48 protein-coding genes (2 of these 48 running past the window's edge) are annotated in these 57,539 nt (G+C 62.2%); 16 read left to right on the forward strand and 32 right to left on the reverse strand.

Translation table 11 applies throughout. From position 1 onward, the window contains the following. Nucleotides 1-1,199: the 5' portion of a B12-binding domain-containing radical SAM protein gene (locus AC1RKJ_RS20825; RefSeq protein ID WP_492793022.1), read on the reverse strand. Its footprint begins 388 nt before the window's first position; 1,199 of the gene's 1,587 nt are visible here — the first part of the coding sequence; the start codon lies at nt 1,197-1,199; the stop codon falls past the left edge of the window. A 401-nt stretch (nt 1,200-1,600) separates the two neighbouring features. Here AC1RKJ_RS20825 and AC1RKJ_RS20830 point away from each other — a divergent pair, with 401 nt between their 5' ends. The 3 genes from AC1RKJ_RS20830 to AC1RKJ_RS20840 all read left to right on the forward strand — a co-directional run bounded on the left by AC1RKJ_RS20830 (nt 1,601) and on the right by AC1RKJ_RS20840 (nt 5,726). Then, on the forward strand, nt 1,601-2,596 hold the full coding sequence (locus tag AC1RKJ_RS20830) for an NADP-dependent oxidoreductase (protein ID WP_492793023.1): 996 nt from the start codon (nt 1,601-1,603) through the stop codon (nt 2,594-2,596). A gap of 128 nt (nt 2,597-2,724) precedes the next feature. Continuing rightward, the gene (gene oxlT, locus AC1RKJ_RS20835; protein ID WP_492793024.1) at nt 2,725-4,008 is read left to right on the forward strand and encodes an oxalate/formate MFS antiporter; all 1,284 of its coding nucleotides are present in this window, start codon (nt 2,725-2,727) and stop codon (nt 4,006-4,008) included. Between the two features lie 128 nt (nt 4,009-4,136). After that, nucleotides 4,137-5,726, forward strand: a complete 1,590-nt coding sequence (locus AC1RKJ_RS20840; RefSeq protein ID WP_492793025.1) for a gamma-glutamyltransferase family protein — start codon at nt 4,137-4,139, stop codon at nt 5,724-5,726. A gap of 272 nt (nt 5,727-5,998) precedes the next feature. Here the strand turns inward: AC1RKJ_RS20840 and eda are convergent, their stop codons facing one another. The 7 genes from eda to AC1RKJ_RS20875 form a co-directional block, all read right to left on the reverse strand. Beyond that, on the reverse strand, nt 5,999-6,658 hold the full coding sequence (gene eda, locus AC1RKJ_RS20845; protein ID WP_492793026.1) for a bifunctional 4-hydroxy-2-oxoglutarate aldolase/2-dehydro-3-deoxy-phosphogluconate aldolase: 660 nt from the start codon (nt 6,656-6,658) through the stop codon (nt 5,999-6,001). Continuing rightward, on the reverse strand, nt 6,655-7,608 hold the full coding sequence (locus AC1RKJ_RS20850; protein WP_492793027.1) for a sugar kinase: 954 nt from the start codon (nt 7,606-7,608) through the stop codon (nt 6,655-6,657). Before AC1RKJ_RS20850 ends, eda begins: the two co-directional genes overlap by 4 nt. 17 nt (nt 7,609-7,625) lie before the next feature. Beyond that, nucleotides 7,626-8,609, reverse strand: coding sequence for a D-erythronate dehydrogenase (denD, locus tag AC1RKJ_RS20855; protein WP_492793028.1), 984 nt, complete (start codon nt 8,607-8,609; stop codon nt 7,626-7,628). A gap of 150 nt (nt 8,610-8,759) precedes the next feature. Next, complete coding sequence (locus tag AC1RKJ_RS20860; protein ID WP_492793029.1) at nt 8,760-9,671, reverse strand: carbohydrate ABC transporter permease; 912 nt, start codon at nt 9,669-9,671, stop codon at nt 8,760-8,762. After that, nucleotides 9,664-10,623, reverse strand: coding sequence for a carbohydrate ABC transporter permease (locus tag AC1RKJ_RS20865; RefSeq protein WP_492793030.1), 960 nt, complete (start codon nt 10,621-10,623; stop codon nt 9,664-9,666). Before AC1RKJ_RS20865 ends, AC1RKJ_RS20860 begins: the two co-directional genes overlap by 8 nt. 157 nt (nt 10,624-10,780) lie before the next feature. Continuing rightward, entirely contained in the window at nt 10,781-12,106 is a 1,326-nt protein-coding gene (locus AC1RKJ_RS20870) for an ABC transporter substrate-binding protein (protein WP_492793031.1), read from the reverse strand. Between the two features lie 128 nt (nt 12,107-12,234). Next, complete coding sequence (locus AC1RKJ_RS20875) at nt 12,235-13,302, reverse strand: ABC transporter ATP-binding protein (protein ID WP_492793032.1); 1,068 nt, start codon at nt 13,300-13,302, stop codon at nt 12,235-12,237. Nucleotides 13,303-13,552: 250 nt separating this feature from the next. Here AC1RKJ_RS20875 and AC1RKJ_RS20880 point away from each other — a divergent pair, with 250 nt between their 5' ends. The 3 genes from AC1RKJ_RS20880 to AC1RKJ_RS20890 are packed head-to-tail and all read left to right on the forward strand — an operon-like array spanning nt 13,553 to nt 16,942. Next, entirely contained in the window at nt 13,553-15,418 is a 1,866-nt protein-coding gene (locus tag AC1RKJ_RS20880; protein WP_492793033.1) for an IlvD/Edd family dehydratase, read from the forward strand. A gap of 15 nt (nt 15,419-15,433) precedes the next feature. Beyond that, entirely contained in the window at nt 15,434-16,168 is a 735-nt protein-coding gene (locus AC1RKJ_RS20885) for an SDR family oxidoreductase (RefSeq protein WP_492793034.1), read from the forward strand. Between the two features lie 27 nt (nt 16,169-16,195). After that, nucleotides 16,196-16,942 (forward strand): SDR family NAD(P)-dependent oxidoreductase, encoded by a 747-nt coding sequence (locus AC1RKJ_RS20890; RefSeq protein ID WP_492793035.1) that lies wholly within the window; start codon nt 16,196-16,198, stop codon nt 16,940-16,942. Between the two features lie 165 nt (nt 16,943-17,107). On the opposite strand, the gene AC1RKJ_RS20895 is transcribed toward AC1RKJ_RS20890, so the two are convergent. The 11 genes from AC1RKJ_RS20895 to AC1RKJ_RS20945 form a co-directional block, all read right to left on the reverse strand. Beyond that, nucleotides 17,108-18,424, reverse strand: a complete 1,317-nt coding sequence (locus tag AC1RKJ_RS20895) for an MFS family transporter (protein ID WP_492793036.1) — start codon at nt 18,422-18,424, stop codon at nt 17,108-17,110. A gap of 198 nt (nt 18,425-18,622) precedes the next feature. Beyond that, nucleotides 18,623-20,326: an IlvD/Edd family dehydratase gene (locus AC1RKJ_RS20900; RefSeq protein ID WP_492793037.1), complete on the reverse strand. Its 1,704-nt coding sequence runs from the start codon at nt 20,324-20,326 to the stop codon at nt 18,623-18,625. Between the two features lie 71 nt (nt 20,327-20,397). After that, nucleotides 20,398-21,369, reverse strand: coding sequence for a fatty acid desaturase family protein (locus AC1RKJ_RS20905; protein WP_492793038.1), 972 nt, complete (start codon nt 21,367-21,369; stop codon nt 20,398-20,400). A gap of 20 nt (nt 21,370-21,389) precedes the next feature. After that, complete coding sequence (locus tag AC1RKJ_RS20910) at nt 21,390-21,803, reverse strand: hypothetical protein (protein ID WP_492793039.1); 414 nt, start codon at nt 21,801-21,803, stop codon at nt 21,390-21,392. 34 nt (nt 21,804-21,837) lie between these two features. Further along, nucleotides 21,838-23,361, reverse strand: a complete 1,524-nt coding sequence (locus AC1RKJ_RS20915) for a UxaA family hydrolase (protein WP_492793040.1) — start codon at nt 23,359-23,361, stop codon at nt 21,838-21,840. An 88-nt stretch (nt 23,362-23,449) separates the two neighbouring features. After that, complete coding sequence (locus AC1RKJ_RS20920) at nt 23,450-24,226, reverse strand: HpcH/HpaI aldolase family protein (RefSeq protein WP_492793041.1); 777 nt, start codon at nt 24,224-24,226, stop codon at nt 23,450-23,452. A 95-nt stretch (nt 24,227-24,321) separates the two neighbouring features. Continuing rightward, the gene (locus AC1RKJ_RS20925; RefSeq protein WP_492793042.1) at nt 24,322-25,407 is read right to left on the reverse strand and encodes a malate/lactate/ureidoglycolate dehydrogenase; all 1,086 of its coding nucleotides are present in this window, start codon (nt 25,405-25,407) and stop codon (nt 24,322-24,324) included. A 4-nt stretch (nt 25,408-25,411) separates the two neighbouring features. Continuing rightward, on the reverse strand, nt 25,412-26,140 hold the full coding sequence (locus AC1RKJ_RS20930) for an ABC transporter ATP-binding protein (protein ID WP_492793043.1): 729 nt from the start codon (nt 26,138-26,140) through the stop codon (nt 25,412-25,414). Between the two features lie 2 nt (nt 26,141-26,142). Further along, entirely contained in the window at nt 26,143-27,918 is a 1,776-nt protein-coding gene (locus AC1RKJ_RS20935) for a branched-chain amino acid ABC transporter ATP-binding protein/permease (protein ID WP_492793044.1), read from the reverse strand. Then, on the reverse strand, nt 27,915-28,790 hold the full coding sequence (locus AC1RKJ_RS20940; RefSeq protein ID WP_492793045.1) for a branched-chain amino acid ABC transporter permease: 876 nt from the start codon (nt 28,788-28,790) through the stop codon (nt 27,915-27,917). The genes AC1RKJ_RS20935 and AC1RKJ_RS20940 overlap by 4 nt, the downstream gene beginning before the upstream one ends. Before the next feature lie 159 nt (nt 28,791-28,949). Then, a complete protein-coding gene (locus tag AC1RKJ_RS20945; RefSeq protein ID WP_492793046.1) occupies nt 28,950-30,095 on the reverse strand; it encodes an ABC transporter substrate-binding protein in 1,146 nt (381 codons plus the stop codon). A 298-nt stretch (nt 30,096-30,393) separates the two neighbouring features. Here AC1RKJ_RS20945 and AC1RKJ_RS20950 point away from each other — a divergent pair, with 298 nt between their 5' ends. Beyond that, nucleotides 30,394-30,891: a hypothetical protein gene (locus AC1RKJ_RS20950; protein WP_492793047.1), complete on the forward strand. Its 498-nt coding sequence runs from the start codon at nt 30,394-30,396 to the stop codon at nt 30,889-30,891. Between the two features lie 122 nt (nt 30,892-31,013). Here AC1RKJ_RS20950 and AC1RKJ_RS20955 read toward each other — a convergent pair whose 3' ends face one another. Then, entirely contained in the window at nt 31,014-33,779 is a 2,766-nt protein-coding gene (locus AC1RKJ_RS20955; protein ID WP_492793048.1) for an autotransporter outer membrane beta-barrel domain-containing protein, read from the reverse strand. Nucleotides 33,780-34,101: 322 nt separating this feature from the next. After that, the gene (locus AC1RKJ_RS20960) at nt 34,102-36,474 is read right to left on the reverse strand and encodes an efflux RND transporter permease subunit (RefSeq protein WP_492793049.1); all 2,373 of its coding nucleotides are present in this window, start codon (nt 36,472-36,474) and stop codon (nt 34,102-34,104) included. Between the two features lie 268 nt (nt 36,475-36,742). On the opposite strand from AC1RKJ_RS20960, the gene trhO reads away from it, so the two are divergent. The 7 genes from trhO (at nt 36,743) to AC1RKJ_RS20995 (ending at nt 42,930) form a co-directional block, all read left to right on the forward strand. Next, entirely contained in the window at nt 36,743-37,555 is an 813-nt protein-coding gene (gene trhO / locus AC1RKJ_RS20965) for an oxygen-dependent tRNA uridine(34) hydroxylase TrhO (protein WP_492793050.1), read from the forward strand. 8 nt (nt 37,556-37,563) lie between these two features. Beyond that, complete coding sequence (locus AC1RKJ_RS20970; protein WP_492793051.1) at nt 37,564-37,791, forward strand: SlyX family protein; 228 nt, start codon at nt 37,564-37,566, stop codon at nt 37,789-37,791. A gap of 217 nt (nt 37,792-38,008) precedes the next feature. Then, nucleotides 38,009-39,190, forward strand: a complete 1,182-nt coding sequence (locus tag AC1RKJ_RS20975; RefSeq protein ID WP_492793052.1) for a substrate-binding domain-containing protein — start codon at nt 38,009-38,011, stop codon at nt 39,188-39,190. Between the two features lie 188 nt (nt 39,191-39,378). Continuing rightward, entirely contained in the window at nt 39,379-40,146 is a 768-nt protein-coding gene (locus AC1RKJ_RS20980; protein WP_492793053.1) for an ABC transporter ATP-binding protein, read from the forward strand. Next, the gene (locus tag AC1RKJ_RS20985) at nt 40,143-40,865 is read left to right on the forward strand and encodes an ABC transporter ATP-binding protein (RefSeq protein WP_492793054.1); all 723 of its coding nucleotides are present in this window, start codon (nt 40,143-40,145) and stop codon (nt 40,863-40,865) included. The genes AC1RKJ_RS20980 and AC1RKJ_RS20985 overlap by 4 nt, the downstream gene beginning before the upstream one ends. Further along, complete coding sequence (locus AC1RKJ_RS20990) at nt 40,862-41,872, forward strand: branched-chain amino acid ABC transporter permease (protein WP_492793055.1); 1,011 nt, start codon at nt 40,862-40,864, stop codon at nt 41,870-41,872. The genes AC1RKJ_RS20985 and AC1RKJ_RS20990 overlap by 4 nt, the downstream gene beginning before the upstream one ends. Further along, complete coding sequence (locus AC1RKJ_RS20995) at nt 41,869-42,930, forward strand: branched-chain amino acid ABC transporter permease (RefSeq protein WP_492793056.1); 1,062 nt, start codon at nt 41,869-41,871, stop codon at nt 42,928-42,930. Before AC1RKJ_RS20990 ends, AC1RKJ_RS20995 begins: the two co-directional genes overlap by 4 nt. A gap of 98 nt (nt 42,931-43,028) precedes the next feature. Here the strand turns inward: AC1RKJ_RS20995 and AC1RKJ_RS21000 are convergent, their stop codons facing one another. From AC1RKJ_RS21000 to AC1RKJ_RS21030, 7 genes are all read right to left on the reverse strand, one after another. Further along, entirely contained in the window at nt 43,029-43,496 is a 468-nt protein-coding gene (locus AC1RKJ_RS21000; protein WP_492793057.1) for a cupin domain-containing protein, read from the reverse strand. A 183-nt stretch (nt 43,497-43,679) separates the two neighbouring features. Beyond that, on the reverse strand, nt 43,680-44,456 hold the full coding sequence (locus tag AC1RKJ_RS21005) for an alpha/beta hydrolase (protein WP_492793058.1): 777 nt from the start codon (nt 44,454-44,456) through the stop codon (nt 43,680-43,682). Nucleotides 44,457-44,661: 205 nt separating this feature from the next. Further along, the gene (locus AC1RKJ_RS21010) at nt 44,662-45,945 is read right to left on the reverse strand and encodes a DUF445 domain-containing protein (RefSeq protein WP_492793059.1); all 1,284 of its coding nucleotides are present in this window, start codon (nt 45,943-45,945) and stop codon (nt 44,662-44,664) included. A gap of 129 nt (nt 45,946-46,074) precedes the next feature. After that, nucleotides 46,075-46,563, reverse strand: coding sequence for a phasin family protein (locus AC1RKJ_RS21015; RefSeq protein ID WP_492793060.1), 489 nt, complete (start codon nt 46,561-46,563; stop codon nt 46,075-46,077). Nucleotides 46,564-46,720: 157 nt separating this feature from the next. Next, nucleotides 46,721-47,317: a GNAT family N-acetyltransferase gene (locus AC1RKJ_RS21020; RefSeq protein ID WP_492793061.1), complete on the reverse strand. Its 597-nt coding sequence runs from the start codon at nt 47,315-47,317 to the stop codon at nt 46,721-46,723. Continuing rightward, on the reverse strand, nt 47,314-48,408 hold the full coding sequence (locus AC1RKJ_RS21025; RefSeq protein ID WP_492793062.1) for a PHA/PHB synthase family protein: 1,095 nt from the start codon (nt 48,406-48,408) through the stop codon (nt 47,314-47,316). Before AC1RKJ_RS21025 ends, AC1RKJ_RS21020 begins: the two co-directional genes overlap by 4 nt. After that, the gene (locus AC1RKJ_RS21030) at nt 48,405-48,791 is read right to left on the reverse strand and encodes a hypothetical protein (protein WP_492793063.1); all 387 of its coding nucleotides are present in this window, start codon (nt 48,789-48,791) and stop codon (nt 48,405-48,407) included. Before AC1RKJ_RS21030 ends, AC1RKJ_RS21025 begins: the two co-directional genes overlap by 4 nt. Nucleotides 48,792-49,006: 215 nt before the next feature. Between AC1RKJ_RS21030 and AC1RKJ_RS21035 the strand changes: the two genes are divergently transcribed. After that, complete coding sequence (locus AC1RKJ_RS21035) at nt 49,007-49,891, forward strand: alpha/beta fold hydrolase (protein ID WP_492793247.1); 885 nt, start codon at nt 49,007-49,009, stop codon at nt 49,889-49,891. 6 nt (nt 49,892-49,897) lie between these two features. Here AC1RKJ_RS21035 and AC1RKJ_RS21040 read toward each other — a convergent pair whose 3' ends face one another. The 4 genes from AC1RKJ_RS21040 to AC1RKJ_RS21055 all read right to left on the reverse strand — a co-directional run bounded on the left by AC1RKJ_RS21040 (nt 49,898) and on the right by AC1RKJ_RS21055 (nt 56,714). After that, nucleotides 49,898-53,140 (reverse strand): bifunctional cytochrome P450/NADPH--P450 reductase, encoded by a 3,243-nt coding sequence (locus AC1RKJ_RS21040; protein ID WP_492793064.1) that lies wholly within the window; start codon nt 53,138-53,140, stop codon nt 49,898-49,900. 148 nt (nt 53,141-53,288) lie between these two features. Beyond that, entirely contained in the window at nt 53,289-54,296 is a 1,008-nt protein-coding gene (locus AC1RKJ_RS21045) for an alpha/beta fold hydrolase (protein ID WP_492793065.1), read from the reverse strand. Nucleotides 54,297-54,311: 15 nt separating this feature from the next. Further along, entirely contained in the window at nt 54,312-55,853 is a 1,542-nt protein-coding gene (locus tag AC1RKJ_RS21050) for a WS/DGAT/MGAT family O-acyltransferase (RefSeq protein WP_492793066.1), read from the reverse strand. 60 nt (nt 55,854-55,913) lie between these two features. Then, the gene (locus tag AC1RKJ_RS21055; protein WP_492793067.1) at nt 55,914-56,714 is read right to left on the reverse strand and encodes an esterase/lipase family protein; all 801 of its coding nucleotides are present in this window, start codon (nt 56,712-56,714) and stop codon (nt 55,914-55,916) included. 459 nt (nt 56,715-57,173) lie between these two features. Here AC1RKJ_RS21055 and AC1RKJ_RS21060 point away from each other — a divergent pair, with 459 nt between their 5' ends. Continuing rightward, on the forward strand, nt 57,174-57,539 hold the beginning of the coding sequence (locus tag AC1RKJ_RS21060) for a bifunctional acetate--CoA ligase family protein/GNAT family N-acetyltransferase (protein ID WP_492793068.1). It continues 2,337 nt past the right edge of the window; 366 of the gene's 2,703 nt are visible here — the first part of the coding sequence; its start codon is at nt 57,174-57,176; the stop codon falls past the right edge of the window.

The raw sequence follows: 57,539 nt of genomic DNA on the forward strand, positions 1-57,539 counted from the left end.
TCGTAGGGCAGCAGGAAATCGACGTTTGAATCGCGGTCGCTGTCCTCGATCAGGCGGCCTTCGCGCTTGAGGCGATCCCACAGCGGCGTCTTCGGCAACGCCTGCAGCAGGTTGATCGTCAGCAACGGGATCTCGGACTGGTCGACGAATTCGAGAATGCCCTCGCCCGCGTCGAGCGAGTCGGTATCCAGCCCGAGGATGATGCCGGACACCACTTCCAGGCCGTAACTGTTGAGCGTCTGCACGCCCTCCAGAATCGGCACCACCATATTGTGCTGCTTCGACATCGCCTTCAGCGCGGCCGGGTCCGGCGTCTCGATGCCGCAGAACACCGTGGCGAAATAGGCATCGCGCATCAGCGAGAGAATTTCAGGGCGCTTGGCGATGTTCAGCGTGGCTTCACATGCGAACTGCAGCGCGAAACCGTTGCGCTTCTGCCATTCGACGAGATGCGGCAGCAAATCCAGCGCCGCCTTGCGGTTGCCGATGAAATTGTCATCGACGAAATACACCGAGCCGGTGAGACCGCATTCCAGCAGCTTGTCGAGTTCGGCGGTGACCTGCTCGGGCGTCTTCAGGCGCGGGTTGCGTCCGTAGAGTCCGGGGATGTCGCAGAATTCGCACTGATAGGGACAGCCGCTGGAAAACTGGATGCTGCCGAGAAAATAACGCTCCAGCGGAATCAGTTCATAGGCCGGGATCGGAAACTCCGACATCTCGCGGCGTTCCTGCGTCGTGAGAACGACCTGCTTGTCGGGCCGCGAAGTATCGCGCGCCAGCCGCCGGAACAGCTCCTCCGTCGCGTCGCCAAGCTCGCCGACATGCAGATAGTCGAAATCGGGATAGTTCTCGGGACACGCGCTGACGGACGGCCCGCCCAGCGCCACGGCGAGATTGTGCTCGTGGGCGCGGCGGCAGATGTCGTTGATCTGCGGGCGCTGGATATGCATTCCGCTGACGAACACGGCATCGGCCCAGTCGAAATCCTCAGCCGTCGCAACCTTCATGTTCTCGTCGAGAAAGCGGACCTCCCAGCCCTTCGGCAGGGAGGCAGCAATCAGCAACAGCCCCTGAGGGGGCATGAAGGCCTGAACGCCGTCGGTCAGAGGATAAGCATATTCAAAAGTGCCAAAGGAAGGGGAATACTTCGGAAAAACGCAAAGGATGCGACGAATAGATGGACTTACGACGTCTCTCATCAGGCCCCCTGCTCTTGATCTGTGCAGTCTTGGTAAGAACGGGCCACAATTTCGGTGAGATTAGGGCGCTTCCGGGGAGGCAGCCCTGCCCCACGCAGCCCGCAACTGGAGAAGCAAGTGGCGCACCAGTTCTCGAATAACGCCTTTAACGCCATCGGGTTCCGTGGGGCAGGCCCGTAAAACCATTTCCTCGAATTTCCTTCCTCCATCGTCAGGCCGGGCCTGCGGTCCGGTGCCGCAAGCCTGTTGGAAAAGCGTCTGTTTGAAACGCATGCGCCGCGATCCTCACACCCGCAGACGACCGTATTGCGACAAGGCACCTCGCCGGTTCCATTCCCCCGGTGAACGCTGCTATCGTGCCGCACGAAACGCAAAAAACAACGCCGCCGGAGGGACAACACATGACCGCCAACCGCCAGATCCTGCTGGTCGAAAAGCCCACAGGCAAGCTCTCGCCGCAGAACTTCAAGATGACCGAAGCGGCAATGCCCGAAGCGCAGGACGGCGAGGTTCTGCTGCGCGTGCGTTACATCTCGCTCGATGCAGCGAACCGCGCGTGGATGCATGGCGCAACCTACCGCTCGGCAGTCGAGGCCAACTCGGTGATGGCCGGCGGCGCGGTCGCGGAAGTCGTCACATCGAAAGCACCGGGCTTCGCGCCGGGCGACCTCGTGTTCGGCGATACCGGCTGGCAGGATTATGCCGCGGTGAAAGCCAAGACGCTGGTCAAGGTGCCGCACATGGAGCCGATGACCCATTTGCTCAGCGTGTACGGCATTGCCGGCCTCACCGCCTATTTTGGCCTGCTTGAAGTCGGCAAGCCGAAAGCCGGTGAGACGGTTGCCGTTTCGGCGGCGGCGGGATCGGTCGGATCGATCGTCGGCCAGATCGCGAAGATCAAGGGCTGCCGCGTCGTCGGTATCGCTGGCGGCAAGGAGAAGTGCAACTGGCTGGTCTCCGAACTCGGCTTCGACGCCGCGGTCGATTACAAGTCGGAGCCGGTGTTCAAGGCGCTGAAGGCGGCGGCGCCGAGCGGCATCGACGTCTATTTCGACAATGTCGGCGGCGACATTCTCGAAGCGTGTCTCCCGCAGATGAACCAGAATGGCCGCATCGCATGCTGCGGCGCTGTCTCGCAGTATGACGGCGCACCCTCCGCCACAGGTCCGCGCGGCGTTCCCGGGCTGATCGTTGTGAAGCGCCTCATCATGCAGGGCTTCATCGTGATGGATTACTACGACCAGACCGCGCGGGCGATGGCCGACCTTCAGTCATGGGTGAAATCCGGCAAGCTCAAGGTGCAGGAAGACGTCATCGACGGCCTGGAGAACACACCGCAGGCGCTGATCGGCCTGCTCGCCGGTGAGAACCGCGGCAAGCGGATGGTGAAGGTGTAACGAACACATCGGCGGCGGATTCATTCCGTCCAAAAATGCATGTGCCGCCACTTGATAAACGCATAGCGCAAATGCGGTGAATGGCACGCACATTGCTGTGTTTTCTCCAGAACATGGAGAAAACGGGCATGAGCCTTACGACCGATTCAAAGACAAGCAACGCGCGCTGGATTCAACTGTTGCTGGGAGTCATCGCGATGATGGCGATCTCCAGCCCGCAATACGTCTGGACGCTGTTCGTCAAATCCTTCCAGACCACGACCGGCGCGACGCTGCCGGCCATCCAGATCACGTTTTCGCTGCTGATCGTCCTGCAAACCTTTTTCTCGCCGGCGCAAGGCTGGTTGATCGACAAGTTCGGCCCCAAATGGCTTATCGCGATCGGAGCCGTCTTGAGCGGCCTCGGTTGGGTTCTTTCGGCCCATATCACATCACTGACCGGACTTTATGCAACCTATGGCTTATTTTGCGGCATCGGCACCGGCCTCGTGTATGTCGGCATCGTCGGCCTGATGGTGCGCTGGTTTCCGGACAAGCGCGGTTTCGCGACCGGCATGGTCGCAGCCGGCTACGGTTTCGGCGCGATCCTCACCACCTTCCCGATTTCCGGCATGCTGGCGACATCGACCTATCAGCAAACTCTGACGACATTCGGCATCGTCCTCGGCGCGGTCGGATTTCTGGCGGCATTGGGTCTGCGCGATCCAAAGCCCGGCGAGGTCAGCGGCATCGCTCCCATGGTCTCGACGTCCACAACGGATTATGCGCCGAAGCAGATGCTGAAAACGCCGATCTTCTGGCTCATGTTCATCATGATGACCATGATGTCGACCGGCGGCCTGATGGTGATTTCGCAGTTCGCGAACTTCACCAAGGATTTCGGCGTCGCCAATGTGATGGTCTGGGGATTCGCCGCACTGCCCCTCGCCCTGACCATCGACCGCATCACCAACGGGCTGACGCGGCCGTTCTTCGGCTACGTGTCGGACAGGATCGGACGCGAGAATACGATGGCCCTTGCGTTTATCTTCGAGGGCATCGCCATCGCGCTGATGGTCGCCTTTCGCGACAACGCCCTTGCGTTTGTGCTGTTGTCGGGCGTCGTGTTCTTCGGATGGGGCGAGATCTTCTCGCTGTTTCCCTCCACCCTGACCGACACGTTCGGCACCAGGAACGCGACGACGAATTACGGCTTCCTTTATATGGCGCAAGGCATCGGCTCCGTGCTCGGCGGACCCGTCGCGGCGATGATCCGTGAATCCACCGGAAGCTGGATGCCGGTTTTCAGCCTCATCATCGTGATGGACGTGCTGACCGGCCTGCTCGCCCTGTTCGTTTTGAAGCCGTGGCGAATGGCATGGTTTGGGCATACTGCACCGGGCACACCTCCTCTCGCCGCCCCGGCGGAATAGGATTCACACCCCATCCACGTCCAGAATGCCCGGTAAAGCCGGGCATTTTGCGTTTTGTCAAAAGCGAAGTTTTCGCTTACATGAGGGACATCGCGTCCATTGTTGACGCTCGAACGTGGACACGATCAATGCTGAATACGCCTCGCTCCCGCCGCGGCATGGTGACTTCGCCGCATCATCTCGCCTCTGAAGCCGGACTGCGCGTGCTGCGCGAAGGCGGCAACGCCATCGAGGCGACGCTGGCCATGGCGGCGTCCCTGCCCGTGGTCTATCCGCACATGAATTCCATCGGCGGCGACGGGTTCTGGCTGATCTCGAAAGACGGCAAGCCGCCGATCGCGGTGGACGGCTGCGGCGCGGCCGCGACGGCGGCGACCGTCGATTTCTACAAGAGCAAGGGCCTTGCCGCGATCCCGTCGCGCGGGCCGCTGGCCGCGAACACAGTTGCGGGCACGCTGTCCGGCTGGGCCGAAGTGCTCGCGATCAACACGGAGATGGGCGGCAAGCTCCCGCTGTCGCGCCTCGTGGAAGATGCAGTTTGGTCCGCCGAGAACGGTTTCGCCGTCACCGCCACGCAGCAGGAATTGACCGAAACCAAGCTCGCGGAGCTGAAGGATTCTCCCGGCTTCGTCGAGACCTTCCTGCTCGGCGGCCAGTTGCCGAAGGAAGGCCAGTTGATGAAGCTGCCGGCGCTCGGCAACACGCTCAAGCGCCTCGGCGAGAAGGGCCCGATGGATTTCTACACCGGTACGCTTGCCAGGGAGATCGCGGCGGATCTGGCGCGCGTTGGCTCGCCGGTAACGCTGGAAGACCTCGCCGCGCACAAGGCGCAGCGCCGCGCGGCGCTGTCCGTCGCGGTCAAGGGCGCGACCCTCTACAACTTCCCGCCGCCGACGCAGGGCCTTGCCTCGCTGATGATCCTTGCGATCTTCGAGCGGCTCGGCGTCAAGGAAGCCGAGAGCTTCGATTACCTGCACAACATCGTGGAAGCCACCAAGCAGGCGTTCATCGTGCGCGACCGCATCGTTGGTGACCCGGCGCTGATGATGGAGAAAGCCGAACACTATCTGACGCCGGCCACGCTCGACGGACTGGCGGCCAACGTCAACCGCAAGCGCGCGCTGCCGTGGCCGGTGCCGGCCAATCCCGGCGATACGGTCTGGCTCGGCGCGGTCGACAAGGACGGCATCGCCGTCTCCTTCATCCAGAGCATCTATTTCGAATTCGGCTCCGGCTGCGTGCTGCCGAACTCCGGCATCGTCTGGCAGAACCGCGGTTCGAGCTTCCTGCTCGAAGGCGATGGCCCGCGCGCGCTGCGCCCCGGCCGCAAGCCGTTCCACACGCTCAATCCGGCGATGGCGCTGTTTAATGACGGCCGCCGCATGGTCTATGGCAACATGGGCGGCGAAGGCCAGCCGCAGAGCCAGTCCGCCGTGTTCTCGCGCTACGCGATGTACGGTCAGGGCTTGCAGGCCGCGATTACCGCGCCGCGCTGGCTGCTCGGCAAGACATGGGGCGACGCTACGGTGACGCTGAAGCTGGAAGACCGCTTCGATCCGGCGGTCGTTCAGGCCATGCGCGACGCGGGCCACGACATCGAAATCCTGCCGGCCTTCACCTCGACCATGGGCCATGCCGGCGCTGTGGTGCGCCATGCCGACGGCATGTTCGAGGGCGCGACCGACCCGCGCAGCGATGGTGCCGCGATGGGATTTTAAGAGTCAGGCCGAGTCGTTAGGCGGCTTTTCTCATGCTCATGCAGAACCTGATTCCGGGATTCAACCTCCGCCGGCGATCCGAATCGTAAGGCGTTCGCCGGACTCAACTTTTATTCGATCAGACTCATCTCTTGCTGGCCATGCTCCCTCGCCCCGCCCTTGCGGGGAGAGAGTTGGGGTGAGGGGCAACTTCGCAACCCGAGCGCCTCGCCCCTCACCCGAACCGCTACGCGGTCCGACCTCTCCCCTTAAACGGGGAGAGGTGAAAACAACTACCTCCGCCGCAGCGCCTTCATCGCGTCGATGCAGCGGCCGGTGATGACCTCCCAGTTCGCCGCCTTGACGTCCGACGCCGGGCACAGCCACGAGCCGCCGACCGCGATCACATTCGGCTCCGCGAGCCATGACACCACGTTGGCGGCATTGATGCCGCCTGTGGGGCAAAAGCGCGTGCCGGGGAACGGCCCCGCCAGCGCGCGCAGCATGGGGATTCCGCCCGCCTGCTCGGCGGGGAAAAACTTCAACAGATTGAATCCCTTCGCGTGCGCCTGCATCACTTCGGATGAAGTTGCGACGCCGGGCAACAATGGCAGATCGCTTGCAGCGGCAGCGTCGAGCAGGTCGGGCGTGGCGCCAGGGCTGACGGCGAACTGCGCGCCGAGATCCTGTGCACGGCGCAGATCGTCGCCATTGAGGACGGTGCCCATGCCGACGATGGCATCCGGCACCTCCGCGATAATCAACCTAGCGGCAGCGGCGGCGGCCTCGGTGCGGAATGTGACTTCGAGAACCTTCAGCCCACCGGCGACCAACGCGCGGGCCAGCGGCACGCCATCCTCGACGCGGTCGATGGTCAGCACCGGAACAATCCGCGCCGGGATCAGGATTTTTTCCAGCGCGGCCTGCCTCGCAGTCGCCGACAAGCCGGTCATGACGATCGCTCCATTGCAGCCGCTCCGGTCGCACCCACGGACGGCATAACTTCAGGCGGCATCGCTTCGCGCGGAATGATCGCGCCGGGATGGCCGATCACCGCGCCTGCCAGCCGGTGCCCCGCCCGCGCAGCATCCACCGGAGCCGCGCCGCGCAGCCGCGCGGCCAGATACGCCGCCGAGAAACTGTCGCCCGCCGCCGTGGTGTCCACCACCTTGCCGACCGGCTCCGCCGTCACGGCACGGTCCACGCCGTCAAGCCTGACAACGCTGGCGGGCGTGCCAAGTTTCAGCACGACTTCGCGCGCGGCCATCCGGTCGATCAGTTCGCCATGCATCCGCGCGCCGAACAGCGGGGTGAGATCGTCCACCGACGCCAGCACCACGTCGGCGACCGCAAACATGTCGCGATACACCTGACGCGCGGTGTCCAGCACCGGCCAGCCCTGAAGCCGGAAATTGGTATCGAAGGCGATGCGGGTTTTACCCCCGCGTGCTGCGCCAAGGGCCTCGATCAGCCGCCTGCGGCCGTCGGCGCTGTAGAGCGACAGCGTGATCCCCGAGAGATAGACCATGTCGTAGCTTGCAAGCGCCGCGAGAATGGCACCGGTTTCGGGCAGGTCGAGCAGCAGCCGCGCCGCCGCGTTCTCGCGCCAGTAGTAGAACGAGCGCTCGCCAACCTTGTCGGTGCGGATCGCATAGAGCCCCGGCAGCTTGCCGCCCACGCGCGCGACGCGCCCGGTCCCTATGCCCTCGGCCTTCCAGGTCTCGATCATCTCGTCGCTGAACGGATCGTCGCCGAGCGCCGTGACGTAATCCACGCCGACGCCGAGCCGCACCAGATAGACCGCCGTGTTCAGCGTGTCGCCGCCATAGCTGTACGTGAGCTGGTTGCCTGCGCCCCGCGACAGTTCGATCATGCACTCGCCAATGCAGGCGATTGTCGTCATCGCGGCACCGGTGGTTGTCAGGTTGCGAATTTCCCGCCGAGTTCGTCGTCGATGTGAATGCGGATGATGTCGTCGAACGTCTTCTCCGCCGTGGTGAAGCCGAGCTTCACCGCACGGTCGGTGACGAAGTCGCGCGGCCAGCCGGCCACGATGCCGACAATGGTCGGGTCCGGTTCGCGCTTGATGCGCGCGACGACGTTCTTGCCTGCAACGCGCTCCAGCGCCGCGATCTGTTCGCCCACCGTCACGGACAGGCCCGGCATGCTCAGCGCGCGGCGCGGGCCGATAGTGCTGGTGTCCATGGTCCCCGCATGGATCAGAAATCCTACCGCGGAACGCGGCGATGCGTGCCAATGCCGGACATCCTCGGACACCGGCAGCACGGCTTCCTTGCCGGCGAGCGGTTCGCGGATGATGTTGGAGAAGAAGCCGGAGGCGGCCTTGTTGGGAAGACCCGGCCGCACGCAGATGGTCGGCAGGCGGATGCTGACACCGTCGAGCAGACCCTTGCGGGTGTAATCCGAAATCAGCAACTCGCCGATGGTCTTCTGCGTGCCGTAACTCGTCAGCGGCGTGTTGAAAAACTCGTCGCCGATCTTCTCGGGGAACGGCGCGCCGAACACCGCGATCGACGACGTAAACACCACGCGCGGCTTGTAACCGCCGCCGATGGCCCGGATGGCGTCGATCAGATAGCGCGTGCCGTCGAGATTGATGCGGTAGCCCTTGTCGAAATCGGCCTCGGCTTCGCCCGACACGATGGCGGCGAGATGAAAGATCACATCTGGCTTCGAGGCGACGAGCTTCGTCACCGCCGCCTCGTCCGACACGTCCGCCGTCACGACATCGACAGGAATCGACGTGTTCGGCTTGGCCGGAGCCACGACGTCCTGCAACGTCAGACGCGTGATGTCGGTTTTGCCAAGCCTGCCTTCGCGGGTCAGCCGCTCGACGAGTTTGCGCCCGACCATGCCGGCCGCGCCGAGAACCATAATGTGCATCGAAAATCCTTTTTGCTTTTCTTCGATCATTCCGGGATGGGCCACCGTCGGCCCTTGCCGAGGTGTGGCACAGGCCCGGAATCCATCCTTCCGCCCGAGGTTATGGATTCCGGGTTCGCTCGCAAAAGCGAGCGCCCCGGAATGACGAAATTATTCCTTCACCGCGCCGGTCATGGCGGACACATAGTGCTCGACGAAGAACGCGTAGAGAATGACCAGCGGCAGCGAGCCGACCAGCGCGCCCGCCATCAGCGATCCCCATTTGTAGATGTCGCCGTCGACGAATTCGTTGACGATAGCCACCGGCACGGTCTTGTTCTGGGTCGAGGACAGGAACGTCAGCGCATAGATGAATTCGTTCCAGCACAGCGTGAACGAGAAGATGAACGCCGAAATCAATCCCGGGATTGCGAGCGGCAGCACGATCTTGGTCAGAATCTGCCAGCGGCTGGCGCCGTCGATCAGGGCGCACTCCTCCAGCTCATACGGGATGGTCTTGAAATATCCCATCAGCAGCCAGGTCGAGAACGGAATCAGCAGCGTCGGATAGACCAGGATCAGCGACAGCGGCGAGTCGAACAGTCCGTAGGAATGGATGACCGACGCCAGCGGAATGAACAGGATCGACGGCGGAATGAGATAGGCGAGGAAGATCGACGCACTGACGACTTCCGCGCCCTTGAAGCGCAGGCGGACGATGGCATAGGCCGCGAGCACGCTGGCGATGATCGACAACGTCGTCGCCGCCGCCGCCACATACATCGTGTTCCAGAGCCAGCGCGGGTACTGCGTCTCGAACAGCAGCTTCTGGATATGCTTGAGCGTCGGCTTCACCACCCAGAACGGGTTGAAGGTCTCCATGTCGATCAGCTGTTCGTCGGGTTTGATCGACGTCAGCGCCATCCAGTAAAACGGGAACAGCAGGATGACCACGATGATGAACAGCGGGATGTAGAGCGTGATGATCTTGCTGGGTAAGGTCTCCAGATAGCTCATGCCCTCGCTGTTGTCGCTCGCCGACTGGGTCGGCGCGACAGGCGGATGTGCTGCGTGGTCAGTCATTTTCAGATCCTTGCTGCCATTTACGCCGCTGCATTCCGAACCACGAAATGGTAATCGCGGCGAGCAGGAACGGAATCATCGCGGTCGCGACCGCCGCGCCCTCCCCGAGCCTGCCGCTCAGGATTCCGCGCTGATAACTCAGCGTCGCCATCAGATGGGTGGCGTTCACCGGCCCGCCACGTGTCAGCGCCCAGATCAGCTGGAAGTCCGTGAACGTGAACAGCACCGAGAATGTCATGACCACGGCGATGATCGGCGTCAGCAGCGGATAGGTGATGAAGCGGAAGCGCTGCCAGTTGGTCGCGCCGTCCAGCGTCGCGGCTTCGTAGAGCGACGGCGAGACGGTCTGCAGGCCGGCCAGCAGCGTGATGGCCACGAACGGCACGCCGCGCCAGATGTTGGCGATGATGACGCTGGCGCGCGCCCAAGACGAGTCACCGAGGAAATTGATGTTCTGCTCGATCAGACCCATTTTCCGCAGCGACCACGAGATGATCGAAAACTGGGAATCGTAGATCCACCAGAACGCGATGGCCGAGAGCACCGTCGGCACGATGAAGGGAACCAGCACCGCCGCGCGGATCATCGCCTTGCCGGGCATGTTGCGGTTGAGCAGCAGCGCGAGATAGAGCCCGAGCCCGAATTTAATGGCGCTGGCGATGGTCGTGTAGAGCAGCGTGTTGAAGACGGAGAGCCAGAACACGCCGTCGTCCCACAGCCATTCGTAATTCTCGAGCCCGATGAACTGCCCGGCCCGCCCGATGCGCACGTCGGTGAAACTCATCCAGACGCCGAGGCCGAGCGGATAGGCCAGAAACAGGATCAGGAACGCCGCCGCGGGCAGCATGAACCACAACGCGATCCAGTTGCGGTTCGTGGCAAGCCGCTGCCAGAACGACAGCGAACTGACGTAGGGCCGTGGCGTTGGCATCGATGCCGGTATCGTGCTCATGAAACCGAACCTCTGGGACCGAACCTGTGGGACCGAGCCTTCAGCGCGCATTCCGGAAAAGCAGACACCGGTTTTGCGGGCAGAATGCGCTCAAGTTGTGATCGAGAAGAAAGAGACGCCGGCGCGTAACGGTTCCGCGCCGGCGATCCTTGCGTCCTTAGCGATAAAGGCGCTTGGCCTGACGTTCGGCGAAGGCGATCGAGCCCTTCGCGTCTTCGCGGCCGGTGCAGTAGTTCGCGAACATGTCGACCACGATGAAGTCGGCGATCGCAGCCGCGGCGTTCTCTCCGAGCGTGCCGAGGCCGCCTGGCGTGAGCGTGCGCTTGGCGACGTCGCGATACACCGTGTTCTTCGGATCGGCAGTCCACACCGGGTTGTTGTCGTAGCCGTTGAGGAACGACGACAGATAACCCGACGCCGAGGACAGCCACGGATTGTACTGGTCCGCTTCCATCATGAATGCGGTCAGCGCCTTGCACGCCTGCGGATACTTCGTGAAGTTGAAGGTCAGCATGGTGAACGGCAGATGCAGTTCGGTCGGCTTGCCGGCCGGTCCGATCGGCATGTAGGCGTGGTTCATGTCGTCGGCGACCGCCTTGTTCTCGCGCTTGGCGGTGACATAGACCGAGATGCCGTTACAGGTGACGTGAAGCTGGCCCGACACGAACGCCTTGTTGTTCGAAGAGTCGTTCCAGGACGCGGTGCCCGGAATGAAGGTCTCGTACAGCGCCTTGACGTATTCCAGCGACTTCATCGTCTCCGGGGAGTTGATGATGACCTTGTCGTTCTTGTCGACAAGGTAACCGCCGTGGCTCCACAGCGCCCAGTGCAGCCAGGTGTTGGCGTCGCCCGAGGCATGGCCGAGCGCCATGCCGGCCGGCGTGCCGTTCTTGTTGAGGCCCTTGCACAGTTCGAGGAAGCCCGCGGTGTCCTTCGGGAATTCCTTGAAGCCCGCTTTCTCGCACGAGCTGATGCGATAGTTCATCAGCGCGCCGGTGGCCGCGACCGGAATGCCGATCCACTTGCCGGTCTTGTCCTTGCCGTAGGCATTGGCGGATTCGGCCCAGCCGCCGTACTTCTTGGCGAGATAGTCGGCCACGTCCGTCACGTCGACGCACTTGGTCGGCAAAAGATGCGGCAGCGAATACAGGCCCCAGACCATGTCGAGGCCCTGCCCCGTGTTGGCCGCAACCGACGCCTTCGGCTGAATGTCGTCATAGGATTCATTGGTGACGTTGACTTCGACGCCGGTCGCCTTGCTGAACGCCTGAACGATGTTCATGAAAGCCACGTCCTCGGCTTCCACGAAGCGTTTCCAGCGCAGCAAGTTGATCTTGGCGCCCTTTTCGGCTTTCCACTGCGTGGTCTGCGCCCAGGCGGTCGCGAAATTGAGCAACTGGTCGGCGGAGACGGTCGCGGCACCCGCGAGCACGGACGCGCCGCCCTTCAGAAGTGCGCGCCGGTTTGGTGTGAAATCACTCATTGTAACTCTCCCTGTTTTCGCCGGCTCTTGATTGTCTTGGCCGGGTGCTGGTTATGATTTTAGCGTAAACCCGTTTTGGTCCGGCGCGGTCCGGTTTCGAAAACCGGACCATGCCTTGTTGATAAAACCTAGTTGATGAGACGCTTGCCGGTCTCCTTGTCGAAGACATGTGCCGAGGTCGGAATCGGCCGCAGCTTGACCTTGTCGCCGGGCTTGACCGGCCGGCGGTCGCGAATGACCGCGATCAAGTCCTGATCGCCAATGCGCGCGACGATCTGGGTTTCGGACCCCGTGGGCTCGACAACGACGACGCTGGCCTCGATGCCGTCATCGGCGAATTCCAGATGCTCGGGACGGATGCCGTAGGTCACCGGCTTGCCGTCGAGGCCCGCGCGCGATGCGATCAGCGGCAGCTTGCTGCCGTTCGCTGTCTCGACATGGGGCGTGTTGCTGCCGACCAGCTTGCCTTCGAGAAAATTCATCGCCGGCGAGCCGATGAAACCCGCGACGAACTTGTTATCCGGATGATCGTACAACTCGAGCGGCGATCCCATCTGCTCGACGATGCCGTCGTGCATGACCACGATCTTGTCCGCCATGGTCATGGCTTCGATCTGGTCGTGGGTCACATAGACCGTCGTGGTCTTGAGCCGCTGATGCAGTTCCTTGATCTCGGTGCGCATGGCGACGCGCAGCTTCGCGTCCAGATTCGACAGCGGCTCGTCGAACAAAAAGACCTGGGGATCGCGCACGATGGCGCGGCCCATGGCGACGCGCTGGCGCTGGCCGCCCGACAATTGCCGCGGATAGCGGTCGAGCAGCGGCTTCAATGCGAGAATGTCCGCGGCGCGATGCACCAGCTTGTCTATCTCGTCCTGTGGCGCGTCGCGCAGCTTGAGCGAGAAGCCCATGTTCTTGGCAACCGTCATGTGCGGATAGAGCGCGTAGTTCTGGAACACCATGGCGATGTCCCGTTCCTTCGGCTGAACGTCGTTGACCACCCGGTCGCCGATCGAGATCGTGCCCGACGTGATCTTTTCCAGACCCGCCAGCATCCGCAACAGGGTTGATTTACCGCAGCCGGAAGGGCCGACCAGCACCACGAATTCCCCGTCCTCGATCGGAACGGTCACGCCGTGCAGGACTTCAAACCCGCCAAACGATTTGCGCACGTCGTGAATATGCACGGACGCCATACAGTCTTCCTCCCTCTCGTTTCGGCGTCGTCCGGCGAAAGCCGTCGCTGCTCTGTCTTTTTTTGAACGTCGATATCCGGAAGCGATCTTTGAAAGTTTGTGTCGAAGGGTATTCTCAACGGATTGATCCGTTCTTGCTATTGGACAGAGGTCTTAGCAGAGATTTTCGGTTCTGTCCCAAAGATCGGATGTTTGATTTGTAAGCGTTGCAGATGCCGCTTCGACATGCAAACATTACCAACGCCGACACATGGATTGTGTGCAGTGCGGGAGAAATCTTGTGAAAAAAAATGACGATCACGCCGCAATAAAAAATGGCGCAAATAACGGCGCGAAACGCAAACTCCGGTCCCAGCTCTGGTTCGATAATCCCGACAATCCCGGAATGACCGCTCTCTATCTGGAGCGGTATCTGAATTACGGGCTGACGCGGCATGAGTTGCAATCCGGCAAGCCGATCATCGGCATCGCCCAGACCGGCAACGACCTGTCGCCCTGCAACCGCCATCATATCGAACTCGCGCAACGTGTTCGTGAAGGCATCCGCGAGGCCGGCGGCATCGCCATGGAGTTTCCGACCCACCCTATTCAGGAAACCGGCAAACGGCCGACCGCAGCACTCGACCGCAACCTCGCCTATCTCGGGCTGGTCGAAATCCTGTTCGGCTATCCGCTGGACGGCGTGGTGCTGACCACGGGCTGCGACAAGACCACCCCGGCCTGCATGATGGCCGCCGCCACCGTGAACATTCCCGCCATTGTATTGTCGGGCGGCCCGATGCTGAACGGCTGGCACAACGGCGAACGGACCGGCTCCGGCACCGTGGTGTGGAAATCCCGCGAGGAAATGGCCGCCGGCAAGATCGACTATGACGAATTCATGGACATCGTGGCCTCAAGCGCGCCGTCCGTGGGCCATTGCAACACCATGGGCACCGCCTCCACCATGAACTCCCTGGCGGAAGCCCTGGGCTTCTCGCTGCCGGGTTGTGCCGCGATCCCCGCGCCCTATCGCGAACGCGGCCAGATCGCCTATGAGACCGGCAAGCGCGCGGTTGAAATGGTGTGGGAGGATCTGAAGCCGTCGGACTTCCTCACCCGCAAGGCCTTCGAGAACTGCATCGTGGTCAACTCCGCGATCGGCGGTTCGACCAACGCGCCGATTCACATCAATGCGCTGGCCCGTCATATCGGTGTCGATCTCTCCATCGAGGATTGGCAGAAATTCGGCCATGACGTGCCGCTGCTCGTGAACATGCAGCCGGCGGGCTATTATCTCGGCGAGGAATATCATCGCGCCGGCGGCGTGCCTTCCGTGGTGCGCGAACTGATGAAGCACAAGCGCATTCATGAAGACGCCCTCACCGTCAACGGCAAGACCATGGGCGAGAACTGCAGGACTGCGACTGCCCCCGACAGCGACGTGATCCGCACCTACGACAAGCCGCTGGTGAAGGACGCGGGCTTTATTGTCCTGCGCGGCAACCTGTTCGATTCGGCGATCATGAAGACCAGCGTGATTTCCAAGGAATTCCGCGACCGCTACCTCTCCAACCCGAAGGACCCCGAAGCGTTCGAGGGCCGCGCCATCGTGTTCGAGGGGCCGGAGGATTATCACCACCGCATCGACGATGACTCCCTGAAGATCGACGAGCACTGCATGCTGTTCGTGCGCGGCGTCGGCCCCATCGGTTATCCCGGCGGCGCGGAGGTCGTGAACATGCAGCCGCCCGCGGCCCTGATTAAACGAGGCATCACCTCGCTGCCCTGCATCGGCGACGGCCGCCAGTCCGGCACGTCGGGCTCGCCGTCGATCCTGAACGCCTCGCCGGAAGCCGCCGCCAACGGCGGACTTGCGATCCTCAAGACCGGCGACCGTGTCCGCATCGACCTCAACAAGGGCGAAGCCAACATCCTGATTTCCGACACCGAGGTGAAGCAGCGCCATGCGGACCTGATGGCCAAGGGCGGCTTTCCGTTTCCGAAAAACCAGACGCCGTGGCAGGAGCTTTATCGCGACACCGTCGGCCAGCACGCCACCGGCGCGTGCCTCGAACTGGCGACCCGCTATCGCAACATCGCGGGCACCATCGGCGTCGCGCGGGACAATCACTGATAGCGAGGACGTCACATGTCTGACCGACTGAAAGGCAAGCGCGCATTCGTGACCGCGGGTGCGGCGGGGATCGGACGCGCCTGCGCCCTCGCCTTCACGCGCGAAGGCGCCACCGTGATCGCCACCGACATCGACGAGGTCGGCCTCGCCGCGCTGAAAAAGGAAGGCGTCGCGCAGACCGTCAAGCTCGACGTCCGCGACACTGCAGCCGTCGAGGCGATGGCGAAGAAAGTCGGCAAGGTCGACATTCTGCTGAACGCCGCCGGCTTCGTGCACAACGGCACGGCGCTGGAATGTTCGGACGCCGACTGGGACTTTTCGTTCGATCTCAACGTCAAGTCGATGCACCGCACGATCCGTGCATTCCTGCCGTTGATGCTGGAAGGCGGCGGCGGATCGATCGTCAACATCGCCTCCGCCGCCGGCGTGTTCAAGGCCGCGCCCAACCGCTACGTCTACAGCGCCACCAAAGCCGCCGTCGCGGCCTTGTCGCGCGCGGTTGCGGTCGATTTCATCACCAAGGGCATCCGCTGCAACTCGATTTGTCCCGGCACCATCGAGACACCGTCGATGCTGGGGCGCGCGGCAGCGCTCGGCAGCGGCGGCCGCGAGATGTTCGTTAGCCGCCAGCCGATGGGACGGCTCGGCACAGCGGAGGAAATCGCCCTGCTCGCGCTCTATCTCGCCAGCGACGAGAGCGCCTTCACCACCGGCGTCGATCACATCATCGACGGCGGCTGGACGCTGTAATCAGCAAAAGAAACTCAGGAGAACGCCTTGAACAAGATCGATCTCAGTGGACGGTTCGCCGTCGTCACCGGCGGCGCGCAGGGCTTTGGCCGCGCCATCACCGAACGCTTCGCGGCGTCCGGCGCCAAGGTCATGATCTGGGATTTCGACGAGACGCTCAGCCAGAAGACCGCAAAGGAGATCGGCGGCGCCGTCACCGCGCTCAAGGTCGACGTCACCGATCCCGCCGCGGTCGAGGCAGCCAGGGACGCGACGCTGAAAGGTTTCGGACGCATCGACATCCTGGTCAACAATGCCGGCATCGCGGGCGTCAACAAGACCGTCGCGGACCTGTCCTACGACGAGTGGCGGCAGGTGATGAAGATCAATCTCGACGGGCCGTTCCTGTGCTGCAAGGCCGTGGTGCCCGCGATGATGAAGCAGAACTACGGGCGCATCGTGAACATCGCCTCCATCGCCGGCAAGGAAGGCAACCCGAATGCCTCGCACTATTCGGCATCGAAGGCCGGCGTGATCGCACTGACCAAATCGCTCGGCAAGGAACTGGCGGGCACCGAGATCGCGGTGAACGCCGTGACTCCCGCCGCCGCCAAGACCGCGATCTTCGACCAGATGACGCAGCAGCACATCGACTTCATGCTGTCGAAGATCCCGCGCGGACGCTTCCTCAAAGTGGAGGAGCTTGCCTCACTCGTGACATGGATGGCGTCGGAAGAATGCCTCTACACCACCGGCGCGGTGTTCGATATTTCCGGCGGCCGCGCGACGTATTGATCTTCCCCCTCTCCCCGCTCATGCGGGGAGAGGGTTGGGGTGAGGGGCAACCTTCGTCGATCATCGGGCCCTCGCCCCTCACCCGGATTGCTTTGCAATCCGACCTCTCCCCGTAAACGGGGAGAGGTAAAAAGACTCCTCGCAATGACGTGATTAAACGCGCCCCTAATCCGGATCAGACTCGTGCCCGTGCAGGTAGCCCTTGACCTTGGGGTCCGGCATCAGGATCGCCGCGAGCAGCGCAACGGCGCAGAGCGCTGTCACGTACCAGAAGAAACTCGACTCGAGGCCGTAATCCTTGAACCACAGCGCGACGTATTCCGCCGAGCCGCCGAACAAGGCGTTGGCGATGGCATAGGCGAAGCCGACACTGAGCGCCCTTACCTCGGGCGGGAACATCTCCGCCTTCACCACGCCGCTGATCGAGGTGTAGAGCGAGACAATCGCCAGCGCGAGAACGATGAGAAAGTAAGCCATATAAGGGCTGGTCACCCCGCCGATCGCATACATCAGCGGGACGACGCAGAGCGTCGCGAGCACACCGAACATCCGCATCTGCGTCCGGCGGCCGATCCTGTCTGACAGCGCACCGAACGGCGGCTGCATGATCATGTAGGTGAACAGCACCGCGCTCATGACACCGTTGACGGTGCGGTGATCCATATGCGCCGAGTTCACCAGATACTTCTGCATGTACGTGGTGAAGGTATAGAAGATCAGCGATCCGCCCGCCGTGTAGCCGAGCACAAGCAGGAACGGCTTCAGGTGATGGGTGAAGATCGTGCGCAGCGATCCCGCGCCCTCGTGCGAGCGGCTCTTCTCGGACGATGTCTCGTGCAGCGACATCCGCAGGTAGAGCGCCACGACCGCGCATAGCGCTCCGATCAGGAACGGAATGCGCCAGCCCCACGCGCGCATCTCCGCGTCCGTCAGCGTGAGTTGTATGACCAGCACGACAAGAGACGCCAGCAACTGGCCGCCGATCAGCGTGACATACTGGAACGATGCATAGAACCCGCGCTTGCCGGGAAGTGAGACCTCGCTCATGTAAGTCGCGGTCGTGCCGTACTCGCCGCCGACCGAAAGTCCCTGCACCATGCGCGCCAGCAACAGCAGGATCGGCGCCGCAACGCCAATGGTGTCATGGGTCGGAAGCAGGCCGATGGCGAGCGAGCCGCCGCACATCATCAGGATCGATGTGACCATCGATGTCTTGCGGCCGTATTTGTCGGCTATGGTGCCGAAAATATATCCGCCGATCGGCCGCATCAGGAACCCGATGGCGAACACCGCAGCGGTCTGGAGCAATTGCGTGGTCTGGTTGCCCGCCGGGAAAAACGCGTGGGCGAAATAGAGCGCCGTGAACGCGTAGGCGTAAAAATCATACCATTCGACGAGGTTTCCGGACGAACTTCCGACGATGGCCCATATCCGGCGGCGGCGATCGGCATGCTGATCGGCGGTCAACGTGACTGTGCTCATGGAGAGGCCCCTTCATCTGCGACGATAAGCAGCAGGCCCCGCCTTTCGCTCCCTGTCAAGAACCGGACCGCGGCAATCTACCGATGCACATCCTTCGAGGCTTACCGCAATCACGGCTCACACCTCAGGATGACACTGCGGTCAGGGGTATGGGTTCCCGCTTACGCGGGGATGACGTTGAGAGATATTGTCCGCCCCCTACTTCCCGTCCCGCCGCATGAAATCGAAATCGCAGCCGTCATCCGCCTGCGTGATCGTTTCATAAAATAAATGCGCGTAGCCGCGCGCGGCCCACTCCGGCGTCGCGGGCGCGGCGAGTGCCGCCCGACGCTTTTTCAGTTCGGCTTCATCGACCAAGAGATCGATCTTCCGGCCCGCAACATCGAGCTTGATCATGTCGCCGGTCTTCACCAGCGCCAGCGGCCCGCCCACCGCCGACTCCGGCGTGATATGCAGCACGATGGTGCCGAACGCCGTGCCGCTCATGCGCGCGTCTGAAATCCGCACCATGTCCTTGACGCCGGTGCGCAGTATTTTTTGCGGGATCGGCAGATAGCCCGCCTCAGGCATTCCCGGTGCGCCCTTCGGCCCGGCATTGCGCAGCACCAGCACGTCATCCGCCTTCACGTCGAGAGCCGGATCGTCGACCCGCAACGTCATGTCCTCCACGGACTCGAACACCACCGCACGGCCGGTGTGCTGCAACAGATTCTTGCTCGCCGCCGAATGCTTAATGATCGCGCCGCGCGGCGCGAGATTGCCGTGCAGCACCGCCATCGCGCCCTCGGGCGTGATCGGATTGTCGCGCGAGCGGATCGCATCCTGTCCCGGCACTTCCTCGGCATTGGCAACGACATCGCGCAGCGTCCCTCCCGCGATGGTTTTCGCATCGAGATCGATCAGGTCGCCGAGCTGCTTCATCAGCTTCGGCACGCCGCCCGCATGATGGAAGTGCTCCATGTAATGCGCGCCGGAGGGCTTCAGATCGATCAGTACCGGAACGTCCCGCCCCAACTGGTCGAATGCGGCGAGATCGATCCGGTGCGGCGTGCGGTTGGCAATCGCCGTCAGATGGATCAACCCGTTGGTCGAGCCGCCGATGGCCTGCAACACCACCTGCGCGTTCCTGAACGCGGCGGGCGTCAGCAATTCACTCGGACGCGGCCCGCCGGTGACGGCCATCTCCGCGGCGCGCCTGCCGCTGAGTTCAGCCGAGCGCACGCGCTCGGAATGCGGCGCAGGAATTGTCGCGCTCATCGGCAAGGACAACCCGAGCGTCTCGGTGATGCAGGCCATGGTGCTGGCGGTGCCCATCACCATGCACGTCCCCACCGACGGCGCGAGGCGGCCGTTGACCGCCTCGATTTCCACTTCGTCGATTTCGCCCGCGCGGAATTTCCCCCACATGCGGCGGCAATCGGTGCAGGCGCCCAGCACCTCGCCCTTGTGATGGCCGACCACCATCGGGCCGACCGGAATGACCACCGTCGGCAGATCGGCGCTCACCGCCGCCATGATCTGCGCCGGCAGCGTCTTGTCGCAGCCGCCGATCACCACCACCGCGTCCATCGGCTGCGCGCGGATCATTTCCTCGGTGTCCATCGCCATCAGGTTGCGCAGGTACATCGAGGTCGGAAACGAAAAGCTCTCGGCGATGGAGATGGTCGGAAACACCATCGGCATCGCGCCCGCCAGCATGACGCCGCGCTTCACCGCCTCGATGAGCTGCGGAACGTTGCCGTGGCAGGGATTGTAGTCGCTGTAGGTGTTGGTGATGCCAACGATCGGGCGCTCCAGCGCGTCGTCGGAATAGCCCATCGCCTTGATGAAGGCCTTGCGCAGGAACAGCGAAAATCCGGGATCGCCGTAGCTGGTCAGCCCCTTCTTGAGACCCTTGGTCATCTCGTTCTTTCCGTCGCATTGATTTGCGGCGGCACATTAGAAGCATTTCAGGGGCGTGGCAAAACCTGCAATCAGGCCGGTTGCTGCCGCGAGGTCGCGAGCCGCAGCACGTCGAGATAGCCAGGAGCGACATCGACCCGCTGGATCAGGCCCTTCTCGGTCAGCAGCCGGTGCGCCTCCGGCAGCCGGTAGCATGGCAGATACATGAACAGGTGATGCTCGGCGTGATAGTTCACCCAGTACGGCGCGATCAGCGCGCGCTCGATGATGTTGGCATGGGTGGTGCGCGCATGGCTGAACGGATCGGGGCCGGTCGAGGTGCAGGCATGTTCGGCGATGTTGCGCACGCGCGTCACCAAAGGAAACCATGTCGCCATCGCGACGATCCACACGCCGAAGAACCAGACGCCCGCGCCCGCCAGCCAGAACAGGCCGAACAGCAACGCATTGACGCCGAGAAAACGAAGCATCGCGATCCTGCCCGCGGTGAGAAAGTTCTCGGTCTCGTCATCGTCGGCGATGTCGTCGATGACTTTGTCGTTGCGCGTGAACAGCGTCCTGAAAAGCGGCAGGCGCTGCTTGAGGAAAGTCTGCCCGGTCAGGTCGCGGAACGCCTTGCGATAAAAGCTCTCCTTCGAGATCGGGAACGGCGCCGAGAGGCCGAGGTCCGGATCTTCCGGCTGCTGCGTGAACCTGTGGTGCTTGAGATGATAGGCGCGGTAGCCCGCCAGCGACGCGCCGACCGGCACCGCGCAGATCCAGTTGCCGATGAACTCATTAATCTTCTGGTTGGCGTGCAGCCCGCCATGCGCCGCCTCGTGCATCAGGATCGCAAGGCCGAGTTGCCGCGTCCCCACGATCATCACCGCCACAAGCCATGTGAACGGATTCGGCCAGATCGTCACCAGCGCGATGGCGGCGGCGATGGTGCCCCAGCAATGTGCCACCAGCCACATGCCGCGCAACGAACTGCGCGACGTCAGGTCCGCCCATTCCTCGGCGGAAAAGATCGTCTTCGGATCGACGCGCTCAACGGCTGGCATGGTTTATCCCTTCCCGTTGGTTATGGAGATCGTCCGGCCTCCGCGACTAGTTGACTCATCAGTAGCCAAGCACTTTGCCGACCTTCCGCAATAAACCAGCGGCCATCTCTCAGCTCCACTCGCGACTTTAGGAACGTACGGCGGGTGGCCATTACAGCACCCGCAGCAGCACCTAGAATTGCCCCAGCCGGTCCAGTCAAACCGCCAGCCAGCGCGCCAGCGGCAACACCTCCCAACACTCCGCCCGCTGCTAGACCTTTAACTGTATCACTTGCGGTCGTACGCTTCTCACTATCAACGTAGCGGACTGAAACTATATCCTCAAATCTAAGCTCTTCCTTCTGACCTTGCAGGTTCTTCAACTTCAATGCGCGTTCTTCAACAAAAACTATACCGGTCCGAAAATCGCCTCCCAACACTCTGATAAAATTCATATGAAAATCCGAAACTAAGTATCAGTGGAGATCGCTACATCGTAGCGCCTAATACCCACGGCGCAAACTCAGCCGCGCCGAAATCGAAGGCCTCGCTCTTGGTCTGCTCGCCGGAGGCGACCCGCAGCATCAAATCGAAAATGCGCTGGCCGCATTCCTGAACGGTTTCCTCACCGTCGAGGATGGTGCCGCAATTGACGTCCATGTCCTCTTCCATGCGGCGGAACATCGGCGTGTTGGTCGCGAGCTTGATCGAGGGCGATGGCTTGCAGCCGAACACGCTGCCGCGCCCGGTGGTGAAACAGACCAGATTGGCCCCGCCCGCCACCTGCCCCGTGGCCGCGACTGGATCGAAACCCGGCGTGTCCATGAAGGTGAAACCCTTCCGCGTCACCGGCTCGGCATATCCCACCACGTCCACGAGATTGGTGCTGCCGGCTTTCGCCATCGCGCCGAGCGACTTTTCCAGAATCGTCGTCAGGCCGCCCGCCTTGTTGCCGGGGCTGGGATTGGAGTCCATCTCCGCGCCGTTGCGCTTGGTGTAGTCTTCCCACCAGCGCATCAGCGCGACGAGCTTCTCGCCGACCTCGGTGCTGACCGCGCGCCGCGTCAGCAGATGCTCCGCGCCATAGGTCTCGGGCGTCTCGGACAGGATCACCGAGCCGCCATGGCGCACCAGAATGTCGCTGGCCGCGCCGAGCGCCGGATTGGCGGACACACCCGAATAGCCATCCGAGCCGCCGCACTGAAGCGCCACCATCAACTCGCTCGCGGAACACGGTTCGCGCGTGATGGCGTTGGATTCCGCCAGCACCTCGTGAACGAACGCGACCGCCTTCTCCACCGTCTTGCGCGAGCCGCCGACATCCTGAATGTCGAGCGAGCGCAACCGGCCCGCCAGCCGCTGCTCTTCGAGAAAGCCGCCGATCTGGTTCATCTCGCAGCCGAGGCCGAGAATGATGACATGCGAAAAATTCACATGCCGCGCGTAACCACCGAGCGTGCGCCGAAGCACCGTCAGCGGCTCAAGCTGTGTCATGCCGCAGCCGGTCTTGTGGGTCAGCGCCACCACGCCATCGACGTTCGGAAACGCCGCCAGCGGATCGTGGCCGGTGAACGGATTCTTCTTGAACACGTCGGCGACCATGCCTGCGACATGCGCGCTGCAATTCACCGAGGTCAGAATGCCGATGTAGTTGCGCGTCGCGACCCGCCCGTCGGGACGGCGGATGCCCTGAAACGTCGCGGGCAGATCGAAGTTCGGCGTCGGCTTGACGTCGACGCCATACGCATAGTCCTTCGAGAATTCGCCCATGCCGATGTTCTGCACATGGACATGCTGGCCGGGCGCGATGGCCGTCGTCGCAAAGCCGATGATCTGGCCGTAACGCATCACGGGCTCGCCGACGGCAATGGGCTTCACCGCCACTTTATGACCGGCGGGAATGCGCTCGCTCGCAGCAACTCCCTTCGCCACCTCCGCGCCGGGCAGCAGCGCCGCCCGCGCGATCACCACGCTGTCATCGGGATGCAAGCGGATCACGGGTGTGGGGGCCATGGCTATTGTCCTTGTTGGCTCTGGCTTCTTCCTTTTCGCCTCTCCCCGTTACGGGGAGAGGTTAAAAAAAGGCAGTTCCCGGCAGCGTCTACGCCTTGCCGCCGGAGTTCTTCCGTACCTCGCCGATGTGGCTCTTCGCGGACATCGCCAGCAACCCGCTGTCGTTCAGGATCGTCACCAGCTTGAAGCCGCGCTCGATGGCAAGCGTCGCGCCGGCATGACCGCTGCAATGGATGCCGGGGAAGATGCCGCGCTTGTCGCATTCCTTCACGATCCGCTCATAGATCTTGATGATCTCCGGCTCGGTGCGGTCGAGCGTCGGATGCAGGCCGTAGGAGAAGCCGAGATCGGACGGGCCGATATAGACACCGGCGATGCCCTTCACGTCGAGGATCGACTCGAGATTTTCGACCGCGGTCTTGGTCTCGATCATCGGAATGCAGAGCGTCTCTTCATTCGCGGTCTGCTGATACGTCCCGGCCGAGCCGTACATCATGGCGCGGATCGGTCCGTTGCTGCGGGTGCCGCGCGGCGGATACTTCGCATACTGCACGAAGCGCTCGGCTTCCTCCTTGGTGTTGATCATCGGGCAGATCACGCCGTAGGCGCCGCCATCCAGCACCTTGCCGATGATGCCCGGCTCGTTCCACGGCACGCGTACCATCGGCGTCACCGGATGCGCCTGCATCGCCTGGAAGCACTGGATCATCGACTGATAATCCTGCACGCCGTGCTGCATATCGACCGTGACGCTGTCGAAGCCGCATTGCGCCATCACCTCGGCGGAAAAGCCCGACGGGATCGCCAGCCAGCCGTTGACGACCACCTTGCCGGCTGCCCAGATTTCCTTGACCTTGTTTGCCATTCGCTCGTTTCCCGTTTCTGTTTTGATTATAACTGGCTGATTTGGGCGCGGGTCATGCATGAGCAGCCCTCTCGGTGAGACGCCCGATCCTTAACCTATCCGGTCGCCTTGGCAACGGCGGCTTCGTCGATCCCGACCGCCCGCGCCGTCGCCGCGATGGAATTCCAGGTTTCGTCGGTCAGCGGCACGCCGTTTTTGGTGCGGTCCGCGCGCGTCGCCGCTTCCGGCTCGCCGGGGATCAGAACCGCGTCGTGGCCCTGCGCCAGCTTGCTGTCCTTGAAGAAGGCGATATAGCGCGCGACCTCGCCGTCGAAGAAATGCACGGGGTCCACGACCTTCGGGTCGATGAAGATCGCCAGCATGCCGTTGGAAAAACGCCGGTCGGTCTTGGTGGCGCCGTTGCCGGTGAGCGCGCCGCCGAGCAGTTCGCACATCAGCGCGAGCCCCGAGCCCTTGTGATCGCCGAACGCGCGGATCGCGCCCTTGCCCTGCGCGTGGACGCGCGGACCTTCCGCCTCATAAGGCCCATAGAGCACATGCGGATCTTCGCTGAGACTGCCGTCCTCATCGACCAGTGCGCCCTTCGGCAGTTTCTTGCCGCCGCGGCTCGCTACCATCACCTTGCCTTCGGCCACGATGGAGGTCGCGAAATCAAGCACCACAGGCCCCTGCCCCGGACGCGGAATGCCGACGCAATAAGGTGCGGTGGAAAGCTTGCGCCCGACGCCGCCATAGGGCGCGACCAGCACGGAGCCCGCAGCGTTGACGAAGAAGATCGAGACGAGGCCTTCCGCCGCCGCCATTTCCGCCCAGTCGCCGACGCGGCCGAGATGGCCGGAGTTTTTCAGCGTCATCACGGCGATGCCGTTGGCTTTGCACTTGCCGATGCCGACCTTGACCGCCTGCGGCGTCACCGTCTGGCCATAACCGAAGCCGCCGTCCACCACCGCGAGCGATGGCGTATCGACCTCGAGCTTGATGGTCTGGTCGGGAACGATGATGCCTTCCTTGGCCCACTTCACGTATTGCGGCACGCGGATGACGCCGTGGCTGTCATGCCCGGTCAGGTTCGCCGTGGTGAGATAGGTGGCGATGCGCTCGGCCTCGGCTTTCGAGGAACCCGCGCGTGAGAAGATGTCGGCAACGAAGCCGATGAGTTTTTGGGAATTGATAGTGACCATGATTTTAGACAGTTGCCTTGGTATGGCCGCCTAGGTAAGCGGCTCTGATTGCTTCGTTACCCCATAATTCATCGGGTTTGCCGCCCAGCGCAAGACGCCCTGTTTCCAGCACGTAGCCATGATCGGCAACGGACAATCCCATGCGCGCGTTCTGCTCCACAAGCAAAACCGTCGTGTCCTTGCGGATTTCGGCGATAATCCGGAACACCGCCTGAACGATCACAGGCGCCAGGCCCAGCGACGGCTCATCCAGCAGCAGAAGGCGCGGTTTCGCCATCAGCCCGCGCGCCACCGCGACCATCTGCAATTGCCCCCCGGACAGGGTCCAGCCGAGCTTGTCGGCAAACTGGCGGATGTCGGGGAACAGATCGAACATCGCATCGGCTTCGCGCGACAATTGCGCTTTCGCGACCCGGCGGTTCGACGCGCCGAGCATGATGTTCTCTTTCACCGTGAGGCCGGGAAACACCCGCCGCCCTTCCGGCACATGGGAAATGCCGAGGCGCACGATGGCTTCCGGCCCCATGCCGACGGTGGACTTCCCGTCGTAGAGAATTTCCCCCGCGGCGGGTTTGGCGAGGCCTGAAATCGCGCGCAGCGTGGTGGATTTTCCAGCACCATTGGAGCCGAGCAGCGTCACCACCTGCCCTTCGTCCACTTTCAGCGAGATGCCGCGCAGCGCTTCGATCTCGCCGTACAGCACCATCAGGTCGTTGATCTCGAGCAGCGCCATGTTCACTCCGTCCCGAGATATGCGGAAATGACGTCGGGATGCTGCAACACCGCCAGCGATTCGCCGTCGGCGATGCGCTTGCCGAAATTCAGCACCGTGATGTGCTGCGCGGCTTCGCGCACCAGCGTCATGTCATGATCGATGATGAGAATGGTCAGCCCCTGCGCCGCGATCCGCTTGAGCAGATCGTGCAGTTCGACCTTCTCGCTGGAGTTCAATCCAGCGGCGGGTTCGTCCAGCAGCAGCAGCGTCGGATTTCCCGCCAGCGCGCGGGCGATCTCGATCAGGCGCTGATGGCCGTAGGAGAAACTGGACACCAGTTCGTTGGCGCGCAGGCCGAGGCCCACGAAGGTCAGCGCCGACAGCGCGCGCTGCGTCAGCGCATCCGAGCCCTTGTCGATCAGCGTATTGCCGGGCCGCTCCGCGCCGATCACGACGTTTTCCAACGCCGTCATCGACCGGAACAGCCGGATGTTCTGGAACGTGCGCCCGAGGCCCGCCGCCGTCCGCTCATGCGCCGGCATGTCGGTCACGTCGGTGCCGTCGAGCACGATCCTGCCGGCGGTTGTCTTGTAGAGTCCCGACAGCATGTTGAGCGTCGTGGTCTTGCCCGAGCCGTTCGGGCCGATCAGCGCATGAACGCCGCCGCGCCGCACCGACAGATCGACCTTGTCGACCGCCTTCAGGCCGCCGAAGTGCTTCGACAGGCCGGTGACTTCGAGCACGATGTCGCCGCCGGTCTTGGCGGGCGCAAGCTGAAGCGCAGGACTCGCGACATGCGGCACCGTCTTTGCGCGCCACTTGTTGATCAGTTCCTGCACAAAGCCCCAGATGCCGTCCGGCATGAAGCGCACGATCAGGATGACGAACAGGCCGTAGATGGCGAGATAAAGTCCGGGAATGGTTTTGAGAAAGCGCAGCCATTCCGGAATGAGAATCAGCAACCCGGTGCCGATCACAGCGCCAATCGGCGATCCGACGCCGCCGAGCAGCGCCATCGTGAGGAACACGATCGATTCCGCGAACGAGAACTGGTCCGGGCTGATGTAGGAGAATCCGCCCGCATAAAGCCCGCCGCCGATGCCGCCGAGCAATGCGGACAGCGCGAACGCCGCCACCTTGGTGCGGAAGATGTCGATACCCGCCACGCCCGCGGCGAGTTCGTTGTCGCGCACCGCGCGCATGGCGCGGCCGATCCGCGTATCGGGCAAATGCCAGACGAGATAGCCGATCACCGCAAGTGCGGCAACGCAGAACGCCAGAAACGCCTGCTGCGACTGCAACAGCGCCGGCCGGCCGATCCGCGAGATGCCGTCGGGGCCGCGCGTCAGCCAGATGGCGTTGATCATGACCAGCGTGATGATCTGCTGGAACGAGATCGTCACCATGGCGAGGTAGTGGCCGCCGAGTTTCAGCGTCGTCATGCCGAGCAGCGCGCCCGCAAGCAGCGCCAGCAGCGATCCGGCGATCAGACAGATCCAGAAATTGGTCTGATAGTCGGTGGTGCCGAGCGCGACGATGTAGGCGCCGATCCCGAAGAACGCCGCCTGCGCCAGATTGATCTGCCCGCACATGCCGAGCACGATGGTCAGCCCGAACACCGCAACCGCAAATGTCGTCGCCTGCATCAGGATGTTAAGGACATAGCCGTCGAAACTCATCGTCGCCGCGGCGAACACCGCAATCGCGGCGGCGATGAAATACGGCAGATGCCGCAGCAGCGACGGCGTGGAACGCACGGCGGTGTCCGCCGAAATCTTTTCGCCCTGCACGCTCATGCTTTTTCCGCCACGCGTTCGCCGAAGATGCCCTGCGGACGGAAGACCAGAAACAGGATCAGCACGAGGAACGCGAATGCGTCCTTGTAAGGCACCGACACATAAGCCGCGCCGAACGTCTCGATGATGCCGAGCGCAATGCCGCCGATGATCGCACCGGTAACGTCACCGAAACCGCCGATAATGGTCGCAGCGAAGGCTTTCAGCGCGATCGTCGCCCCCATCTGGATCGAGACGAACAGAATCGGCGCGACCAGAATGCCGGCAAGACCGCCCAGCACCGCCGAGTAGATGAACGTGATCATGATCATCGCCGACACCGAAATGCCGAGCAGCGACGCCATTTCCTTGTCCTGCGACGTCGCCTGCAATTTCTTGCCGAGCATGGTCTTCTCGAAGAACCAGTAATTGAAGATCACCAGCACGAGGGTGACGGCGATGATCAGCAGATACTGGCTGTCGAGATAGACCGGGCCGAGCTGGATGCCCGGCGTCTCGAACCAGCCCTCCAGCACCTGCGGCGCGGGGCCGTAGATCGCCAGTACCGAATTGGCCAGAAAGATCGACGCGCCGATAGTGGCGATGATCACCGGCAGGAAGGTGCGGTGACGCAGCGGATAATACACGCCGAGGTTGAAGATGACGCCGAACAGCGCCATCCCGCCGAGCGAGATCAGGAACGACAGCCAGTACGGCCATTGCAGATCGACGGCGAACACCACCATCAGGAAGGCCGCCACCATGGAGAACTCGCCCTGCGCGAAGTTCACCACGTTGGTTGCGCGGAAAATCAGCACGAACCCGAGCGCGACCAGCGCGTACACCGAGCCGATACCGATGCCCGTGAAGAGCAACTGAAGAATCTGATCCATGAAACGCTCGCTCAAGAGAAACAGGACATTTTGCTCACAGCGTCATTGCGAGGAGCGTTTGCGACGAGGCAATCCAGTCCTTCTTTATGCTCTGGATTGCTTCGCTTCGCTCGCAATGACGGCGGCTCTCTCCCGACGGGAGGAAGCCGCCGCTGCGCTTCAGGTCTTCGCTTCGATGTGCTTCTCGAAGACGATATTTCCCTTTTCGTTCTTCACGATGTTGTAGCCGTGAAGACCGTCTCCGTTCTTGTCGAAATTGTACTGGCCTTCCGCGCCTTCATACTTCTGGATCGCGAGGATGGCTTCGCGCACCTTTTCGGGGTCGGTGGTCTTCGCCGTGTTCATCGCCTTCGCCAGCACGTTGATGGCGTCATAGGTCCATGCGCTCTGGTTATCCGGCGCGAGCTTGTAGGCATCGCGATAAGCCTTGCCATAGGCCTTGGCCGCCGGGCTTGAATCCTCGGCATAGTCGGCGACGCCATAGGTTCCGTACAGCGACGCGCCCGCGAGCCGCGTCGACGACACGCCGACGATGGACGGCGAGCCCACCCACGGAATGTTGACGCCGAGCTGGCGCAACTGGCGCGCGAAGATGCCGAGATCGTTCTCGAACGTGAAGTACGAGCCCAGAACGTCGGCGCCGGACTGCTTGATCGCCAGCACCACCGGGGTGAAATCCTGGCTTTGGTTGGCATAGCCCTGGTCGAGGACCGGGGTGACGCCGAGCTTGCTCAATCCCTCGGTGAGCGCCTTGCCGCCCGCCGTGCCGAATGCGTCGGTGGAATGCAGAACCGCCCACTTCTTCTTGCCGAGGGTGTTGGTGCCGTAATCGGCGATCACGCTGCCCGAGTAGCTGTCGTTCGGCCGGAACCGGAACAGCCACTTGTTGCCCATGTGGGTCAGGTTGGGATCGGTGCCGCCGATGGCCATCGGCTTGCCGAGCTTCAGGACGTCCGGCGCCATCGCATGAACCTGCGTCGAGCGAATCGAGCCGAGGAAGGCGACAATGTCCGACTGCGCGGCGAGTTTGGAGAATGCGAGCACGACGCCCGGATTGGTGGTCTGGTCATCCTCGGTAATGAGTTCAAGCTGCTTGCCGAGAACGCCGCCCGCCTTGTTGACGGCTTCGAGTGCGAGCTTCGCGCCGTTCAGAGCGAACTTGCCCTGCTCGGCGGCCGATCCGGTGACCGGAAGCACCTGACCGATCTTGATGGTCGCGCCTTGCGCCCCGGCATTTTTGATGAAGGCCGGCGCGGCGAGCATTGCGGCGGCACCGACAGAAAAATCACGTCTCGTTAGTTTCATCGTCATCCTCCCAAATGGTCGTGCTTTTTCCGCCGACCTTGAAAGCGATTAGAAGTCCGAAAAACCGGATTGTCTACCGACTCTGGCGAAAATCATTCAAACATCCGATCATTGCGTTGCAACCTGCGAGATCGTGAAAACCGCCCGACAGTCCGGGGGACTCCGGTGTCACCGGAGTGACAAAAAGCTGGCGCGCAACAATTTTCCCGTTTTGGTGCAGTGCGCCACATATTCCCGTGAACCAAACCGTGTTATGAGCGACACATACATATCGACCGCAAAACGATGGTGTTTACAGATGTCTTTCCCCGCGACTTTTAATTACCGTAATTTCCGCAATGCCGCCGTGGCCGCTGCTCTCGTTCTGACACCGGGACTCGCACATGCCGATTCTCCGTTTGCCAATTATGCAGGCAATTGGTCCGGCAACGGCACCATCACGATCGCGGAGGGTGGCACGGAGCGCATCCGTTGCCGTGGCACTTATTCCGTCGACGGCAGCGGCAACACGCTCCATCAGGTGCTTCGCTGCGCCAGCGACAGCTACAAGTTCGAACTGACCAGCGACATCGCCGCCAAGGGTAGCAACATCACCGGCTCCTGGAGCGAAGCCAGCCGCGGCGTCAACGGCACCGTCGAAGGCAGCATCGCGAATGGGCAAGTCAGCGCGCTGGTCCAGACCAATGGCTATGCCGCCAGCTTCAATGTCACGACCCGTGGCAACAAGCAGTCGGTCAATATCAGCTCCAAGGGCGAGTTGCGCGGCGTGACGATCAGCCTGTCGCGGAGCAACTAAACCGTCCAATTCTGACAAAAACGGGCCCGCCGATGATCTATCGGCGGGCCCGTTTCGTTGGCTGGAGCTCGGCAGGATGAAGAGATCGGCAACCCGCGCGGCGACAACCATAAGGGCCGCCGCTACCAGACGACGCGCACGCCGCCCTTGCCGGTGAAGGACGTGACATTGTCGTTCATGCCGGCGACTTCACCGGCAGCGAACAGCGCCATGCGCCCGATCTGCCAGTCCAGACCCGCGCCGCCATAGAGGCCGAACACGTTCTGCTTGTCCGGCGTCGCGGCGATAAAGTTCTGCCCGACCAGCGCGATGTTGACGGTGGCGTCGCCCGTGCGCTGCTGCGCCAGCAGGCCGCCGGTCACGCGAACGCCGAGGCGGCTGCCGTTGCTGAATGTATGGGCGTTGGCCAACGTCACCTCCGCACGTTCCTCGAACGCCTGCATGTTGCGGTCGCCGACTGCGAGATTGGCGCTGGAGCCGGTCTCGGTGTAGCCGCCGAACTGCGCGGCGACGTAGCGCACTTTCAGCGCGGGCGTGACCATGACGCCGTGATCGAACGCGAAGCGATGGCCGAGCGCGAGCGAGGGATTGACGAACCAGCCGTCATAGGTGGCGCTGGCGGTCTCCAGCGCCAGCCCGCCGCCGATGTTGCGCTTCGACTCGTTGTTCAGCTTGCCGCCGATCAACGCGAGATCAAGGAAGCTCGCGCCGAACATGCTGCGGCTGTAGAGCCCGCCGAACAGCGTGTCGGTGTCGGTCCGGCCGGCATTGAGGTCGAGTCGGGTCTCGTTGGTGCTGCCGCCGATGAAACCGCCGAGCTTTGTATCGGGCGTGATCTGCCGGTCATAGCCGATGGCGCCGCCGTAACCGACCGTCACGCCGCCGATGAAACTGCCGTTCGTCGCCTGCTCGCGCCGTCCGCCAAAGCCCTTGGCCCAGACGCTGTTGCCGTCGCGGTCGGTGACAGCGCTGCCCCTGAACACCGGTGTTGTCGGCGCGAACGCCATTGCTCCGACGACCATGGCTTCGGACACGGTACCAAAGGCGTGGTCAAAACGGGGAGCCGCCGCCTCGATCGCAGCAAAGGCATTGGCCGCACCGCCCGATGCCGGTTCGAACACCGGCGTGTCGGGCAGCACCGACGCGATCCAGCCGGTGATGTCCATCACGGCGCGGTTCATGGCGCCGAAGCCGGAGAGATCGGCGACAATGATCTGGTTCGGTGTCACGACATACGGATTGCCCGACGTGGTAACGGTAGAGCGCGCGGCGTCGAAGTTCGCCGTGTTGAGAATCCAGCTTCCAGGTCCGAAATTCACCTTGTCGCCGCCGCCGCCAAAGTTCACCAGCCCGCCGAAGCGCGCACCGGGAAGGATGGTGAGGCTGTCGGAGGCGGCTGTGCCATTGGTGTTGAACCAGATCGCCGTGCCGCTCATACCGGCGATGGTGCCGGAATTGATGATGTTGCCGGTGGTGATGAGGCTGACGCCGTTGGCGCTCCCGGTGATGGAGCCGAAATTGGCCACATTGGCTGTGGTGGCCCGGATGCCGGAATTGTTGCCCCCGTTGATGGTGCCGGAATTGGTCACATTGGCTGTGCCGGCAAGGATGCCGTAGCTGCCGCCGGTAATGGTGCCGGAGTTGGTCACATCGGCTGTGCTGGTAGCGATGCCATAGAGGCTTGCTCCTGTGATGGTGCCGGAATTGGTCACAGTGAGGGTGGTGGCATAGATGCCGAAGAAGCCCCCGCTGACGGTGCCGGAATTGGCGACGGTGGCCGTGTCGGCATTGATGCCGCGGCCACCCCCGATGATTGTGCCGGAATTGGTTACATTGGCTGTGCTGGCCCGGATGCCGTAGTCGCTGCCGGTGATGGAGCCGGAGTTGGTCACGGTGGCTGTGTTGTCGGTATTGACGCCGGAGAAGTCTGCTCCCGTGATGGTGCCGGAGTTGGTCACATTGGCTGTATCGGCCCGGATGCCATAATCGCCGCCGGTGATGGTGCCGGAGTTGGTTACATTGGCTGTGTTGGCAACGATGCCGTAGTTGCCGCCGGTGATGCTGCCTGAGTTGATGACATTGGCTGTGACAAGGGCACTTATGCCGCGGGTGCCGCCGGTGACGGTGCCGGAATTGGCGACGGTGGCCGTGCTGGCCCAGATGCCGTAGTCGCCGCCGGCGATGAGGCCGGAGTTGGTCACGGTGGCTGTGTTGACGGCATAAATGCCGTAGAAGTCTGTCCCCGTGATGGTGCCGGAATTGGTCACATCAACCGTGCTGGCACGGATGCCGTTGTCGCCGCCGGTGATGAAGCCGGAATTGGTCACGGTGGCTGTGTCGTTGACATGGATGCCGGCGAAGTCTGCTCCCGTGATAGTGCCGGAATTGATCACATTGGCTGTGCTGGCCCGGATGCCGTAATCGCCGCCGGTGATCGCGCCGGAGTTGGTCACATTGGCTGTGCCGGCAAGGATGCCGTAGAGGTTTGCTCCTGCGATGGTGCCGGAATTGGTCACGATGACGGTGTTGGCGGCATAGATGCCGGAGGAGTCTCCGGTGACGGTGCCGGAATTGGCGACGGTGGCCGTGTTGGCGCCGATGCCGGCGTTGAATCCGGCGACCCTTGCCCCGGACATGATCGTGACATTGAGATTGTCGAGGAGGAAGTTGCCGTAGCCGTTGACGTCAAGGCTGGTGCCGGGAGCGCCAGTGCCCTGATTGATGGTGGTGCCGGTGCAGGTTGCGGTGACGTTGTCGGCGGCGGCGGGATCGCAGGCGGCGCGGGCCGCTTCGCTGACCATCAGCACGGCGGCAGCAGCAGTCGAGGCCAAAAGCCCCTTCCGCAGCGCAGGCGACGGCTTCGCCGCGTTCGCATTCTTGCTGGACATTCGCAGTGCCCCGAAAATCAACAAGTCAAAATCCGCCGCACGCTTTGCTGCGCGCTGGAAAATCATTCTGAATTTTTGGCCGAGATGTTCGCGATCACGACATTCACAATCACGGCATTCGTGATCACGACGTTCGCAATGACTTCCAAAATCAGCCCCACAATCATGCAAAGTCTAATCGGGTTCCGCTCAATCGGAAAGTGCGGATACCAGCGGGGGTGTCGCTCCCATGGGCAGTTTGTCACGTCTCACGGCACGGCATCGGCATGCCTGATTCTGACAGAATCAAAAGCTTCAGCGTGCAGGCTCTAATTTGCAGGCTCTAATTTGCAGGCTTGGGCTTGCCGGCCCACGCCGCCTTGATGCGGTGAGATGTGCTGATGAGCCACATCGCCGTCGGCCGCAGGATGAAGAGATCGGCGATCAGGGCGGCGATCATCGAGAAGGCGCTGAGCCATCCGAACAGCCGCAGCGACGGCAGGTCGGAGAACACCGTCACGACCAGCCCGCAGGCCAGCACCACCGTGGTCAGGATCAGCGCCGGTCCCACCAGCACGGTGGCGCGTTCGACCGCCTGCGCCTCATCCACGCCCGGTTTTTCTTCCAGCCGCAGACGGTTGAGGAAATGGATCGTCGCGCTCAATCCCAGTCCGAACGACACGGTGAGCGCGACCACGCTGGCGAATTGCAGCCCCTCCCCCATGAACCACAGCACCGTGCCCGACAACACCACCGGGAAAATACCCGGCAGGATGCTGGCGAACATGACCACCACCGAACGGAACGCCAGACCGATGAAAGCCGCGACCAGAATGAATTCGATGGTGAGGCCGTGGTTGAGCTTGCCGATCATGGCCGCGCTATTGCGGGCGGCGATGGCGGAGAGACCCGTGACCGCGATCTGGTAGCCCGGATGTGCGGTGCGAACCACGCCCATCGCGGCATCGAGCTTCTCGACCGTCGGCAGGATCTGGCTTGAGTCCAGATCGGGCACGCGGCCCGACACCACGACGGCGTCCTGATTTTCCGAGATGAACCGCCGCGACAGATATTTCGGCAGCACGTCGACATATTCCTTCAGGATCGCGACGTCGGAACGGCCCGCCTTTTCGGCAAGCCAGCGCCGCAAGGTCTCAAGCGACCAGACGTTGCCCACGCCAGCCTGCTTCTCGATGATCGTATGGACCGCTGCGATGGTATCCAGCGTGTCCTTGTCGTAGAGCGACTTGCCTTTGGGGAATTCGATCAGCACGTCGATCGGATTGGCGCCGGTGAGCTTGGCATCGAGACGGGATGAGGCTTCAACCGCCTGCTGCTTGTCCGGCACCTGGTCGGCCAGCCGGTAGCGAGGCTCGAGGCTGGCGTAAATGATGCCGAGGCCAATCACCACGAGCAGCGCGATCAGGCTGAACAGGCCGGGACGGCCAACCATCCGCACCGCGATCCAGCGGCAGAACGCGCGCAGCGCCTCGACGCCCCTGTCCGCGCCCTTCACCTTGGTGGCGAGCAGATTTTCCTTGCGCACCAGCAGCACGCCGAACACCGGCACCAGCGACAGCACCGCGATCAGCGCGATGATCGTCGCCATCAATCCGGCCTCGCCGAAGGTGCGGATCAGATCGGAGTCCGAAAGCTGCAATGCAAGGAACGACAGCGCCGCAGTGCCGTGGGTCAGCACGCAGGCCGGTCCGACGACCAGCACGGCGTTGCGGAAGGCGGTGTATTTGTCTTCACCCGCAATCAGCCTGTCGCGCGCGGCAAACGTCAGCTGCATCGAGTCCGCGAAACTGATGACCATGATGAGCGGCGTCATCACGTTCAGGAACATGTTGAGGCTGAAACCGAGCCACCCCAGCGTGCCGATCGACAGCAGGATCGCCAGCAGCGGCGGGAATGCCGCCACGATCATGAAGGAGACGCGGCGGAAGAAGATGATCGCAATGATGCAGCCGGCGAGAATGCCGGCGATGTTGTAGGTCAGCCCGTCACGTTCGACCGCGTTGCGGATTTCAAGCTGCATCACCGGCACGCCGGACAACTGGCTGTTGAGGCCCGTCCCCTCCAGATCGTCCGTCATGATCTTGCGGACTTCGCCGATGGTGGTTTTGAGGCCCTTATCGCCGACAATCGCGGGGTCCAGCGCCAGCACGATCAGCGCCAGCGTGCCGTCCTCGGACAACAGCTTGCCCTTGATGACCTCGTTTTCCTTCACCCGCTTGATGAAGGCGTCGTAGGCAGCGCCTTCGGGCAGCGTTTCGGGAAACAGCGCGGCGGGAAGCCGTCCGCCTTCCGGCGGCTGCCGGGCAGAAAACAGCGAGATGATGCCGCGGGTGCCGTCCACCAGTTGCAGATCGGTGACCAGGTCGCGCAGCTTCTCGAGCGAATTGCGCTCCAGCAGCGATTTGCCTTCCACAACCACCAACACGTCGTACTCGCTGGAGGGGAAGCGCTTGGTCACTTCTTCATATTGCCTGTATTCCGGCGTGTCGGACCGGAACAACTGGCTCAGCGAATCGTCGATCTTGATGCGCTGGATGCCGAACACCGCGACCACGCACAGCGCCAGCAGAACGGCGGCCGCCACCTTCGGCGCGCGCAGCGCGATCAGCCCGATCCGTTCGAGCCCGAACGCGATGCTGAAGGATTTCTTGCCGGCGGCGTCCGGGGCGGGATCGTGTGAACTTCCGTGGGACAATGGCAATCCGATTCGATAAGGGAACTGGCCGGTTTTTCTAGCAGATTTCCTGCGATAGCGAGGCGGCCCCGCCAAAATAAGGCGGGATGGCCCGGCCGGCGGTGGGCGATCACCGGCCGCCCGGGATTGCCTCAAAATGCCGCAATTTTTTCAGGAAATTCAGCCGCGGCGGTCGGAATGCCTTGTCCCGAACGCGCCTCGCACCGGCGGCGAGCCCCCTCGGAATACCGATTCCTCCTCCGGCCGTGCTCCTGATATAAGCCCCGCCATGTCGTACAAGGTCGCCGCTTTCTATCAGTTTGTCGCACTCCCGGACTTTGAAAACCTGAGGGAGCCGCTGCGCAACATGTGCGTGGCGCTGGACATCAGGGGCATCGTCCTGCTCGCCGCCGAGGGCATTAACGGCACCGTCGCCGGCCGCGACGGCGCGATCGACGCGCTGGTGAACCAGTTGCAGAACGGCGCGCTGTTCGGCGGCCGCCTCGACAACCTTGAGCTGAAATTCTCGAACGCCGCCGACATGCCGTTCAACCGGATGAAAGTCCGGCTGAAAAAAGAGATCGTGCGGCTCGGCGATCCTGACACCGATCCCAACGCCAAGGTCGGTGTCTATGTCGATGCCGCCGACTGGAACGAGCTGATTGCGCAGGACGACGTGCTGCTGCTCGACACCCGCAACGCCTTCGAGGTCGAGATGGGCACCTTCGAGGGCGCGGTCGATCCGAAGATCACCCGCTTCGGCGAGTTTCCCGATTATGCCGCGCGCGCGCTCGACCCGAACAGGCACAGGAAGGTCGCGATGTTCTGCACCGGCGGCATCCGCTGCGAAAAGGCCAGTTCCTACCTGCTGTCGCAGGGCTTCGAGGAGGTCTATCATCTCAAGGGCGGCATCCTGAAATATCTGGAAGAGATTCCCGAGGCGCAGAGCCTGTGGCGCGGCGAATGTTTCGTGTTCGACCAGCGCATTGCGCTCGGCCACGGACTGTCGGAGCGCGCCAAGCCGGGCGACGGCAAGGATCACACCGATGCGGCCGAGATCGACATGAGCGAGCAAGCCCAGACCGAGCAAGCCGATGACTGAGCAAGCAGATGACTGAGCCCAAATCGCCCTCACCGTCCCCGGAGCGGATCGATGCGCTGGAAATCCGCATCGCCTATCTCGACGAGATCATCGAGACCCTGAACTCCACCATCACCGCGCAATGGAAGCAGATCGATGCGCTCAGCCGCGAGATGCTCCACCTGCGCGAGCGGCTCGATGACGCCGAGATGAAATCCGGCACCGCACCGTCATCGGAGCCCCCGCCTCATTATTAATGGGAGGCTGCATGAATGGGAGGCTGCGGCCGTTCCGGCCCCGAAGGGGCCTGGTTCTCTGGATTGCTTCGCTCCGCCCGCAATGACGAAGGGTCCGGCCATTTCTCCACATTGCGAGGAGCGCAGCGACGAAGCAATCCAGCTTTCCCGAGCAAAAAAATTGGTAATTCCAATCCGGCTCTGTATGGTCCTGCCCAAGACCAATGGGAGGACATCGATGCGTAAGATTGCTATTTTTGCAGGCCTGACGGCTGCCGCGCTGGCATTGCCCGCGTCCGCGCAAGACCTGAAGATCGCGCTGATCCACGGCAAGACAGGCCCGCTGGAAGCCTACGCCAAGCAGACCGAAACCGGCCTGCGCATGGGTTTTGAATACGCCACCAAGAACACCATGACGGTCGATGGCCGCAAGATCGTCCTCATCACCAAGGACGATCAGGGCAAGCCCGATTTGGCCAAGGCGGCGCTCGCCGAAGCCTATCAGGACGACAAGGTCGATCTCGCCATCGGCACCACGGCGTCGGGCGCGGCGCTCGCCATGCTGCCGGTCGCCGAGGAAAACAAGAAGGTGCTGATCGTGGAGCCGGCGGTTGCCGACGTCATCACCGGCGAAAAGTGGAATCGCTACATCTTCCGCACCGGACGTAACTCGTCGCAGGACGCGATCTCCAACGCGGTCGCCATCGGCAAGGCGGGCGTCACCGTCGCCACGCTGGCGCAGGACAACGCCTTCGGCCGCGACGGCATCGCCGCGTTCAAGGAAGCGCTGTCGAAAACCGGCGCGACACTGGCGGCTGAAGAATATGTGCCCGCCGCCACCACCGACTTCACCGCGGGCGGCCAGCGCCTGCTCGACGCACTGAAGGACAAGCCCGGCCGCAAGATCATCTGGGTGGTCTGGGCCGGCGGCGGCGATCCGCTCACCAAGCTCCAGGACATGGACCCGAAGCGCTACAACATCGAAATCTCGACGGGCGGCAACATCCTGCCTGCGCTCGCCGCCTACAAGCGGCTGCCCGGCATGGAAGGCGCGACCTACTATTATTACGGCATCCCGAAAAACCCGATCAACGAGTGGTTCGTCGCCGAACACCAGAAGCGCTTCAACGCGCCGCCGGACTTCTTCACCGCGGGCGGTTTCGCGGCAGCCATGGCGGCGGTCACCGCCGTGCAGAAGGCGAAATCCACCGACACCGAGAAGCTGATCGCGGCGATGGAAGGCATGGAGTTCGATACGCCGAAGGGCAAGATGATGTTCCGCAAGGAAGACCATCAGGCGCTGCAAAGCATGTATCACTTCCGCGTCAAGGTGGACCCGAACCTCGCCTGGGCTGACAACGAACTGGTGCGCGAGCTGAAGATCGAGGACATGACCATCCCGATCAAGAACAAGCGGTAAAACTTCTCACCTCTCCCCGCCTGCGGGGAGAGGTCGGAGACTGAGCGCAGCGAAGTCTCCGGGTGAGGGGCTTCTGGCTGATTGCAAAAGAAAGCCCCTCACCCGCTCGCTTCGCTCGCGACCTCTCCCCGTAAACGGGGAGAGGTGAAAAAGAAGCCACTCGCATCAAATCTCTGACAGCGAACGCCATGCCCCTCACCCTCGAAACCCGCGACCTGACGATCCGTTTCGGCGGCCATGTCGCCGTCAATAAAGTGAGTTGCACGTTTCGCCCCGGTGAGCTCACCGCCATTGTCGGACCGAACGGCGCGGGCAAGACCACCTACTTCAACCTGATCTCCGGGCAGCTTCGCCCAAGCGCCGGCAATGTGCTGCTCGCGGGCGAGGACATCACGCACCTCACAGCCCCCTTACGCACGCGCAAGGGCCTTGGCCGCGCCTTTCAGCTCACCAATCTGTTTCCGAATCTCAGCGTCGAGGAAAACGTCCGCCTCGCGGTGCAGGCGGCATCCGGCGTGCATTACGACATGTTCCGCACCTGGACGCACCATCGCGACCTGATCGAACGCGCCGACGCCATTCTCGATTCCATCGCGCTTGGCAATCGCCGCACGGCGGCGGCGGCCGCGCTCTCCCACGGCGATCAGCGCAAGCTCGAAGTGGCGCTGATGATGGCGCTGGAGCCGAAGGTCTTCATGTTCGACGAGCCGACCGCGGGCATGAGCGTCGATGAAGTGCCGGTGGTGCTCGACCTGATCGCGCGGCTGAAGCAGGATCAGAGCAAGATCATCCTGCTGGTCGAACACAAGATGGACGTGGTGCGTTCGCTCGCCGATCGCATCATCGTTTTGCACAACGGCCAGCTCGTCGCCGACGGCAAGCCCGCCGAGGTGATCGCCTCGCCCATCGTGCAGGAAGCCTATCTCGGCATCGCGCCCGGAAAGACCGCCGCATGAGCGACATGCTGACCCTCACCGGCGTCCACACCCACATCGCGCAGTATCACATCCTGCATGGCGTCGATCTCAATGTGCCGGAAGGCCAGATCACCATGCTGCTCGGCCGCAATGGTGCCGGCAAGACCACCACCCTGCGCACCATCATGGGGTTGTCGCCGCCCTCCTTCGGCACGATCACGCTCGCGGGCGAACGCACCGAGAAAAAGACAACGCCGGACATCGCAAGCCTCGGCGTCGGCTACGTGCCGGAATCCATGTCGGTGTTTTCCGATCTGACCGTGAAGGAAAACCTGATCCTTGCCGCGCGCGAAGGTCCGCTCGACGATGCGCGGCTGCAATGGATCTTCGGATTTTTCCCCGCGCTGAAGCGGTTCTGGCTGTCGCGCGCCGGATCGCTCTCCGGCGGACAGAAGCAGATGCTGTCCATCGCCCGCGCCATCGTCGAGCCGCGCAAGCTGCTACTGATCGACGAGCCGACCAAGGGCCTCGCCCCCGCCATCATCGTCAACCTGATCGAGTGTTTCGCGGAACTGAAAAAACGTGGCGCGACCATTCTGCTGGTCGAGCAGAACTTCCGCGTCGCACAGGACATCGGCGACAGCGTGCTGGTGATGGACAACGGCAAGATCGTGCATCGCGGTACGATGGCCGAACTCGCGAAGGATACGTCCTTGCAGGAAAAGCTGCTCGGCCTCAGCCTCGAGGCGCATCAATGACCGATATTGCGGTAACCGATCCACTCCCGAAGGCCGCGCGCGACTGGCTTCCGCTGCTGCTGCCCGTCATTCTCGCTGTCGTGATGATCCCGCTGATCGGATCACCCTCCACATGGGTGACGCTCACGGTGGCGAGCCTCGCCATGGGCATGATGATCTTCATCATGGCGTCGGGCCTCACGCTGGTGTTCGGCCTGATGGACGTTCTGAATTTCGGCCACGGCGCGTTCATCGCGGTCGGCGCCTATGTCGCGACACTGGTGCTGGTGCCGATGGCGGGATACGTGCAGGCCGACTCGCTGTGGCTCAATCTGCTGGCGCTCGCGCCCGCAGCCCTGCTGTCGATGGCGGTGTCCGGCGCGCTCGGACTTGTGTTCGAGCGCGTGCTGATCCTCCCCGTCTACGGCAATCATCTCAAGCAGATCCTGATCACCATGGGCGGGCTGATCGTCGCCGAACAATTGCTCTATGCGCTGTGGGGACCGGAGCGCATTCCGCTGCCGCTGCCGTCGTCGCTGCGCGGCTCCTTCATTTTCGGCGACATCGCGATCGCCAAATACCGCGTGCTGGCGATGATCGTCGGCCTCGTCGTGTTCGGCTTCATCCTGCTGGTGCTGAACCGCACCAAGATCGGCTTGCTGATCCGCGCCGGCGTCGAGAACCGCGAGATGGTCGAAGCGCTCGGCTATCGCATCAAAAGGTTATTCCTCGGCGTATTCATGGCGGGCTCCGCACTGGCCGGCCTCGGCGGCATCATGTGGGGATTGTACCGCGAGGAAATTCACGCCGCGATGGGCGGCGACCTGATGGTGCTGGTGTTCATTGTCATCATCATCGGCGGCCTCGGCTCCATCGGCGGCTGTTTCATCGGCGCGATACTCGTCGCGATGATCGCCAACTACGGCGGCTTCCTGGTGCCGAAGCTGGCGCTGATCTCGAACATCCTGCTGATGGTCGCGATTTTGATGTGGCGGCCGCGCGGACTCTATCCGGTGACAAATCGATGAAGATTCTTTCCGGCGATCCACCGCGCAGCCGCGTTCTCAGCCTTCTCCTGATCGTCATCGTGACGCTGCTCGCGCTCGCGCCGTTCTTGTTCCCCGGCGCCAAGGCGATGAACGTCGCCACGAAAATCTGCATCTTCGCGGCGCTGGTCGCGTCCTACGATCTGCTGCTCGGCTACACCGGCACGGTGTCGTTCGCGCATACGATGTTCTACGGCATCGGCAGTTACGCCATCGCGATCGCGCTCTACGGCATGGGGCCGACATGGGCGGCGGTCGCCACGGGCATTGTGATCGGCCTGCCGCTGGCGGCGCTGCTCGCGCTCGGCATCGGGCTGTTCTCACTGCGGGTGCAGGCTATCTTCTTCGCGATGATCACGCTCGCGGTGGCATCGGCATTTCTGGTGCTGGCGTCACAACTCTCATGGCTGACCGGCGGCGACGACGGGCGCAGCTTCCAGTTGCCCGACCTGCTGCGGCCCGGCACGGTTCTGATCTCGAAAGACACGTTCGGCTTCGAGTTCAACGGCCGCACCCTGACCTATTACATCGTGTTCTTCGCGTCGGCGGCGATGATCCTTGCACTCTTGAGAATTGTGAATTCGCCGTTCGGCCGCGTGCTGCAAGCGGTGCGCGAAAACCGCTTCCGCGCCGAGGCGCTCGGCTATCGCACCGTGTTTCACCTGACATGGGCCAACGTGCTGGCCGCACTGGTCGCGGCATCCGCAGGCGTGCTGAATTCATTGTGGCTGCGCTACGCCGGGCCCGACACGTCGCTCTCCTTCGCCATCATGATCGACATTCTTCTGATGGTGGTGATCGGCGGTATGGGCACCATGTACGGCGCAATCGTCGGTGCTGCGATCTTCATAATTGCGCAGAACTATTTGCAGGCGCTGATGGGCGCCGCCTCGAAGGCGACCGCGGGCGCGGGCATTCCGGTGTTGCCGGATCTGCTGCATCCCGACCGCTGGCTGCTCTGGCTCGGACTGCTGTTCATCGCCAGCGTGTATTTCTTCCCGACCGGCGTGGTCGGAAAGCTGCGCGGGAAAAAGGCTTGAGAGCAGTTCCTCGCTCGTGATCGCGAGCGAGGCGTCGCAAGCCCCTGAGCTCCGTCATTGCGCAAACCATGACGCAGGCTCTCGTTTCCCCTCAGTTGCTAATTGTTCTTGCGCGGATCATCAGCCGGGTTGACGTAGATGATGTCTTGAGGCCCCATCCCGTGCAACTGGATGATGCTGTCCTCGGTAAACCACGCATAGTGCTGCATGCCTTTCGGAGCGCGCGCAAAACCTCCAGCCTTGAGAGCACTTCCATTTTTATCGTCGAACGTGCCACCCATTCCGATGTTGAACGTCCCGGAGAGGACTGTGACATTCTCATCGTTCGGGTGTGTATGCGGGGGCACCTTGTATCCGGCAGGCAGCTTCACCCGAACAACATAAAACCCTTCCTTCGACGGATCACCGCTCAGCACGGCTATCTGCGCACCTTTCGGGAAAGCCGGCGGTGCCGCCCCCCATTTCAGTCGGTCCGGGGATACAACCGTGTGGTTGTCGGCAGCCGCAGCCGGTAACGGAAGCAGAATGATCAGCGACAGTGCAGCGATCAGAGAGACGCGCTTCATGGCATTCCTCCCGATGTGTGCCGCGCATCAAGATGCGCAGACGCCCACCAGCCCACGCGCACATAATCAGCGCACGGCATGAATGCCAGCCCCCGATAGGATTATGCGAACCTACAAGCACGTCCCTCGGGAGACCGCGCAGAGGCAGTTCCCGGGACAGGCATCTCCAGCGAGGTCAACCGTTCAGCGGCTCGGATCGGGATACACCAGACCGCGCCAGCCGCCGCGATCGAACGGCGTCCACTCGCCTTCCTTCTGCGCGAGGCGATCCGCGACGGCGTAGACGATGGCGGGATGATGACCCATGCCGCAATGGCTCGCGCCCGACACTTCGATGTTCTCCACCAGCGCACCGGGCTTCTTCTCGATACAGCCCTGCCACGCGCAGATGCCGTCGGTGCGGCTGAAGATCGCCGTGGTCGGCACCGGTGGCGTGGTCGCCATCTCGCCGCCGAAGTCCGGCTTGGTGTCGTCGGCGCGCTGTCCGCTCACCGCTTCATAGACACGCCATGCGTTCGTTGCTTTCGGGCTGCCCGCGAACGGACTGCCGAGCGTAATCACAGAGCGCACGCGATCCGGCATCATCTTCGCAAGCTGCCGCGCGTAGAGTCCGCCGAGACTCCAGCCGACGAGACTGACCTTGCGGCCGCTGGTCTCGTTCATTTCAACGAGACGATCGACCAGTCCATCCTGCACGCCCGGACGCAAACCGAGATTGCGGCCCTGCCCCCAGCCGCGAACGGCATAGCCGCGCGTCTTGAGGAACGAGCGCAGCGGACGCGTCGATGTATCGCTTGTGACGAGGCCCGGCAGCACCAGCACCGAATGCCCGTCTCCCTTCGGCGCAAGACTCAGCAGCGGCAATGCGGCGAGGAACGCGCCAAACTCGTTGATCGCGCGCGCTTCCAGAAACATCAGCGTGCGCGACGGCGGGCGAAGCGCGTGGGCAGTAGCGGACATTCGAAAAATCCTTTTCGTTTATTCGCGCCGGTCACGAATTTCCGGCGTGTCTAGGAAAGCTGGTCACACGGGGACGATATTGCAACGCACCAAACGATCAATTTTTCATTCTAGACACGGATTCGCATTTTCGCCATTTCGCCATTTCGGACTCAGGTTCGTCACCACTTCGCCGCCAGATCGCCATCCGGATTCTTCAGCGATTTCAAAGGGCCTTTATCAGCACTTCGGCGCTATGAAGGGCCAATCCCGCAAGCCCTCCGATCATCGCGCCGTTGAAGCGGATGTACTGAAGATCCTTGCCGATATTGATCTCGATCAGGTTGATGAGCTGATCCATGTTCCAGGACTTCACCTGATCGGAAATGAAGCGCGAGACGCCGCTCTTCTGATCCGCGATGAAGCTGCGCAGCACGACCACGATGCCCTTGTTGATCTCGCCGCGCATGTCGGCGTCGCCCGCGAGCTGTTGTCCCGCCTTCACGAACATATCGGTCAGGTGCTGTGCAAGCACGTTGCTCTCGCCCCGCGCGTTCGCCTCGATAAATGTTTTCACATTCGACCAAATGTCGCGCGCGAGCGACGCCAGTTCGGGCCGCGCGAGCAGATCGCGCTTCAGGCCGTCGAGACGGTCGCCATAGGTTTTGTCGCTCGCAAGTTTTTCGGGAAGTGTCAGCAGGATGCGATCGACCTCATCGCGAAACGGATGCTTCGGATCGGCGCGCACCTCGTCGAAGAACGAGGTTGCAGAAGCGGCGATCTTGTTCAGCAAAAACCTGTCGGCACGATAGAGCTTGAGCAGCGTCGGCAACTCGTTGCGGATTTTCTCGCGCAGCAGCGCCAGCGTCTCCGGTTTGTTGAGCGTCTCATGCAGCGACTGCAAGAGATCGTCGAGCATTCCCTTGTGGCGGCCCTCGGCGATGAAACCGCGCAGCGTTCCCGCGGCCAGCGGCGCGAGATCGACGCTCTGCAATTGCGTGACGATGCGGCGCGTGACGAACGTCTTCAGGCCTGACGTCTCGGCGGCGGACAACGCCTCCGGCAGCAGACGAAGGACGAAGCGCGCGAGGTCCGCGCTTTTCTTCGGATCGGTCAGCCAATCGGAAATGAAGCGCGCGAAATCGACCTCGCGCAGTTTCGCTTCGACCGGAACAGGGCTTAAAAAATGGACTTCTATGAACTCGCCGAGCTTTTCGGCGATGCGGTGCTGGTTATGCTGGATGATGGCAGTGTGGGGAATCGGCAGGCCGAGCGGCCGCCGGAACAGCGCAACCACGGCGTACCAGTCCGCGAGGCCGCCGATGGTCGCGGCTTCCGCGAACGCGGCCAGAAAACCGAATCCCGGATGCACGTGCTCCATCATTTTTGCAATGATGAGCACGCCGACACATCCAAAGAGCACGAGCGTGGCGAGCGTCTTGACGCGGCGCAGTTCGGCGGCGCGCGCGATGTCGCCCGCATCCGCGATCAGCACGAATTTGTCAGTCATGATTGACCTCGATTCGCCGACATTGCACCGCGAACCCGATCCTCGTCAAAGGCAGGCGGTGGCAAACAAAGGCCCGCTCGAGGCGGGCCTTTGATCGTCGAATTGTAATCAGGTCTCAGGAAGCGGCGATCAGGCCGACTTAACGGACGCCGCGACCTTCGAGAAGTTGTCCTGCGCGGTCTTCGCACCGTCAGCGATCAGCTTGCCGAAGTATTCGGTGGTCGCCTTGGCGCGGGCCATGACGATTTCGCCCTGGGCGCGGAACAGGTCGCTCTGGATCGTCACGGCTTCGTTCAGCGTCTTCGCCGAAGCGAGCTTGTCGATGCCGGCGAACAGCGCCTGCGCGTCGTCGTAAACGGCCTGCTGGATGTTGCGGGAGATCTTCGCTGTCTCGCTGACCGAACCGGCAACGGCGGTCTCGATGGCCGAGGTCACCTTCTCCGAACCGGTGTGGAGGTCGGCGGCGCGATCCTTCGCGGTGCCGGCAGCCTTCTTCACGAACTCACGCGCAGCTTCAGGAACTTCCACGTTCGGGAAATTCTTGAGCGCGTCGGTGACAGGCGCGAAGGCGGTCTTGACGGTGTTCAGCACGGATTCGGTGTTGAAAGAATTGGTCATGGTGGTCTCCATCCTCAGGGTTTGACTAATGGCTCACCCCGTCCGGTGTGGCCCGGGGCACGGTTGTTATGCCAAAGTCTATGACGCGATGCAACATCAATGTTGCATTGCGTCATCACGAGATCGTGATGAAATAAATCGTAGTCTTTTAAAGAACTTAGCTGACGGCGCCGGTCACGCCATAAGCTTCAAGCTGAGCCCGGACCTTGGAGACGTTGTGCCCCAGCACCACGATGTCATGGGTTCTTCCCGACAAATCCCTCACCTGATCGTGGAGAAGGGCTTCGGCCTTGAAGCCAAGGCTCTCAAACAGGGCGATCGCGCCCGTCTGATCGACCGTCATCTGGGCGACGATCTTTTCCAGCCCAGCCCCCAGTGCTAGCGCAAAGGTTTCCTGAGACAGCGCCCGCCCCACCCCGAGGCCCCGGACCTCCTTGGACACCACCATGCGGATTTCACCGACATGGGGCGACCACGACAGCAGGTCACGAACGATGGTGCCGCAACCCACCACCGTGCTGCCCTTTACCGCCAGCAGGCTTGTCATGCCGCCGCGCTCGATCTCCTTGATCCAGGCCGACAGCACCTTGGGCTCGCTGATGTTGCGCGGAATGAACAGCAGATCATGGACCGGCAGTTTCTGCGCGAAGGCAAGAACAGCCGCTTCGTCCGCCGCCGTCATATGGCGAAATTCGATTTCACCGCCTTCGGTAGCGACACGGCGAGGATAGGTACGCTCTTCGGTCTTGCTCATGTGGATCGCTCACTTAACCAGGAATCGAGTTTGGGCCAGAGACGCTTGATGGCGTTCGCACCGGCGACGAGGCTGACGTGGCCGCCCTTGAGGATGACCTCGGTCTTGTCGGCCGATCCGATCTTCAAAATCAGATGCTTCGCGGCATCGTAGGGCACGATGTGATCGTGCTCGGCGACCGCGTGCAGCACCGGCACCTTGATTTTGGAAATGTCCGCAAGACGTCCGCCCACGGTCATCGTGCCGTTATAGAGTTTGTTGTCCCACATCAGATCCTTGGTGGTCTGCCGGAAATACTCGCCGGCCAGCGGCAGCGTGTCCTGGGCCCACCGGTCGAACATGCGGAATGATTTAACGTACTCGTCGTTCCAGATGTTTTCCCAAAGCTGAATCTGCCCGACGGCGCGCGACGCGGGCCGCAGCATCTCGAACGACGACAGGATCATTTCAGGCGGCACGTTGCCGACACCATCGACCAATCGATCCACGTCGAAATAGCGCCGGTCCGAGAAATTCTGGAACAGCTTCATTTCGCGGAAATCGATCGGCGTCGTGAAGCACACCAGATTTTTCACCGGGCCGTCGTGGAAGATCGATGCATACAGCAGCGACAACACGCCACCGAAGCAATAGCCGATCACATTCACATCGGTCTCGCCCGAATCTTCCTGCACGCGCTTGACGCAATCCGGAATGAAGCCGAGCACGTAGTCTTCCATGCGCAGCGATTTTTCTTCGGGGCGCGGCGCAGTCCAGTCGAGCATGTAGACATCGAAGCCCTTCTTCAGAAGAAATTCGATAAAGCTCTGGCCCGGCACCATGTCGAGGATATAGCCGCGGTTGGTCGTCGCCATGACGATCAAAATGGGGATGCGATAGATCTCATCCGCCAGCGGCCGGTAGTGATAAAGATTCATCGTGCCTTTGGAGAGGATAATGTCTTTCGGTGTCGATCCCAATGCGGGTCCGGAGGACGCGAAGTACTCCACGCCCTTGATGCTGCGCTGGATGGCGCGCTGTACTTCCGACTGTATGCGGTCTCCGACCTGCGCGATATCCGCGAGCGCGCCCGGATTTGCCGATGCATTCATGGCGTGCCTCCGCCTGAGGCGGATGGAGGCTGCTTGGTGCGCGGCGGTTTCGGCGCAGCCAGTCCATTGCCTTGTGATGCGACGTCGGCATGCACGCGGTTGAGCAGCGCCCTGATCTCGTTTAGCTGCCCTTCGATCGACTGCAACCGCTCGCCCATGCTGACCATCTGCGCGCGGCTCGGCAAATTCATGCTGACCAGATAGCGCTCCATGAGATCGCCGACGGTCTTCTGGGCGCCGACTGAAGCGCCGGTCAGCTGATGCGTGACCTTGCTGAACTGTTCCGACCCCATGACCTGGTTGGCCATGGCATTGAAGCCTTTTTCCATTTCGGCAAGCATGGTGTGCCACACCTGCACGGGGTCGTTCGGTTTGTCAGCCATAGGCGCCCTCCGGAAGCGTTAACGGGTGCCCGCCGGGCCCCGCTTTTTTCTTTGTATTCCATACCGTTGCGAGACCGGGGTCAACCGACCAGCGGTTTAAAACGGCCATGATGCCGCTCCGCCTTCTGCAAGCGGCAAAACCATGCCATAGGGGATTAACTTTATTCATTTCAAGGGATGCCGACGTGAACGCACTTCCACACCAGCCGCCGCAGATGGCGAAGGCCAACGGGATCGAGCTTTGCTACGAAATCTTCGGCGCGCCCGATGCGGAGCCGCTGGTTCTCATCATGGGCCTCGGCGCCCAGATGATCCTCTGGGACGACGACTTCTGCCGGGACCTGGCTGGGCGCGGCTTCCGCGTCATCCGCTTCGATAACCGCGACATCGGCCACTCGACCAGGATGTCCGGCGGCAAGCCGCTTCGCCCGATGGAACTGCTGAAACTGCGGATCTTCAAGATCGCGCCGGAAGCGCCCTACAAGTTATGGGACATGGCGAACGATGTCGTCGGCCTGCTCGATACGCTTGGCATCAGGAAGGCCCATATCGTCGGCGCGTCGATGGGCGGGATGATCGCGCAAGAGATCGCGATTCAGCATCCCGACCGGGTGCTGTCTCTGACATCGATCATGTCATCGACTGGTAATCCGAGACTGCCGCAGCCGACCCGCGAAGCATCCGCAATGCTGCTCGCGCCTCCGCCGACCACCAAGGAAGAATACCTCACGCGCTTCGGCCAGACTTGGAAGATCTTGCGCGGCGGCAGCTTTCCTCTCGACGAGGCGAAGGACCTCGAGCGCGCCGAGCGAACCTACGCGCGCGGGCTCAATCCCGCGGGCGTTGGACGGCAACTGCGCGCGATCCTTGCGTCGGGCAGCCGCAACGAACGGCTGAAATCAGTGAAAGCGCCGACACTCGTGATTCACGGCACGATCGATCCGCTCGTGAGAATGGAAGCCGGCAAGGACACCGCCGCATCGATTCCCGGCGCGAAACTGCTGCTGATCGAAGGCATGGGTCATGCGCTGCCGATACCGATGTGGCCGACGATCGTCGGCGCAATTGCCGAGCATGCGCAGGAGGCGCGCGCGAAGTAGCGCGCTTCAGCTCCCCGCCCACACATCGAGTACGTAGCGGTTCTGCGTACCCATCATGTCGATCCACTGTGCGGCAGCGGCCTCATCGGCTCCGGAGCGCTCGCGGTAGATCGTGGTCAGCACGCGCTTGACGTCAGGCTCCATCTTGCCGCCGTCGCCGCAGACATAGATGACGGCGCCTGCCTCGATCAGATTCCATACCTTGTCCTTCTGGGCCGCGATCAAATCCTGCACATAGCTTTTCGGCGTGCTGGCCCGCGAGAACGCGACGTGCAGTTCGGTAATGCCCTGATCCGCAAAGCCCTTCAGTTCATCGGCATAGAGGAAGTCCTGCTCGGGATGGCGACAGCCGAAGAACAGCATCGACGGACCAAGCGACTGGCCCCTGGCCTTCATCGCCGCCCGCTCCTGCAGAAAGCCGCGGAACGGGGCCAGGCCCGTACCGGGGCCAACCATGATGATAGGGGTCGATGGATCCTCCGGCAGGCGGAAGCCGGCCTTGGTTTCACGAATGACGGCATACACCACATCGCCCGGGCGACGGCTGGCGAGATAGTTCGAGCAGACGCCCTTGTAGATGCCCTGCCCTGAGATCGAGGGTGCCTCAACGACGCCGACGGTCACGCTGCATTTCGAAGCCCCTGCTACGGCTGGCGAGGACGAGATCGAGTAGTAGCGCGGCGACAGCAGCGAGAGCATTTCCAGATAGGTATGGAACGGCAGCTCGCACGCCGGAAATTCCTCCATGAGGTTGTAGACCGACTTGCGCTTGGCCAGAATTTCCGAACGGTAACGCTCGCTCGAGGCCGGATCGTCGCCGGTCAGCGCTTCCAGCTTCGGTTTGGTCATCGGGCAGCGGGTGTGCTCAGACATGATCTGGATTTGCTTGCGGGTTGCGATCTGCTGCAACTCCACGAATTCGCCGAGCAGGCGGCCGACCGACACTGCGTTGTCGACGGGAAGCTGCGCGCGGCGGCCGGTGGCCACCTGCAATCGCACCTGATCCGTCGGCAAGAAACCGAAGCGCCGCGATACCGCATCCACCAGCGCAGGCGCATTGCGCGGCACCACGCTGAGGTGGTCGCCGACACGGTAAGTGATGTTGTCCGGCAGTTCGACCTCGATATGACGTGTCGAGCGCGTCGAGGCATTTTCGCCCGACTTGTTCTGCAACTCGTCATTGACCACAAGCTTGACCGGGACCGCACCGCCGGACGCCGCCACGGTATTGACTGCGCTGTGCGCGACAGGCTCAACCTTGTAGAGCGGCTCATCGTTCGCTTCGCGGGTGAATCCCGTATCGATCGCGAATTCCTTCACCGCGATTTCGCGCACCGACGTGAACCATTTCTCGAACTGCCCGTCGAGATCGTCGCGGGCATCGCCCTCGCCGCGCACCACCGCGGCTGTTCCGCCATGCGCCGCAAGACGCTCGTCAATCATGCGCGGAATCGACTGATAGGTCGCCAGCCAGTCGCTGTTGCCGCAACCGAACACCGCGTAGCGGACGCCCTTGAAGGCATCCTTCGGCAAATCGCCGCTGATCCACTTGACGAACTGCGTGGCGTTGTCCGGTGGCGCACCGTTGTAGGACGCGCAGAAAATGATGACGCCACCCTGATCGCTCAGATTTCCGACGTAGTCATCGAGCGGCGCGAGCTTGGTGGCGAACCCATTGACCTCCGCAAGATCGGCGACTCGGTGAGCCAGATCTTCCGCCGTTCCCAGATTAGATCCGTAGAGAATAAGCAGCGGTGTGTTATGGCCGGGCCGGACCCGCGCCGGAGCCGCCGAGCCCGCGCTGTCGACAATCGCCGCAGACCCCGGACGGTTCGCCACGATGGTGCGATCCTTGTCCGAGCGCGCGCGAACCTTGATCTTGAAACCGTCGGGCTTGATGGTCAGCGTTTCCTTCAGCACCATCTGATAGCGCTCGTGATCGACCAGCTTGAAGCGCTGCAGGATCATGCCGAGCGCAAGCGCGGCTTCATGCATCGCAAAGCCACGACCGATGCAGGCGCGCTGGCCATTGCCGAACGGCTTCCATGCGTTGGGCGGCCGCTTCTTCTCCGCCTCACGGCTGAAATTTTCCGGATCGAACACGTCCGGGTGCGGTCCCCATACCGATGGGTCGCGATGCAGCGCCATCACCAGTACCGTGACGAAGGTGCCTTTCTTGAGCTTGTACTTGCCGCCGATGGTCTCGTCTTTCAGCGGCGTGACGCCGTAAGCCGGTGCTGGCGGCCACATTCGCAGCGATTCCTTCAATATCTGCGAGATATAGTGAAGTTGCGTGACCTGCTGAAAGGTCGGCTTGGCGTCAACATCGGCGCCGAGAACGCGGTCCACTTCCTCGTAAGCCTTGCGAAGCACCTCCGGATTCTTGAGCATGGCATAGATCGCGCACGACAGGAGGCCGCTGGTCGTTTCGTGACCCGCGATCAGGAAGGTATTGATCTGGTAGCGGATGTTGACGTCGTCGAGCTGCTCGCCCGTCACCTTGTCGACGCCGGTCATCATGGCGTTCAGCATGTCCTTGGTGCCTGCTGCGGCTTCCGCGTTCTTGCGGCGCTCGGCGACGATTTCGTCCACCATCTTGTTCATGAACGCGACGTCAGCCGCCATATCGGTGCGGCGCGCGCGCATGAATATCCCTTCAAGCGGGATACCGCGCGTCATCATGATCGTTTCGAGTGATCGCACCAGCGCGCCGACGAACGGATGGTAATCTTCCCGGTAGAACGAATTGAAGCGATAGTCGAAACCGCAGAGCCCGATGGTATCGAGCGTCAGCGCGGTCATGTCGTGAACGACATCGATTTCGTCGTCGGCGTTCAGCCGCTCCCATTTCTTGACGAGCTGTTCGGCGATGTCGACCATCATCGGGTGGTACGACTGCATCGCCCGGCCGCCGAACGGTGACAGCAGGATGTTGTGCGCCTTGGCCCAGTTCGGCTCGGTGGTGTCGGCAGTGAACAGCCCGTCGCCGCCAATCGAACGCACGCGGCGCAGCGCTCCGCGCACCGCCTTGTCAAAACGCTTCTCGTCGCTCAGTTCATCGACGAGATCGAATCCACCGACGATCACCAGCGGCTGACCCATCATGTCGAGCCAGAAAATCGGCCCAAGCTCCTTGGTCTTCCGCACCAGATCCTGCACCGGCGCCGTTGAATCCAGCGACAGCATGTTGCCGACGACCGGCTTCTTCGGCGGATGCGGAATCGGATTCAATTTATTCTGGGACGCCATCGCTCGGATATCTCCTGCCCACGTGACTTGCTCGACGTCCGGCTGGCCCGGAGCTTTTCTCCGAAGCTACTGTTCCGCCGCATCTTTTGCAAAGGCTTATGGCGCGAGGAGCTTGCCGGGGGTGGCATCCCACAAAAGTCACACCGTTTCAGCCGAACCGCCGCCTGCGCCAGTCCAGGATCTTGGCGCTGACCTCGTCGGGTTGCTCCTGTTGGGTCCAGTGGCCGCTGTCCTTGACGAGATATTTCTCGAGATCCGGAATGATCTTCTCCATTCCGTCGCAGGCTGACGGCGGCAGCACCTGATCGTTCTCCGCCATGATCATGAGCGACGGCACCCGCACCGTGTGGTCGATATGCGCTGAGCGCTCCCAGTTGCGGGTCATGTTGCGGTACCAGTTGATCCCGCCGGTGAAGCCGGACGCCTTGAACGTGTCGACAAACACCTTCATTTCCTCGGGCGACAGAATCTTCTCGCGCGGGTCTACCTTGGCGTCGTAGCCCGCCACCATCTGCGGAAACGCCATGTTCAGTTTTGGCGATGCGCCGAGGCCTCCGGCAGGCGGTCCGGCATCGGCCTCCACCACCGCCGGCTTCTTCTGCGGCATCGGCTTGCGCATGAAGAAATCGAATGTTTCCTCAACGCGGCTGCCGAAGATCTTGTCGGGCTTTCGCCCGGGATCCTGAAACTGCGCGATGTAGAGATGATCGCCGTAGCGCTGGCGCATCAACCCGACCGGATCGGTCGCCGTGCGCGGCGTGTGCGGCGTGTTGATTCCAATGACGCCGGCGACGCGCGAAGGGTGTCGCAGCGGCATCTGCCACACGATAAACCCGCCCCAGTCGTGGCCGACGAAAATCGCTTTATCGATTTTAAGATGATCGAGCAATCCGACCAGATCGGCCGTCAGGTTCTCGATGTCGTAGGCCTCGACGGGCTCAGGACGATCCGTCGCGCCGTAGCCGCGCTGATCGGGCGCGATGACCCGAACCCCTGCTTCGCTCAGCGTCTTGATCTGGTGCCGCCACGAAAATGCGATCTCCGGCCAGCCGTGGCACAGCACCAGCGGCGGCGCATCGGTCTTCGGGCCGGCGTCGTAGAAGCCCATACGTATGCCGTTGGTCTGGGCATACTGAAGCGGCGGCATTTCAATCATTGCAATGGCCGCGTTTCAGCTTGCGACGCTTGCAAGATTGCTGGGCGGCGCGTAGGCGGCGGCAAGGCGCGCGAACTCTCCGGGCAACATATCCGCCAGCACCTGCACGTTGGGAATAATATTCGCGCCCGCGATGAAGCCGAAGTCGAGCTGATCGCGATAGCTTTGCACGGTGATGTTCAGGGCAAGCCCGTGCGTCGCGATCGAGACCGGGAAGATGTGCAGCAGCTCGGCTCCCACCGCATAAAGCGTTTGTCGCGGACCCGGCACGTTCGAGATCGTGACGTTCGCGGCGGGCGGGAGCACATCGGACAGGTTGGAGCGGCTGTAAAGCAGCGCCAGCACCTGAATCAGCATCGGCGCGCCCAGCATCGCGACATTGGAGATCGAGGGCATCAGCGCCCGCAACGGATGTGACATTTCCTTGGATTTGGCCGATTGCGTGATGATCGCCTCGATACGTTCCTTCGGATCCTCGATATTGCTCGCCAGCGAGCACACCATGCCGAATACCTGGTTGTTCGCATCGTTGTTACCTTCCTCGCGCAGCGAGATCGGCACGGCCGCCGTCAGTGAGCGGCTCGGCAACCCGCCCTGCTCCAGCAGGTAACGGCGCAGCACGCCGCTCGACAGCGCCAACACCACGTCATTGAGTTTACCGCCGGCCCGCTTCGCCAGCGCCTTGGCTTCCGGCAGCGAGACGGATACACCCGCGAAGCTGCGCTCCGACGAAATCGACTTGTTCAGCATCGTGGACGGCGAAACAAGGCTCGCGATGCTGTCACGCGCCTTGGGATCGGAAACCTTCGCGATCATGTCCCGCATGCTTTTGGCGGCTTCGGGAATCCCGCCGATCATCTTGATGCCGCTCTCGATCTGGAACATCGCATTGTCGAACAGGATCGAGCCGAGATCGCTCTTGCCGCTACGCGGCAGGTCGAAGCTCTTGGCCGTGGACGGATCCAGCGGCTGACGCCAAAGCTGCGTGTAGGAATCGATCATATTGGTGGCGATATCGCGCGGCTCGTTGGCCGGCTTGTTCGGAACGATCTTCGGAAATTCACGCGGCACCGGCGTGATGTCGTAAATCATATTGGTGAGCGCGGCGCCCGCGCCGCCGTCGATACAGGCATGGTGCATCTTGGAATAAAGGCCAATCTCGTTGTTCGCCATGCCCTCGAAGACATAGAACTCCCACAGCGGCCGCGCCCGGTTGAGCAGTTTGGCGTGCATCCAGCCGACGGTGCGCTCCAGCATCGCGCGGTCGTGCGGCGCCGGGAGGCTCGCGCGGAAAATGTGGCGATCGATGTCGAACTGATCGTCCTCGACCCAGCTCGGGTTATCGATGTCGAGCGGCGCTTTCTCCAGCCGCGCCTTCAGGATCGGCGCAACATGAATCCGGCTCGCGATCATCTTCTTGAAGTCTTCGAAGAAGTCGCCTTGATATCCGTCCTTCAGCCTGAAGATCGCCATGCTTCCGACGTGCATCGGCATCTCGGGTGTTTCGAGATAAAGAAACGACGCGTCCATCGAGGACAGCTTCTTGGCGTGACTCATGTTACCCTCCCGTTTAACCGCCGCTGTCGCCTTTTGGCGTTCTCATCCGGCAATCGTATTTTAAGCGCTGGTTCTCTCCGGACGTGCGTAGGCCAATCCGAATGGCCCTGAGCGGTCGAACGGATGAAATTCTCCTTCAGGCTGCGCGAGACGATCGGCGACGGCCCATAGCGCCGCCGCGTTCACGCCGATGCCGATATGGCTCGCGAGCGAGATTTCAATATTTTCAGCGGTGTCGGATTCACGGACGAGACAAGTCCGCCAGTTCACGATTCCGTCGGTGCGGGTATAGAGCGATGACGTCGGCACCGGCAGATCGCCGGACAAGGCCTGAATGTCTTTGATGTCGGCATCCTGAATGGTCTCGCCGGACACCATTTCGTAAACGCGCTTGGCGTTGGTCGCCGTGATATCGCCTGCGAACGGGCTTCCCAAGGTCACGACATAACGCACCATGTCGGGCATCCGCAAAGCGAGATCGCGCGCGTAAACACCGCCCAGACTCCAGCCGACCAGACTGACCTTCCGGCCCGTCGTTGCGTGAACGCTGGTCAAGAGCTTGGCCAGCTTTTCCCTCATGCTGTAAACGCCACCGGTGTTTCGCCCGAAGCCCCAGGGATGCGTGGAGAACCCAAGCAGGTCGAGATAGCGCCGCAGGATCAGCGTCGACACATCGCTCGCAAGCAGGCCGGGCAGCACCAGAACGGGATGACCGTCGCCGCGCGGGGCCGTCAAAAGCGCGGGAGACAAAAGCAGTGTCGCATTCAGTTCGAACACGCCCCTGCCCTCGGCAAGAAACAGTCCGAGATTTGGCGGACGAAGGCGGCCTTTTTCGGCGAGGTGGCTCTCGTTGATTGTCATCGCGATCTACCTCGACAGAGCACACACGTCATCGCAACACGTTCCTGCGCTGTCTAGTACCGCCTATTGGAAGTTCCTGCATCGCAAGCTGCGAGTCCAATCAGGAACTTCCAATAGAAAGCGGTACTAGAATTATTAGCTTGCTAGTACCCATAACCTTCCGAAGTTCGTGAAAGTCGTTGCGGAGGCGGAGTACGAACTCCGGAAAGTGGGTACTAGGGCAACATCCGCCCAGTCTAGAAGCATGTCGCGCCTCGTGCCAATCGGCTTTCGCTGAAAAGCCCTCCTCGGGGGCAACGTGGTGAATTTTATTGCTCTGCACCATCATCCGGAAGATGTTAGCCGGAGTGCGCCACCGGATTCGCGCCATGCGACGTCATGCCTGCGCGCCCGCCCCATGGCGGGCACATTTCCCGCCGAATTGCGATAGCCTGTAACGATGATGGCCCGGGACCCTTTATGAGCACCTATCGCCTCGAGCACCTCTTTGTCCCGCGCTCAATCGCTCTTGTCGGCGGGAGTTCCAAGCCTGCCTCGGTCGGCGGCGCGACGCTGCGAAACCTGATCGCCGGCGGATTCAGCGGGCCGATTTATGTGGTCAATCCCAAGCATTCCGAAATCGAGGGCATCAAGACGCTCCGAGACATCAAGGATATTCCCGGAACACCCGATCTCACCATCATCTCGACGCCGCCGTCCATCATCCAAGGCATCGTGAAGACGGCGGGTTCTCGCGGATTTCCAGCCGCGATGGTGCTCTCGGCGGGCCTCGGCCTCGGCACCGGCTCATATACCGAAGCCATCGCGCAGACGGCGCGGAAGACC

It is taken from the genome of Afipia sp. GW822-FHT04G07 (genome assembly GCF_058800765.1).

What these genes read in the sequence shown, in the direction of transcription:
- AC1RKJ_RS20830 (WP_492793023.1), top strand. Translation starts at nt 1,601, where the DNA reads ATGACCGCCAACCGCCAGATCCTGCTGGTCGAAAAGCCCACAGGCAAG.
- oxlT (WP_492793024.1), top strand. Translation starts at nt 2,725, where the DNA reads ATGAGCCTTACGACCGATTCAAAGACAAGCAACGCGCGCTGGATTCAA.
- AC1RKJ_RS20840 (WP_492793025.1), top strand. Translation starts at nt 4,137, where the DNA reads ATGCTGAATACGCCTCGCTCCCGCCGCGGCATGGTGACTTCGCCGCAT.
- eda (WP_492793026.1), bottom strand. Translation starts at nt 6,658, where the DNA reads ATGACCGGCTTGTCGGCGACTGCGAGGCAGGCCGCGCTGGAAAAAATC.
- AC1RKJ_RS20850 (WP_492793027.1), bottom strand. Translation starts at nt 7,608, where the DNA reads ATGACGACAATCGCCTGCATTGGCGAGTGCATGATCGAACTGTCGCGG.
- denD (WP_492793028.1), bottom strand. Translation starts at nt 8,609, where the DNA reads ATGCACATTATGGTTCTCGGCGCGGCCGGCATGGTCGGGCGCAAACTC.
- AC1RKJ_RS20860 (WP_492793029.1), bottom strand. Translation starts at nt 9,671, where the DNA reads ATGACTGACCACGCAGCACATCCGCCTGTCGCGCCGACCCAGTCGGCG.
- AC1RKJ_RS20865 (WP_492793030.1), bottom strand. Translation starts at nt 10,623, where the DNA reads ATGAGCACGATACCGGCATCGATGCCAACGCCACGGCCCTACGTCAGT.
- AC1RKJ_RS20870 (WP_492793031.1), bottom strand. Translation starts at nt 12,106, where the DNA reads ATGAGTGATTTCACACCAAACCGGCGCGCACTTCTGAAGGGCGGCGCG.
- AC1RKJ_RS20875 (WP_492793032.1), bottom strand. Translation starts at nt 13,302, where the DNA reads ATGGCGTCCGTGCATATTCACGACGTGCGCAAATCGTTTGGCGGGTTT.
- AC1RKJ_RS20880 (WP_492793033.1), top strand. Translation starts at nt 13,553, where the DNA reads ATGGATTGTGTGCAGTGCGGGAGAAATCTTGTGAAAAAAAATGACGAT.
- AC1RKJ_RS20885 (WP_492793034.1), top strand. Translation starts at nt 15,434, where the DNA reads ATGTCTGACCGACTGAAAGGCAAGCGCGCATTCGTGACCGCGGGTGCG.
- AC1RKJ_RS20895 (WP_492793036.1), bottom strand. Translation starts at nt 18,424, where the DNA reads ATGAGCACAGTCACGTTGACCGCCGATCAGCATGCCGATCGCCGCCGC.
- AC1RKJ_RS20900 (WP_492793037.1), bottom strand. Translation starts at nt 20,326, where the DNA reads ATGACCAAGGGTCTCAAGAAGGGGCTGACCAGCTACGGCGATCCCGGA.
- AC1RKJ_RS20905 (WP_492793038.1), bottom strand. Translation starts at nt 21,369, where the DNA reads ATGCCAGCCGTTGAGCGCGTCGATCCGAAGACGATCTTTTCCGCCGAG.
- AC1RKJ_RS20910 (WP_492793039.1), bottom strand. Translation starts at nt 21,803, where the DNA reads ATGAATTTTATCAGAGTGTTGGGAGGCGATTTTCGGACCGGTATAGTT.
- AC1RKJ_RS20915 (WP_492793040.1), bottom strand. Translation starts at nt 23,361, where the DNA reads ATGGCCCCCACACCCGTGATCCGCTTGCATCCCGATGACAGCGTGGTG.
- AC1RKJ_RS20920 (WP_492793041.1), bottom strand. Translation starts at nt 24,226, where the DNA reads ATGGCAAACAAGGTCAAGGAAATCTGGGCAGCCGGCAAGGTGGTCGTC.
- AC1RKJ_RS20925 (WP_492793042.1), bottom strand. Translation starts at nt 25,407, where the DNA reads ATGGTCACTATCAATTCCCAAAAACTCATCGGCTTCGTTGCCGACATC.
- AC1RKJ_RS20930 (WP_492793043.1), bottom strand. Translation starts at nt 26,140, where the DNA reads ATGGCGCTGCTCGAGATCAACGACCTGATGGTGCTGTACGGCGAGATC.
- AC1RKJ_RS20935 (WP_492793044.1), bottom strand. Translation starts at nt 27,918, where the DNA reads ATGAGCGTGCAGGGCGAAAAGATTTCGGCGGACACCGCCGTGCGTTCC.
- AC1RKJ_RS20940 (WP_492793045.1), bottom strand. Translation starts at nt 28,790, where the DNA reads ATGGATCAGATTCTTCAGTTGCTCTTCACGGGCATCGGTATCGGCTCG.
- AC1RKJ_RS20945 (WP_492793046.1), bottom strand. Translation starts at nt 30,095, where the DNA reads ATGAAACTAACGAGACGTGATTTTTCTGTCGGTGCCGCCGCAATGCTC.
- AC1RKJ_RS20950 (WP_492793047.1), top strand. Translation starts at nt 30,394, where the DNA reads ATGTCTTTCCCCGCGACTTTTAATTACCGTAATTTCCGCAATGCCGCC.
- AC1RKJ_RS20955 (WP_492793048.1), bottom strand. Translation starts at nt 33,779, where the DNA reads ATGTCCAGCAAGAATGCGAACGCGGCGAAGCCGTCGCCTGCGCTGCGG.
- trhO (WP_492793050.1), top strand. Translation starts at nt 36,743, where the DNA reads ATGTCGTACAAGGTCGCCGCTTTCTATCAGTTTGTCGCACTCCCGGAC.
- AC1RKJ_RS20970 (WP_492793051.1), top strand. Translation starts at nt 37,564, where the DNA reads ATGACTGAGCCCAAATCGCCCTCACCGTCCCCGGAGCGGATCGATGCG.
- AC1RKJ_RS20975 (WP_492793052.1), top strand. Translation starts at nt 38,009, where the DNA reads ATGCGTAAGATTGCTATTTTTGCAGGCCTGACGGCTGCCGCGCTGGCA.
- AC1RKJ_RS20980 (WP_492793053.1), top strand. Translation starts at nt 39,379, where the DNA reads ATGCCCCTCACCCTCGAAACCCGCGACCTGACGATCCGTTTCGGCGGC.
- AC1RKJ_RS20985 (WP_492793054.1), top strand. Translation starts at nt 40,143, where the DNA reads ATGAGCGACATGCTGACCCTCACCGGCGTCCACACCCACATCGCGCAG.
- AC1RKJ_RS20990 (WP_492793055.1), top strand. Translation starts at nt 40,862, where the DNA reads ATGACCGATATTGCGGTAACCGATCCACTCCCGAAGGCCGCGCGCGAC.
- AC1RKJ_RS20995 (WP_492793056.1), top strand. Translation starts at nt 41,869, where the DNA reads ATGAAGATTCTTTCCGGCGATCCACCGCGCAGCCGCGTTCTCAGCCTT.
- AC1RKJ_RS21000 (WP_492793057.1), bottom strand. Translation starts at nt 43,496, where the DNA reads ATGAAGCGCGTCTCTCTGATCGCTGCACTGTCGCTGATCATTCTGCTT.
- AC1RKJ_RS21005 (WP_492793058.1), bottom strand. Translation starts at nt 44,456, where the DNA reads ATGTCCGCTACTGCCCACGCGCTTCGCCCGCCGTCGCGCACGCTGATG.
- AC1RKJ_RS21010 (WP_492793059.1), bottom strand. Translation starts at nt 45,945, where the DNA reads ATGACTGACAAATTCGTGCTGATCGCGGATGCGGGCGACATCGCGCGC.
- AC1RKJ_RS21015 (WP_492793060.1), bottom strand. Translation starts at nt 46,563, where the DNA reads ATGACCAATTCTTTCAACACCGAATCCGTGCTGAACACCGTCAAGACC.
- AC1RKJ_RS21020 (WP_492793061.1), bottom strand. Translation starts at nt 47,317, where the DNA reads ATGAGCAAGACCGAAGAGCGTACCTATCCTCGCCGTGTCGCTACCGAA.
- AC1RKJ_RS21025 (WP_492793062.1), bottom strand. Translation starts at nt 48,408, where the DNA reads ATGAATGCATCGGCAAATCCGGGCGCGCTCGCGGATATCGCGCAGGTC.
- AC1RKJ_RS21030 (WP_492793063.1), bottom strand. Translation starts at nt 48,791, where the DNA reads ATGGCTGACAAACCGAACGACCCCGTGCAGGTGTGGCACACCATGCTT.
- AC1RKJ_RS21035 (WP_492793247.1), top strand. Translation starts at nt 49,007, where the DNA reads ATGGCGAAGGCCAACGGGATCGAGCTTTGCTACGAAATCTTCGGCGCG.
- AC1RKJ_RS21040 (WP_492793064.1), bottom strand. Translation starts at nt 53,140, where the DNA reads ATGGCGTCCCAGAATAAATTGAATCCGATTCCGCATCCGCCGAAGAAG.
- AC1RKJ_RS21045 (WP_492793065.1), bottom strand. Translation starts at nt 54,296, where the DNA reads ATGATTGAAATGCCGCCGCTTCAGTATGCCCAGACCAACGGCATACGT.
- AC1RKJ_RS21050 (WP_492793066.1), bottom strand. Translation starts at nt 55,853, where the DNA reads ATGAGTCACGCCAAGAAGCTGTCCTCGATGGACGCGTCGTTTCTTTAT.
- AC1RKJ_RS21055 (WP_492793067.1), bottom strand. Translation starts at nt 56,714, where the DNA reads ATGACAATCAACGAGAGCCACCTCGCCGAAAAAGGCCGCCTTCGTCCG.